Source organism: Caballeronia zhejiangensis, from assembly GCF_022879815.1.
GTDB classification, from domain to species: domain Bacteria; phylum Pseudomonadota; class Gammaproteobacteria; order Burkholderiales; family Burkholderiaceae; genus Caballeronia; species Caballeronia zhejiangensis.
In genome coordinates this window covers 511,239-568,909 of the sequence record NZ_CP084287.1, presented here as the reverse complement: position 1 = coordinate 568,909, position 57,671 = coordinate 511,239, and the positions used below count along the sequence as shown (strand labels likewise).

48 protein-coding genes and 7 pseudogenes (1 of these 55 only partly in view) are annotated in these 57,671 nt (G+C 59.2%); 28 read left to right on the top strand and 27 right to left on the bottom strand.

Annotation, left to right across the window (positions count from 1 at the left end):
* Positions 1–221 precede the first annotated feature (221 nt).
* On the top strand, positions 222–686 hold the full coding sequence (locus LDZ23_RS32370; RefSeq protein ID WP_244808480.1) for a DUF2934 domain-containing protein: 465 nt from the start codon (positions 222–224) through the stop codon (positions 684–686).
* 250 nt (positions 687–936) lie between these two features.
* A complete protein-coding gene (locus LDZ23_RS32365) occupies positions 937–1,380 on the top strand; it encodes a type II toxin-antitoxin system HicB family antitoxin (RefSeq protein ID WP_244808479.1) in 444 nt (147 codons plus the stop codon).
* Positions 1,381–1,442: 62 nt separating this feature from the next.
* Here LDZ23_RS32365 and LDZ23_RS32360 read toward each other — a convergent pair whose 3' ends face one another.
* The 3 genes and pseudogenes from LDZ23_RS32360 to LDZ23_RS32350 all read right to left on the bottom strand — a co-directional run.
* Entirely contained in the window at positions 1,443–1,829 is a 387-nt protein-coding gene (locus LDZ23_RS32360; RefSeq protein WP_244808478.1) for a hypothetical protein, read from the bottom strand.
* A 224-nt stretch (positions 1,830–2,053) separates the two neighbouring features.
* Positions 2,054–2,332: a hypothetical protein gene (locus LDZ23_RS32355; protein ID WP_244808477.1), complete on the bottom strand. Its 279-nt coding sequence runs from the start codon at positions 2,330–2,332 to the stop codon at positions 2,054–2,056.
* A gap of 1,447 nt (positions 2,333–3,779) precedes the next feature.
* Positions 3,780–4,241, bottom strand: a pseudogene (locus tag LDZ23_RS32350) (IS5 family transposase); the annotation flags it as partial.
* A gap of 96 nt (positions 4,242–4,337) precedes the next feature.
* Between LDZ23_RS32350 and LDZ23_RS32345 the strand changes: the two are divergent.
* The 4 genes from LDZ23_RS32345 (at position 4,338) to istB (LDZ23_RS32330) (ending at position 7,741) form a co-directional block, all read left to right on the top strand.
* On the top strand, positions 4,338–4,571 hold the full coding sequence (locus LDZ23_RS32345; protein ID WP_244808476.1) for a type 2 periplasmic-binding domain-containing protein: 234 nt from the start codon (positions 4,338–4,340) through the stop codon (positions 4,569–4,571).
* Between the two features lie 53 nt (positions 4,572–4,624).
* A complete protein-coding gene (locus LDZ23_RS32340; protein ID WP_244808475.1) occupies positions 4,625–4,846 on the top strand; it encodes a hypothetical protein in 222 nt (73 codons plus the stop codon).
* A 577-nt stretch (positions 4,847–5,423) separates the two neighbouring features.
* Positions 5,424–6,947 (top strand): IS21 family transposase, encoded by a 1,524-nt coding sequence (istA, locus tag LDZ23_RS32335; RefSeq protein ID WP_200889179.1) that lies wholly within the window; start codon positions 5,424–5,426, stop codon positions 6,945–6,947.
* Positions 6,948–6,952: 5 nt separating this feature from the next.
* Positions 6,953–7,741, top strand: a complete 789-nt coding sequence (gene istB, locus LDZ23_RS32330; RefSeq protein WP_008352246.1) for an IS21-like element helper ATPase IstB — start codon at positions 6,953–6,955, stop codon at positions 7,739–7,741.
* A gap of 87 nt (positions 7,742–7,828) precedes the next feature.
* Here istB (LDZ23_RS32330) and LDZ23_RS32325 read toward each other — a convergent pair.
* Positions 7,829–8,334: pseudogene (locus LDZ23_RS32325) on the bottom strand (tyrosine-type recombinase/integrase); the annotation flags it as partial.
* 796 nt (positions 8,335–9,130) lie between these two features.
* Between LDZ23_RS32325 and LDZ23_RS35105 the strand changes: the two are divergent.
* The 6 genes and pseudogenes from LDZ23_RS35105 to LDZ23_RS34960 all read left to right on the top strand — a co-directional run.
* Positions 9,131–9,647, top strand: a pseudogene (locus tag LDZ23_RS35105) (chemotaxis protein CheB); the annotation flags it as partial.
* A complete protein-coding gene (locus tag LDZ23_RS32310; RefSeq protein WP_244808874.1) occupies positions 9,639–10,070 on the top strand; it encodes a protein-glutamate O-methyltransferase CheR in 432 nt (143 codons plus the stop codon). The pseudogene LDZ23_RS35105 and the gene LDZ23_RS32310, both read left to right, overlap by 9 nt.
* Before the next feature lie 296 nt (positions 10,071–10,366).
* Positions 10,367–10,507 carry a CheR family methyltransferase gene (locus LDZ23_RS32305; RefSeq protein ID WP_244808873.1) on the top strand — a complete coding sequence of 47 codons (141 nt, stop codon included), beginning with the start codon at positions 10,367–10,369 and terminating at the stop codon, positions 10,505–10,507.
* Positions 10,477–10,887, top strand: a pseudogene (locus LDZ23_RS32300) (EAL domain-containing protein); the annotation flags it as partial. The gene LDZ23_RS32305 and the pseudogene LDZ23_RS32300, both read left to right, overlap by 31 nt.
* Before the next feature lie 6 nt (positions 10,888–10,893).
* Complete coding sequence (locus tag LDZ23_RS32295; protein ID WP_244808473.1) at positions 10,894–11,631, top strand: iron-containing redox enzyme family protein; 738 nt, start codon at positions 10,894–10,896, stop codon at positions 11,629–11,631.
* 64 nt (positions 11,632–11,695) lie between these two features.
* Positions 11,696–12,255 (top strand): annotated as a pseudogene (locus LDZ23_RS34960) (OmpW/AlkL family protein).
* A 405-nt stretch (positions 12,256–12,660) separates the two neighbouring features.
* Here the strand turns inward: LDZ23_RS34960 and LDZ23_RS32280 are convergent.
* Positions 12,661–13,002, bottom strand: coding sequence for a BON domain-containing protein (locus LDZ23_RS32280; protein ID WP_244808471.1), 342 nt, complete (start codon positions 13,000–13,002; stop codon positions 12,661–12,663).
* Positions 13,003–13,454: 452 nt separating this feature from the next.
* Here LDZ23_RS32280 and LDZ23_RS32275 point away from each other — a divergent pair, with 452 nt between their 5' ends.
* The gene (locus tag LDZ23_RS32275) at positions 13,455–13,658 is read left to right on the top strand and encodes a cold-shock protein (RefSeq protein ID WP_244808470.1); all 204 of its coding nucleotides are present in this window, start codon (positions 13,455–13,457) and stop codon (positions 13,656–13,658) included.
* A 159-nt stretch (positions 13,659–13,817) separates the two neighbouring features.
* Here the strand turns inward: LDZ23_RS32275 and LDZ23_RS32270 are convergent.
* The 6 genes and pseudogenes from LDZ23_RS32270 to rpsF form a co-directional block, all read right to left on the bottom strand.
* Positions 13,818–13,946: pseudogene (locus LDZ23_RS32270) on the bottom strand (HU family DNA-binding protein); the annotation flags it as partial.
* Between the two features lie 89 nt (positions 13,947–14,035).
* Positions 14,036–16,030 carry an RNA polymerase sigma factor RpoD gene (rpoD, locus tag LDZ23_RS32265; protein ID WP_244808469.1) on the bottom strand — a complete coding sequence of 665 codons (1,995 nt, stop codon included), beginning with the start codon at positions 16,028–16,030 and terminating at the stop codon, positions 14,036–14,038.
* A 127-nt stretch (positions 16,031–16,157) separates the two neighbouring features.
* Positions 16,158–16,613: a 50S ribosomal protein L9 gene (rplI, locus tag LDZ23_RS32260; protein ID WP_244808468.1), complete on the bottom strand. Its 456-nt coding sequence runs from the start codon at positions 16,611–16,613 to the stop codon at positions 16,158–16,160.
* 29 nt (positions 16,614–16,642) lie between these two features.
* On the bottom strand, positions 16,643–16,921 hold the full coding sequence (rpsR, locus tag LDZ23_RS32255; RefSeq protein ID WP_244808467.1) for a 30S ribosomal protein S18: 279 nt from the start codon (positions 16,919–16,921) through the stop codon (positions 16,643–16,645).
* A gap of 2 nt (positions 16,922–16,923) precedes the next feature.
* Positions 16,924–17,262 carry a single stranded DNA-binding domain-containing protein gene (locus LDZ23_RS32250; protein ID WP_244808466.1) on the bottom strand — a complete coding sequence of 113 codons (339 nt, stop codon included), beginning with the start codon at positions 17,260–17,262 and terminating at the stop codon, positions 16,924–16,926.
* Between the two features lie 53 nt (positions 17,263–17,315).
* On the bottom strand, positions 17,316–17,687 hold the full coding sequence (rpsF, locus tag LDZ23_RS32245; protein WP_244808465.1) for a 30S ribosomal protein S6: 372 nt from the start codon (positions 17,685–17,687) through the stop codon (positions 17,316–17,318).
* Between the two features lie 1,417 nt (positions 17,688–19,104).
* Here rpsF and LDZ23_RS32240 point away from each other — a divergent pair.
* Positions 19,105–19,350 carry a hypothetical protein gene (locus LDZ23_RS32240; RefSeq protein WP_244808464.1) on the top strand — a complete coding sequence of 82 codons (246 nt, stop codon included), beginning with the start codon at positions 19,105–19,107 and terminating at the stop codon, positions 19,348–19,350.
* A gap of 935 nt (positions 19,351–20,285) precedes the next feature.
* Here LDZ23_RS32240 and LDZ23_RS32235 read toward each other — a convergent pair.
* Entirely contained in the window at positions 20,286–21,122 is an 837-nt protein-coding gene (locus tag LDZ23_RS32235; protein WP_244808463.1) for an extracellular catalytic domain type 1 short-chain-length polyhydroxyalkanoate depolymerase, read from the bottom strand.
* 773 nt (positions 21,123–21,895) lie between these two features.
* On the opposite strand from LDZ23_RS32235, the gene LDZ23_RS32230 reads away from it, so the two are divergent.
* Complete coding sequence (locus tag LDZ23_RS32230; RefSeq protein WP_244808462.1) at positions 21,896–22,210, top strand: hypothetical protein; 315 nt, start codon at positions 21,896–21,898, stop codon at positions 22,208–22,210.
* Here LDZ23_RS32230 and LDZ23_RS32225 read toward each other — a convergent pair.
* The 4 genes from LDZ23_RS32225 to LDZ23_RS32210 all read right to left on the bottom strand — a co-directional run bounded on the left by LDZ23_RS32225 (position 22,184) and on the right by LDZ23_RS32210 (position 24,708).
* Positions 22,184–22,648, bottom strand: a complete 465-nt coding sequence (locus LDZ23_RS32225; protein WP_244808461.1) for an SET domain-containing protein — start codon at positions 22,646–22,648, stop codon at positions 22,184–22,186. The two genes, LDZ23_RS32230 and LDZ23_RS32225, sit on opposite strands and share 27 nt — an antisense overlap.
* Before the next feature lie 334 nt (positions 22,649–22,982).
* Positions 22,983–23,261 carry an HU family DNA-binding protein gene (locus tag LDZ23_RS32220; protein WP_244808460.1) on the bottom strand — a complete coding sequence of 93 codons (279 nt, stop codon included), beginning with the start codon at positions 23,259–23,261 and terminating at the stop codon, positions 22,983–22,985.
* 75 nt (positions 23,262–23,336) lie between these two features.
* Complete coding sequence (gene relB / locus LDZ23_RS32215; RefSeq protein WP_244808459.1) at positions 23,337–23,615, bottom strand: type II toxin-antitoxin system RelB family antitoxin; 279 nt, start codon at positions 23,613–23,615, stop codon at positions 23,337–23,339.
* 85 nt (positions 23,616–23,700) lie between these two features.
* Positions 23,701–24,708: a DNA-binding protein gene (locus LDZ23_RS32210; RefSeq protein WP_244808458.1), complete on the bottom strand. Its 1,008-nt coding sequence runs from the start codon at positions 24,706–24,708 to the stop codon at positions 23,701–23,703.
* Between the two features lie 195 nt (positions 24,709–24,903).
* Here LDZ23_RS32210 and LDZ23_RS32205 point away from each other — a divergent pair, with 195 nt between their 5' ends.
* Positions 24,904–26,070, top strand: a complete 1,167-nt coding sequence (locus LDZ23_RS32205; RefSeq protein ID WP_244808457.1) for a tyrosine-type recombinase/integrase — start codon at positions 24,904–24,906, stop codon at positions 26,068–26,070.
* Positions 26,071–26,142: 72 nt separating this feature from the next.
* Positions 26,143–26,391, top strand: a complete 249-nt coding sequence (locus LDZ23_RS32200; RefSeq protein ID WP_244808456.1) for a DUF1488 family protein — start codon at positions 26,143–26,145, stop codon at positions 26,389–26,391.
* A gap of 303 nt (positions 26,392–26,694) precedes the next feature.
* On the opposite strand, the gene LDZ23_RS32195 is transcribed toward LDZ23_RS32200, so the two are convergent.
* From LDZ23_RS32195 to LDZ23_RS32185, 3 genes are all read right to left on the bottom strand, one after another.
* Entirely contained in the window at positions 26,695–28,407 is a 1,713-nt protein-coding gene (locus LDZ23_RS32195; protein WP_244808455.1) for an AIPR family protein, read from the bottom strand.
* Positions 28,408–29,085: 678 nt separating this feature from the next.
* Positions 29,086–29,388, bottom strand: a complete 303-nt coding sequence (locus LDZ23_RS32190) for a hypothetical protein (RefSeq protein ID WP_244808454.1) — start codon at positions 29,386–29,388, stop codon at positions 29,086–29,088.
* Positions 29,389–29,568: 180 nt separating this feature from the next.
* On the bottom strand, positions 29,569–32,571 hold the full coding sequence (locus tag LDZ23_RS32185) for a CheR family methyltransferase (protein WP_244808453.1): 3,003 nt from the start codon (positions 32,569–32,571) through the stop codon (positions 29,569–29,571).
* Between the two features lie 314 nt (positions 32,572–32,885).
* On the opposite strand from LDZ23_RS32185, the gene istA (LDZ23_RS32180) reads away from it, so the two are divergent.
* Both istA (LDZ23_RS32180) and istB (LDZ23_RS32175) read left to right on the top strand, forming a co-directional pair.
* A complete protein-coding gene (gene istA, locus LDZ23_RS32180) occupies positions 32,886–34,379 on the top strand; it encodes an IS21 family transposase (RefSeq protein WP_008342581.1) in 1,494 nt (497 codons plus the stop codon).
* The gene (istB, locus tag LDZ23_RS32175) at positions 34,376–35,194 is read left to right on the top strand and encodes an IS21-like element helper ATPase IstB (RefSeq protein WP_033537271.1); all 819 of its coding nucleotides are present in this window, start codon (positions 34,376–34,378) and stop codon (positions 35,192–35,194) included. The genes istA (LDZ23_RS32180) and istB (LDZ23_RS32175) overlap by 4 nt, the downstream gene beginning before the upstream one ends.
* Before the next feature lie 300 nt (positions 35,195–35,494).
* Here istB (LDZ23_RS32175) and LDZ23_RS32170 read toward each other — a convergent pair whose 3' ends face one another.
* The 3 genes from LDZ23_RS32170 to LDZ23_RS32160 form a co-directional block, all read right to left on the bottom strand.
* A complete protein-coding gene (locus LDZ23_RS32170; protein WP_244808452.1) occupies positions 35,495–37,957 on the bottom strand; it encodes an ATP-binding protein in 2,463 nt (820 codons plus the stop codon).
* A 387-nt stretch (positions 37,958–38,344) separates the two neighbouring features.
* A complete protein-coding gene (locus LDZ23_RS32165; protein WP_244808872.1) occupies positions 38,345–38,713 on the bottom strand; it encodes a response regulator in 369 nt (122 codons plus the stop codon).
* A gap of 1,728 nt (positions 38,714–40,441) precedes the next feature.
* Positions 40,442–41,044 (bottom strand): PAS domain-containing protein, encoded by a 603-nt coding sequence (locus LDZ23_RS32160; protein WP_244808451.1) that lies wholly within the window; start codon positions 41,042–41,044, stop codon positions 40,442–40,444.
* Between the two features lie 806 nt (positions 41,045–41,850).
* Here LDZ23_RS32160 and LDZ23_RS32155 point away from each other — a divergent pair.
* The 5 genes from LDZ23_RS32155 to LDZ23_RS32135 all read left to right on the top strand — a co-directional run bounded on the left by LDZ23_RS32155 (position 41,851) and on the right by LDZ23_RS32135 (position 48,339).
* On the top strand, positions 41,851–43,449 hold the full coding sequence (locus LDZ23_RS32155) for a histidine kinase famiy protein (RefSeq protein WP_244808450.1): 1,599 nt from the start codon (positions 41,851–41,853) through the stop codon (positions 43,447–43,449).
* 119 nt (positions 43,450–43,568) lie between these two features.
* Positions 43,569–43,994, top strand: a complete 426-nt coding sequence (locus tag LDZ23_RS32150) for a PRC-barrel domain-containing protein (RefSeq protein ID WP_244808449.1) — start codon at positions 43,569–43,571, stop codon at positions 43,992–43,994.
* A 993-nt stretch (positions 43,995–44,987) separates the two neighbouring features.
* Positions 44,988–45,800 carry a poly(3-hydroxyalkanoate) depolymerase gene (gene phaZ / locus LDZ23_RS32145; RefSeq protein WP_244808448.1) on the top strand — a complete coding sequence of 271 codons (813 nt, stop codon included), beginning with the start codon at positions 44,988–44,990 and terminating at the stop codon, positions 45,798–45,800.
* 163 nt (positions 45,801–45,963) lie between these two features.
* Complete coding sequence (locus tag LDZ23_RS32140; protein WP_244808447.1) at positions 45,964–46,767, top strand: alpha/beta fold hydrolase; 804 nt, start codon at positions 45,964–45,966, stop codon at positions 46,765–46,767.
* Positions 46,768–46,788: 21 nt separating this feature from the next.
* Positions 46,789–48,339: a hybrid sensor histidine kinase/response regulator gene (locus LDZ23_RS32135; protein ID WP_244808446.1), complete on the top strand. Its 1,551-nt coding sequence runs from the start codon at positions 46,789–46,791 to the stop codon at positions 48,337–48,339.
* 1,142 nt (positions 48,340–49,481) lie between these two features.
* On the opposite strand, the gene LDZ23_RS32130 is transcribed toward LDZ23_RS32135, so the two are convergent.
* The 5 genes from LDZ23_RS32130 to LDZ23_RS32110 form a co-directional block, all read right to left on the bottom strand.
* Complete coding sequence (locus LDZ23_RS32130; RefSeq protein ID WP_342346293.1) at positions 49,482–49,637, bottom strand: hypothetical protein; 156 nt, start codon at positions 49,635–49,637, stop codon at positions 49,482–49,484.
* Positions 49,627–50,685: a lysylphosphatidylglycerol synthase domain-containing protein gene (locus LDZ23_RS32125; RefSeq protein WP_244808445.1), complete on the bottom strand. Its 1,059-nt coding sequence runs from the start codon at positions 50,683–50,685 to the stop codon at positions 49,627–49,629. The genes LDZ23_RS32130 and LDZ23_RS32125 overlap by 11 nt, the downstream gene beginning before the upstream one ends.
* Complete coding sequence (gene hpnK / locus LDZ23_RS32120) at positions 50,682–51,521, bottom strand: hopanoid biosynthesis-associated protein HpnK (protein ID WP_244808444.1); 840 nt, start codon at positions 51,519–51,521, stop codon at positions 50,682–50,684. The genes LDZ23_RS32125 and hpnK overlap by 4 nt, the downstream gene beginning before the upstream one ends.
* A gap of 118 nt (positions 51,522–51,639) precedes the next feature.
* Positions 51,640–52,233 (bottom strand): cytochrome b, encoded by a 594-nt coding sequence (locus tag LDZ23_RS32115; protein ID WP_244808443.1) that lies wholly within the window; start codon positions 52,231–52,233, stop codon positions 51,640–51,642.
* A gap of 20 nt (positions 52,234–52,253) precedes the next feature.
* The gene (locus LDZ23_RS32110; protein ID WP_244808442.1) at positions 52,254–52,622 is read right to left on the bottom strand and encodes a hypothetical protein; all 369 of its coding nucleotides are present in this window, start codon (positions 52,620–52,622) and stop codon (positions 52,254–52,256) included.
* A gap of 208 nt (positions 52,623–52,830) precedes the next feature.
* Between LDZ23_RS32110 and hpnI the strand changes: the two genes are divergently transcribed.
* From hpnI to hpnJ, 4 genes and pseudogenes are all read left to right on the top strand, one after another.
* Positions 52,831–54,015: a bacteriohopanetetrol glucosamine biosynthesis glycosyltransferase HpnI gene (gene hpnI, locus LDZ23_RS32105; RefSeq protein WP_244808441.1), complete on the top strand. Its 1,185-nt coding sequence runs from the start codon at positions 52,831–52,833 to the stop codon at positions 54,013–54,015.
* Between the two features lie 43 nt (positions 54,016–54,058).
* Positions 54,059–55,081, top strand: coding sequence for a lysylphosphatidylglycerol synthase domain-containing protein (locus LDZ23_RS32100; protein ID WP_244808440.1), 1,023 nt, complete (start codon positions 54,059–54,061; stop codon positions 55,079–55,081).
* 93 nt (positions 55,082–55,174) lie between these two features.
* Positions 55,175–56,160: pseudogene (locus LDZ23_RS32095) on the top strand (ferritin-like domain-containing protein).
* A gap of 170 nt (positions 56,161–56,330) precedes the next feature.
* A protein-coding gene (hpnJ, locus tag LDZ23_RS32090) for a hopanoid biosynthesis associated radical SAM protein HpnJ (RefSeq protein WP_244808439.1) crosses the window boundary here: on the top strand, positions 56,331–57,671 show its 5' portion. The gene runs 81 nt beyond the window's last position; only the first 1,341 of its 1,422 coding nucleotides appear in the window; its start codon is at positions 56,331–56,333; the stop codon falls past the right edge of the window.

Here is a 57,671-nt window from a genome sequence, read left to right as displayed (position 1 = left end):
TACGACGCGTCGTTCACCGAACGATGGGGTTATTTGATGGACAGAGTCGCTGCGCAGCCGCGATCGACGTGCCGTTGGCCCCGCCAAGTAATTCGTCTGTTCCGTGTCCAAGCAAGGTGCCACCGGGCCAGATAAGCGCGGCCTTCGATAGCGCCTACGATTGCAGATAGATTGAAGCGTCGAGCCCCTGCATTAAACGGATAGACACTAGGAAGCCAGTCATGAACGAGCGCTTGATTGATGTAGTAGACCGCAACGGCACCGTGTTGCACACGTACCCAATTACACTAAACGAGTCGGCCCACACCACCGACGCCTTCGACGATTCACAATACCGCGCTAAGGCGCTCGAAGCGGCAGCCAACGGCCGGCTCGTAGCCGACACTGAACTTAGCACCTTGAAAGCCAGGCAACATGTTGATCGCGGCGGTCAGATGGCTCCTTACGGCGACGACATGGAGAGCAATTCGGAAACGAAACGCGCTCTGGACGAGGGTGTGCGGGAGCGCGCATACCTGTTCTGGGAGAAAGACGGACGCCCGGATGGGCGCGCGGAAGAACACTGGCAACGGGCGCGTGATCAGCATCTTCGGGAACGGGCCTACGTTCTCTGGCAGCAGGAGGGAAGTCCGGAGGGCCGTCAAGATGAACATTCGCGTCGACTCGTTGACTTTCAGGCACAGTGATTCGCCGATCAAGTCTAACGGTTCTATGAAGGACCGGAACAGTGCCGGTTGCACGTTGACCGTGCTTGGACCGATACGCCGATGTCACCCTGGATGTAGCCGCGAAGCACCCTGGGGGCGGGCAGCTTGCGGTTGCCACGGTTTCCCTCCACTGACGCCGCGCGGGCACTTGGACATCGTTGACGGCAAAGTTGTCGCCGCCGAATTGTGAGATATCAGCCCCGATGTGGGCAGTGTGAGGGAGCACCTTATGCAATACCCGCTATATGTGCACGGTGACAGCCGTAACGGTTTCCGCGCTAGTTTCGCCGATCTACCCTTAGCCTGTGCTCGTGGCGCCACGCTTGATGAACTCCGCTCGAGTGCGCAGGGCGCGGTCGAACTGCAATACGACAGAAGTGAGCAACTTATACCGGGTCCGACCGGCAGCATGTCGGAACTCCAGTCGTTACCAATGGACGATGGTCACGGCATTTGGATGTACGTCGAGATCAACCTGGTGCGGGTCACATCGCAGGCTGTAAGCGTTGAGTTCAGCCTTCCGGCAAGCCTGCTGCACCAAGTCGATGCGTGCGCAAAACAGCGTCATTTGACGCGCTCGGCGTTCTTTGCGCTAGCTGCGGCGCGTGAGGTTGGGGTCCTGGAAATGGGTGAACGTCCGCAACTCCCGTCGTGGCGCGCGGCTCCAGAGTGAAGACTAATGGGCATTAAAGTCAAGAACACGGAGAAGCAAGGACTCGCAACGCGAGTCGTTGCTCATTTCGATGAAGAGGAAATGTCATGATAGGTAAACAGGTAGATGCCGAAGAATTGACGGAGAGCAGGAGTAGCAGGCAGGCCGCAGCGAATGCGACGGATGATGGGATGCGGATTGCCGAGGACGACGGCGAAAAGGCCGTCGAACAGAGCACGGAATGCAGCCCAGAAACAGAAGTGGTCCAAGAAGCGCAGACTGACAGTGATTCGTGAGACCACTACGAGGGGGAATAGACGACGCAAGCGATCGCGCCAGTAAAGGCGTGGTAGAACTCGCTGTGGAAAACGTGAATCGAACTCCCATTCAATCGCCAATCGGATATGTGCAATGTCGTCATCAATGACGAGCAGCTCGTAGGCGCACAGATGCGGAATTGCTCTCGCCATTGCTCCTCACTTCTGATCAGCGTTGAACCGCGGTTCAACAAGGGCGTTGGCGAAACGCCGAATTGCATTAAATATTGTCGTACTTTTCTATGCGCTTCAATAGTCCAAAGATTGTGTCGCGCTGATGCGCGAGGAGACTTTAGGCAAGCATTTCCTAACGACAAAGCGTCGCCACTGATCGAGCTGTAACACATGGCTAGGTACGAGATCGAGTCCAGTGAGGCTCAAAGGTCGCTCACGTCCGCTCCATCGATTTTTCCGTCCACGATGTCCTCGCCTCGCTGCCAAGCGGCGCGCCGCGCAGCGCCGAAGTCTGCGATCGCCGCCGCCAGATTCAACCTGAATACGCGGCTCGCACCGGCTGCGTCTCGACGGCACACCCGTACCGCAACCTCGTAGCCTTCGGCATACCGCGAATGCTGGTCAAAGCGATCGAATTTGCGTTCAAACACAAGGGGATGAAGCTCAAAGCCTTTATAGATGCGAGGCGACAAGGTTGACATGATGTTTCTCCAAGGCCTTTCCACTATACGCGCAAATTCGTGCGCCGATTATATTTCGCGCAGGTGGTGGCCCTTCTCGGTTGAGTCCGCGTTTGGAAGTCTTATGCTTGCTGACGACGACAGTCAAATAGATCGCGACAACAGCGAAAGATGCGATCACAATGGGTGACACCGGGTCGTTCCGTGCCCGCGAGGAGGGGAGCGAGATGGCAAAAGGTCAAATGCGTAGCAATCGTGAGGCGAAGAAGCCGAAACAGCCTAAAAAGCTGTCAACTCCCGCCAGCGATCTGATAAAGATGCCTGCCCCGAAGGCTCCAACGGCGACGAGTCGGCCCAAGAAAACGTGAGCTCTATTTGTGCTTTCCGGAATTCAAGAGATACAGATGTCGCAATGTCGAGAAGTTACGACGCGTTCAATCGTCGCGCATGTGCAGCGTCTCGTCGCGAACCAGCGGTGATTGCGGTGGGACGCGAGATACACCGCTCGGAGAGCAGAGAAAACGTCGAGGACGAACAGGCAATCCGACAACGTGAAAACAGCAATCGACGTCCTGTGCCGACTTCGGCTGTCTCCGGCGGCAGACTTAAAACCCCAGATGAGACTCAGCAACCGGCAACATTCACACGCAGCAATCACGTCTCTGGAGTCTCCAGTGCTCACCGCGCCTCTCTTACGTCTGGACGGCGACCTCTTCTTCAATTATGAGATTCGAAAAAGGACGTTTCGAATTCAAGTATCGCTCGGGTGTTTGAGCGATGTCTTTGAATCCGACGGTTCGATATCCGGAGACCGAGATGCTTTTTTGGAAAACATCGAGCCAATCCTCATAGTGGCGAATAGCAAGGCAGCGCACGGTTTCGAGTCACCTATCAAAATTCTGAGCGCGGATTTCCGGCTATATCACACCGCCGTGTAGGTGCTGGTCGCCACTGTTAATGCGCCGAACACTGGCGGCGACATCTCAAGGAGCACGATGGGAAACTATGACTCGTGGCGTAAGGCGCTGGAGCTGCCATACGCGTCGTTAGCCGATTCCTACGATCTGTATGGCGATGAGCTTCGTGCGTTCCGCGGTCGTAGATTTCGCGTGGCGGATCCAACTGGCGACAACATTTCCCGCCCGCCGCCGCCGGGCTACTGCCCTAGTTCTGCCGTGTTGCCCCGCGCGGTCGAGCGCTGCCGCCAGAGAGCCAAGTTCGCGATACGACAGGCCTGTTTTTGAGGCCTGGATTCAACGGCCAAGTAAGTTAAGGACCTCTGCACAGCCCCTTTATAATGACTGCGTCCAGATGGACGATGGCAGGATGCGACCAGTATGTCCGGGCTGAACTTTTGTCGCGACACGTCGGTCTGGCAATGTCGGTGACCGACTCGCTAGGGCCCACGGTTTGTGAAATGGAGCGAGAGCCGGCACGGACTTAATCGTGCGCGGCATGTTTAGAGGCCTTAACAAAATGAGCTGTTCAATCTTCGCCAACAGATGATGCAGCAAGCGATTTTCATGAAGGCTTCGTGGATGAAAGCGAGCCGTTCGAAGCGGATGCGTAGCCGGCGAAAGTTGTGAAGCCACGAAATGGTTCGCTCCACGACCCAGCGTGTTTTCCCTAGTCCGCTGCCGTGAGGCTGACCGCGCCGAGCGATTTCGGTAGCAATGCCGGCGGCATGTAGTGGACGTCGATATTTGTCGTGGTCGTAGGCTCTGTCGCCTTGAACGACCCGAGGCTTCGATAGTGGTCGGCCACGCTTGCCGCTGATGGGCGGGATCGCCTCGACCAGCGCTTGAAGCTGAGTGACGTCGTTGCGGTTGGCGCCGGTCAGTATCACCGCGAGCGGGATGCCCTGCGCTTCGGTGATGAGGTGGTGCTTTGAACCGGGTCGCGCGCGGTCTGTGGGATTCGGTCCTGTTTTTGAAAATATCGACGTCCACTAAATGCCGCCAAGTCCGCCTTCATTTGCAACGCATACGCGGCTCGCGAAGGGCTTGCCCCCGGCCGCGATTACAGCGTGCATCCCATCGGGGCGACGTTTAAACGACTGGACGCGCTGCGGGAGAACCCCGACTTCTCGGCATCTATCCTGAACCCGCCGTTCTCCATCATCGCCCGTCAAAAGGGTTTCAGGAGTCTCGGCAGCCTTGTCGAAATCCTCGGCAGTTATCAGGCCACAGCCTTGTGCGGCATGCGCTCGTGGGTGAACGATAACGAAGACATTGTCAAGCGGTACCTTGTCGCTTATTGAAGGGACTGCGTCGAGTGTTCGATCCGGCATTCGCAGAGCGAAACCTGTCGTGATTGCAGAGCCAACTGCAGTTAGATATCGACGCGGCGCGCGCGACGCTCTCAGCACTTGCAGATGGAAGATCTGGGCTGACCCTCGATGCTCGACTCGATCCCGCGGGTGTGGCAACGGTCCTCCAGTTGCGACGAGCGTTCGAGCCTTCGGACGCCCGAACGTTCAACCAAGCGCAGATCGACGAGACGTTGCTGTCGGTAGCCATCGCGTCGCTGGCCTGACCATCCGGTTTGGGAGAAGCCGGGTCATACCGACAATAGCGGGTGATCCCGGCGCATCGCCGCCTCGGCTTCCTCCACCGCAAACAACTCTTCCCGCGTGCGCCCGTCCCGTTCGGCGACTCTCGAATGTCCGTTTCGCCGGGGATTGAGGCCGTGCCCTCGGCAATTTGCGCGCCGCAAAGGCCATCGAGGGGGAGGTAACGAGAGCTTGGTTGATCACGTCGGGTGTCGCGGCCGGCCGGCGACCGGATCATACTTCGGTTTGCTCAGCCATCTCGAGTGCATCGTCTACCGCGATCCCGAGGTATCGCACGGTGCTTTCAATTTTTGTATGGCCCAACAACAATTCGACGGCACGTGTCACGGGGCGGCACTATGGAGCCATTCTGAGGGCGGCGTAAAGGCGCCACCTGATGGGCGGCGTAATGGCGCCACCCTAAGTGCGGCGTATTGGAGCCACTCGAGGGGCGGCGCATAGGAGCCAGCAGCATCGGGGCGAGAACGCGATTCGAACTTTCCAAGTCGGTACTCTCCGTTCTATTTGAGCGGGGCGTCCATGGCCAATCGGAGGTTCGAATTGTTCGAGTACCGCCAAGTCCTTGTCCGCATGCGGCAGGGCGATTCCGACCGCGACATCGCGCGCGGCGGCTTGATGGGACGCAAGAAGTTGACGACCGTGCGCCGGGAAGCCGAGGGGCTCGGATGGCTGGATCCGACACAGCCGTTGCCGGATGACGCCACGATCGCTGGCGTTTTCGGTCGCTCGCCGCACTTGCCGCACACCTGCGTGTCGACGGCAGAGCCGTTCCGTGAACAGATCCGCGACTGGTCGGCTGCGGGCGTCCAGGGCACCACCATCCACGCCGCCCTTCAACGCAATCACGGCTACACGGGCAGCTATGACGCCGTGAAGCGCATGCTGCGTCGTCTGGGTGCCGAGCGCAAGCCGGGGACCACGACGACGATCCTAGAGTTTCCTCCGTCGGACGCGGCGCAAGTCGACTTCGGCGCCGGCCCAGTGCTCACACATGAATCCGGCCTTCCGCTCAAGACGTGGATCTTTGTGATGACGCTTTGCTGGTCGCGTCACCAGTACGCCGAGATCGTGCTCGACCAGACGGTAGAGACGTGGCTGGCCTGCCATCGGCGCGCCTTCGAATGGTTCGGCGGCTGTCCCGGCCGGATCATCATCGATAACGCGAAGTGCGCGATCGTCAAGGCGTGCCGATATGAGCCTGCAGTCCAGCGATCCTATGCCGCGCTTGCTGAGGGATATGGATTCCGGATCGACGCATGTCCGCCGCACGACCCTGCTAAAAAAGGAATTGTTGAATCTGGAGTCAAATACGTAAAAAAATCCTTCGTACCGCTACGCGAGTTCAGGGATCTGGCCGATGCGAACCGGCAATTGCGCGACTGGGTCACGCAGCAGGCCGGCACCCGCGTGCACGGCACGACCCGCGACCTCCCGCTTGCGCGCTTTGCCATCGAACGCCCGCTGCTTGCACGCCTGCCTGACGTGCCGCCGGTGCTGGCCGTGTGGAGCGAGGTCAAGGTGCATACGGACGGCCACATCGTCTACAAGAACGCGCTGTACTCGGTGCCGTTCACGCTTGTTGGCAAGCAGCTGTGGTTGAAGGTCACCGATACCGTGGTACAGGTGTTCCACCGGCATGAACTCGTTGCGACGCATCCGCGACTACGCAAGCCTGGTGATCGGCATACGGTGCGGGATCACCAGCCGCCCGAGGCGCAGGCGTGGCTTGAGCGCGATCCGCAGTGGTGTCTGGCCCAAGCTAGAGAGATTGGGCCAGCCTGCCTTGCAGTGATCCTCGCGATGTTCAACGACAAGGTGCTCGTGAACCTGCGCGGCGCGCAGGGTCTCGTCCGTCTACGCGAGAAGTACGGCGACGCGCGCCTGAACGCCGCCTGCGAGCGCGCACTCACGTTCTCCAGCCCGAAGTATCGCACCGTTAAGGTCATTCTCGACAAGGGACTGGACGGCCAGCCAGCAGCGACGGCACAGGCGACGGAACCGGCCGACACCTACGTGAACGGTGGCCGCTTCGGCCGCGATCTCCAGTCCTTTCTACTGCATTGAACGCCATGAATCCAAGTCCCGAACTGAATATCATCCTCAGGCAGTTGCGACTGTCTGGCATCCTGGACTCCCTCGAACAGCGCAATCGGGAGGCCATCGATGGGCAAATCGCCTACACCGAGTTTCTTGCCATGCTGCTGCATGACGAAGTCGCACGACGTGCGCAGAAGAAGCTCGGCGCGCGTCTTGCCCGCGCCGGCTTTGCGATGGGCAAGACGCTCGAGACCTTCGACTTCGACCGACTGCCTAAACTAAACCGTTCGCACCTTCACGACCTTGCGACGGGCCGATACATCGACGAGAAGGTCTGCGTTCTGATGGTCGGCCAGACAGGCGTCGGCAAGTCGCATTTAGCGCAGGCGCTCGGGCACTGTGCCGCGCGCCAAGGTCGCGATGTGCTGTTTATCAACCAGACCGATCTGCTCAAGAAGCTGCATGCGGCGCGCGCCACGGATCTATACGAACGTAAGTTTCAGCAGTTCGTGCGTGTGCCACTGCTGATCGTTGACGACTTTGCGCTCAAGCCGCTTCGTGCACCCCACGATGAGGACTTTCACGACCTGATCGCTGCAAGGTACGAGCGCGCAGCCTCGATCTTGACTTCCAATTTGGACTTCAGCGAATGGGGCGACGCCTTCCCCGACAACCGCGTTCTTGGAGCTGCAACGCTCGATCGCCTGCGCCACGGCGCCTATCGTGTCGTCATCGAGGGCGAGAGCTTCCGCAAGCCCAAACCGATGCCCGACAACGGCGAAAATGCGGTTGCCAAAAACGGCAAAAAACCGCAATCTTGAAACCGTTCGAATCCGCGTTTTACCCCGCTTCTGCTGGCGCCATTACGCCGCCCATCCCCGGCGCCATTACGCCGCCCCGTGACAGCACGTGCGTCGATAGATCAACGACGCTTCGTTCGTCGCATCGTATGTGTACCGTACGCGGTGTCATCGAGTCCGATCGACGCGACCCAACGATGAACGATGCGGGCATACTGGCGCGTCGACAGGTGCGCTGATGCATGCAGTCGACTCCGAAACAAATAGTCGGCAGGCTTCAATCCCCGCGTCGAAATCCACGCGGAGACACTCTGACGTGTCTGCTCCGTGATTTCAGACTGCACAGGTCGATGCGTTTTCTGCTGCATGAAAGTCGCGGGAGCAACGACATGACCTCCCATGTAGACGTCATGCACCTGCAACCGCGTCAAATCGCACGCTCGAAGCTTACTATCGATCGCGAGGTTGAACATCGCCAATTCGCGAGAGTTGGACGACATCTGGAGCCTTGTTCGAATCGCCCAGATTTCTCGGAGCTTCAACGGCGGCTTCTGGCCGGTTAGCCTCCCCTTGTTCCAAGGCGCGTGACGAGCGCCAGGATTAAGCGTTTCCATGACAATCTCCTCTTCAACAAAAAGGGAAATCGATTGTGCGCTTGCGGAGTGGTCAACCTCCGACCTAAGCGGTCGTCCTTCAAATCAGAGGATGAATCGCTGAAAACGCCGACAACTCACCTTCCAAAGCGGACGTGTGCATGTAGCACGACTTCCTCAAGCGTGCGCCGGGCCGGCGTTCCTCAAGCTGTATCCAGAGGTCAAGAAAGCTGCTGACTGTGATTCATGCTTTGGCGGCAAGCGTTAGCATCGTCGTCTCAAGCGTAGCTAATGCGGCGTATGGCCGTCGAAGGGCGAGGAACGAGTGAACTAGGCCGAGTCCATAGCGGCAGTCGCGGTCGTAATCGAGCCAAGCCTCGGCCAACTTAGCGAGGTCGAATACTTCACGCCTGAGAAATATGCTTGCCCATTCCGGCGATTCTTTCGCGCGCCGTTGCAGCGAGCCCGTTAGAAATAGTACATCAGTTGCCTTCATGCTGCCCCGCGCAAGAACGGTTCACCTACTTTGTCAGCATGGCGGGTGCCACGACCAATGCAGGGATGGGTTTCGGACGGCCGCCGAGCAACGGACGTATTGGACAACACTGGTGCTGCGAAAAGAGCGAAGCGCCGTATATCGCATTCCCATTCATTCGCTGCCCCATCGCACCCATTTGATTCGGGCTTTTTTGCGGATCGCCTTTTTTTCTCCCGCAGATGCAGTAGTATCGAACGATCACGGAAGTAACTTAAGTTCAGACGTTCGGCGTCCCGCGGCCATCTGACCAAGTCCCAGCGCGTGGAGGCGACGACAATAATGGATTCACACGTCAAGCAACCGGGGAAGCCTACTGGCCCGGGCTTCCCGGTGGTGGGCTTTGGCGCATCTGCTGGCGGCATCCAGGCGCTTCTGCAGCTTTTCGAGACTGCGCCGGCTACGCCTGGCGTCGCGTTCGTAGTCGTACTGCACCTGTCGCCGGATCACACGAGCCATGCGCACGAGGTCATTCAAAGAGTGACGGACCTCGTAGTTCGCCAGGTCAGCACCCAGTGCCACTTGAGAAGGACACCGTTTATGTCATCCCGCCGGGCAAGCTGCTATCGATGGTCGACGGCTACCTGCGCTTGAGCGACCCCGAGCCGCCACGATTGCCGCCCACGTCGATCGATGTCTTTTTTCGCAGCCTCGCGGATGCACATGGCTCCCGTTCCTTTGCAGTCGTTCTTTCGGGTGCGGGCGCCGATAGCTCTGTCGGCATTTCCCGCATCCGTGAACGCGGCGGGTGACCATCGCTCAGCGACCCGACGAGGCACAGTACGGCGATATGCCGCGCAACGCCATTGCGACTGGCGATGTCGACCTTGTTCTTCCCGTCAACCAGATCGTCCCCAGAGTGTTGGCGCTCGCCCGTAATGCCGCGGAGATCGTATTGCCGGCTCCGTCGGACGAAGAGCTGCCGGGAGAACAACAACCGGCGGTAGTCGAAGCGGACGCAATCGATCAGGTGCTTGACGTTGTTCGCGCGCGCACGCATCACGACTCCACCAACTACAAGCGCGGCACTATCGTGCGTCGCATCGAACGTCGCATGCAGGTCAATGGCCTGTCGACGGCAGGCGCTTACTATGAATTCCTCGAAGCAAACCCGGAGAAGACGCCCAGGCTCTTGGCGGACCTGCTAATCGGCGTCACGAACTTCTTTCGCGATCCCGACGCGTTCGCGGTACTCGAGCAGACGGTCATTCGGAGATCATGAAGCATCTCGGAAGCCGCGACGAAGTGCGCGCCTGGGTGCCGGCATGCACGACCGGCGAGGAAGCATTTGCTGTTGGACGAAGCTGTACGCCGCCTGCCCCGCCGCGTTCGCGTTACCGTTTATGCCAGCGATATCGACCAAAGGGGCTATCGCAATCGCCCGCGCGGCCAGCTACCCGCAAGCCATCGAGAACGATATCTCGTCAGCTCTGCTGAGCCATTATTTCAGCAAGGACGGTAACCGGTACCGCTTTGGTCAAATCGCTTCGAGACACGGTCAGCTTTGCCGCTCATAACGTGCTGTGCGATCCGCCTTTCTCGCGCGTCGACCTCGTGTCGTGCCGCAACCTGCTGATTTACATGGACCGGCGCGCGCAAAAGCAGGTTTTCGAGATGAACTCAGCCCCATCGCCCCTGAGTCCATCTGCTTCGAAGTGACCGAAACCACTGCGATTGCCAATCTCACGGCCGCCGCCCGTTTCATCCGCACGTTGAAGAAGCGCGGCTGCAAGTTCTCGCTCGACGACTTCGGCGCGGGCATGTCTTCGTTTGGCTATCTGAAGCACCTGCCGGTCGAGTACATCAAGATCGACGGCGGATTCATCAAGGACATGCTCAAGGATGCCGTTAGCAAGGACATGGTGGCAGCGATCAACGACATCGGCCATTCGATGGGGCCTCTGACCATCGCGGAATACGTCGAGAACGAAGCGATCCCGCGCGCGCTGAGGACGATGGGCGTGGATTTCGTTCAGGGATTCCATGTGGGCCGACCGGCCCTCTGGGCGCAGAACGTTGAATTTCTTGCAATGACGTAGGAGGAGATGTTGGATCCCACTTTTCAGCGGGTTGGCGACTTGAAGGACATCGCCACCTATCCAGCCCGGTTGGGCGACGTGCTCAACGATACCAACGAGACCAAGCAAACTGTCATCAGCCATCCCATCTTTGCCGCGATGCGTGAAGCGAAGCTCACCTCGCGACAGGCCGAAGCGTTCCTCGTTAACGGCTGGCCGGTCGTCGAGCAATTTCCGCAGTACATGCCGATGAATCTGCAAAAGCTGCGCTATGGCCATTCGCGCGGCGAGGATCTGGCGCGGCGCTATCTGACCTGCAACATCCGCGTCGAGCAAAACCACGCCGATTATTGGGTGGACTGGGCAACTGCGCATGGTGTCAACAAGCGCGCACTGATGAAAGGCGGCGGTCCGTCCCTCGCTTACGCGCTCTCGCACTGGTGCTGGAAGAGCAGCAGCGGCGATCCGCTGGCCGCGAGCATCGCCGCGACCAACTTCGCGATCGAAGGCGTCACCGGCGAGTGGTCGACGCTTGTTTGCAGCAGCGACACGTACGCGAACAGCTTCCCGACGTCGATGCGCCGAAAGGCCATGCGCTGGCCCAGTCTGCACGCGCACTACGACGACGCGCACCCGTGGGAGGCACTCGAGATCGTCGCGACGCTGCTCGGCAACGCGCCCGGCGTGGACGAGGTGCACGCGGTGAAGCGCAGTATCGACATGAGCTACGAGTATTTCAAGCTGAGTCTCGACTGCTGCCTCTAGACTGCCGGTTCACCTGCTTTCCCTTGTTGTGCGTTCATCGCCCCCGGACCCGGTGGCTCAGCCGATGCGGACGCGCACGCCGTCACCGATTGAATCCGAAACGAGAAGAAAAGAAATGAAGCTGAAACACATTGCATGCGCGGCGCTCTCAGCCATGAGCATGGCGGCCGTGACGAGCGCACATGCGCAGTCGGCGGGCGATATTCACGTCAGTGCCGGCTGGATGCACTTCGCACCGCAGGATTCGAGTGGCCCCTTCAACATCACCGCGCTCGGTCAGACGGTCACGAAACGAGGCGCAAGCGCGTCGGTAAGCGATGCAGATACATTTGGACTGACCCTGCAGTATTTCGTCACCGACCACATTGCGGTCGAAGCGGTGACGGGCGTACCGCCGAAGTTTCATCTCAGCGGCGAGGGCACGCTCGGGCCGCTGGGCGAACTGGGTACGGCCCGCGAGTGGAGCCCGACGGTACTGCTCAGTACTTTTTCCTCAGCACGCAGAGCAAGTTCCGACCTTACGTCGGCGCGGGCGCCTCGTATGTGTGGTTCTCGGACATCAAGCTGAGCCAAAAATGGCCAACGGCGCGTTCCTCTATTCGCCGCAAACCGGCACCGCGCTGACGGGCCCGACTAGCGTGCATGCCTGGCTTGACTTTTAGATCAACGGATCAGGTCATCGTTCGAAAGCCCAACCACACGACATTCCCAGTTACCAGTCCGGTCATCCAAGTTGGCCCGCCCAGCGAAGCAAATGGCCTTTGCCATTGGCTTGGTCATGTTCGACGTCAGCATTGCGAGGCTGAATGTCTTCCGTTACGTGTTTCGGAATCAGATCGCCGAACTCAGCGAGAGGCATTGACACTCTGTGGAACGGAGTCCTTACCTTGCGGCTCCAGCCAGCGAATGCAACGCGACAAATTGCCATTTCCGTCGACGGCGACTGTCGAACCATAAGCAAGCCCGACAGCCCGCGGCGTTCATAGAGCAGTATCGTGCGTGCGACACACTGGCACCGTGAAGCCGGTTTCAATGCCCGGCTTCTTCCACCGTCAGATTGTTGGTAACTGACGATACACCGGGTACGCCTTCGGCTATTTTCCCCGCGAGATCTATCTGCTTCTGATCGGGCGCCATCCCGACCAGCGTAACCTTGCCGCTGCGAGCAACAGCGTGAATATCGGCCGATTCCAAACCTTTTTGCTTGTACAGCGTGGTCTGAACCTGCTTCGCGAGTTGCCGATTCGCTGCTTTGGCGGATGATTTCGAGGGAGTCGCTACGGCTGTCTCTTGCGCACCAACAACGGGCACGGTCGCGATGATCGCGCCGACGGAAATCGCCGTGGCAAGGAAGATGTTCGTGGATGTCATTTCTTTTCCTCAGGTGAAAGTGGTAAAGCTGGAGCAGAAACGCAAAGAACACCGGTCAACCGCGCCTACGGAAAAACTGCGCAAACCGGTTGTCGTGCCCTGCGGCAATGCACCTATATTCTAAGCATGGAGGCGCTCTATTTGGACGTTAAAATTTCCTCTACTGCTCAGTTCGCGGTGCATCATCCGCGTTCAGCCCTGATATTCAGAATATAGTGCGCGGAGCTAACGCCTTGTGCGTCGAGCGGCAAAAAGGGCAGCGTTGGGTGAGGTCATCGGCGTGTTCGGCTTCTTGTTGCATCATTGATGAACGGTAGCCTGCTACCCTACGCGCAAGCACAGATATTGCTGACGGAAGGTGTCCCCCGCATTTTGGGGACGCACCCGCTGCGAATTTGCGCGCACTCGGCGAATGAGTTCCGGCGGGATCTGGCAAAATGGCGAGGTTACAAATGGCAACTGGTACCGTGAAGTGGTTCAATGATGCGAAGGGTTTCGGCTTCATCACCCCGGATGATGGCGGCGAGGACCTCTTCGCGCACTTCTCCGAAATCAAAACGGAAGGCTTCAAGTCGCTGCAGGACAATCAGAAAGTAAGCTTTGACGTAAAAACGGGTCCAAAGGGAAAGCAAGCCGCAAATATCGTCCCTGTCTGACAACACCTCAGACGAACCAGCGTTGAGGTAGAGGAAAACGAGAAGGCCTACAGCGTAAAACTTGAGGATTGTTCAGCGCCGACTCAATAACCTGAGACCGTAGACGCTCGCACAACTCTTTTGAGGCGGCGGCACCGCCGGCGCCACCCTTTGATACGCTCGATTGACGGCGTCCTTAACCGCTTTGCCGGCAGTGAACTTGATCGTCTTGTCTGCCGCGATCTCGACACGCTCACCGATCTTCGCATTGCGACCGGTGCGCGCGGCAAGTTCGCCGGTCCAAAATGAAGCGGCCCGATGCTAGTTCACTGATTTATGTGACCACGGGCGGCCCCACCTATCAGAAGCAATCCGACGCATCGATGCGCAAACGTGGCTCAACGATCCAGATATTCTCTTAGCTTATCGGCGTGGCTCGGATGAATCAGTTTTCGCATTGCCTTGATTTCAATCTGTCGAATCCGCTCGCGGGTCACGTCAAACTGTTTGCCCAGTTCCTCGAGCGTATACTCGGTTGGAGTATGGAGCCCGAAGCGCATGCGCAGTACTTTTGCTTCGCGCGGTGACAGCGCTTCGAGCGCCTCATCGATCGCGGCACGCATGTTTGCGTGAACGGCCGCGTCTGCGGGAGATGCCGCGTCTGAATCCTCGACCATGTCTCCAAGCGTGACGTCGCCATCCTCGCCCACGGGGGTCTCCAGCGAAACGGAATGCTTGGCAACCTTTAGCATGTCGCGGATCTTTTGTTCCGGCATCTCCATGTGCTCGGCGAGCACCGCCGGGTGAGGTTCCTGTCCGGTCTGCTGCAGTATTGCGCGCGAAATCCGGTTGAGCTTGTTGATCGCCTCGATCATGTGTACCGGCACACGAATTGTGCGAGCCTGATCGGCGAGCGAGCGCGTCACCGCCTGCCGCACCCACCACGTCGCGTATGTCGAAAACTTCCAGCCGCGTCGATACTCGAACTTGTCGACCGCTTTCATCAAGCCGATATTGCCTTCCTGAATCAGATCCAGAAAGTGCAAGCCGCGGTTCACGTACTTTTTTGCAATCGAGATAACGAGGCGCAAATTGGCCTCGATCATCTCGCCTTTGGCGTGCCGCACTTTCGCCTCAGCCGCCATCATCTGTCGGTTGATCTTCTTAAGCTGTTGCAGTGTCAGTACCGCATTCGATTCGATATCAATCAGTTTTTGCTGCTCGGCCCGGATCGCTGGCAGACTGCGTTCGAGCGCGTCGCCATATTCGCGTGACGCCGCCGCCGAGTTCGCGGTCCAACTGAGATCGGTTTCGTGGCGTGCAAATGACCCGAGAAACACTTCGCGCGGCATCCCGCAGCGGCCCACGGCTATCTGCAAAATACGGCGTTCGACCGTGCGCACGTGCGCCACTTGCTGCTGCACGTCCGCGCACAGCCGGTCGATCGTTCGCGGCGTAAAGCGAACGGGTGCGAGTTCCCGCTGGATCTCTTCACACAGTCGTGCGAAGGCGGCCTCGCCCTCGCCTCGCGGGATGCAAGCTTGCGGTAGTTGGGCGAGCAACGCACGCACTCGCGCAAAGATAGCGAGGCAGTCGCTCGTCAACTGCTTTCGGCGCGCATCGTTTGCTTTGTTCGTTTCCGCAGCCTCGAGGTGGCCGTCGTCGTCCCCCTCGCTACGGTCATCTGTGTCCAGTTCGACATCCGCTGCAGCGGCGACGTCCGCTGCCAACGGTTCGCCCTCTGCGGTGTCGTCGTTGAGACCGTCAACCAGTTCGTCGATGCGCAGTTCACCGGCCGCGACCTGCTCCGCAGTCGCAAGGATCGTGTAGATCGTCGCCGGGCACGCCGCGATCGCCTGGACCATTTCGTGAAGTCCGCCTTCGATGCGCTTGGCAATTTCTATCTCGCCTGCGCGAGTAAGCAACTCCTTCCCGCCCATTTCACGCATATACATCCGCACAGGATCGGTGGTGCGACCGAATTCGGAGTCCACCGTCGAGAGCGCGGACTCCGCCTCCTCGTCAGCCTGTTCGTCGGACGCGACTGTCGGTGCAGCGTCGTTCAACAGCAGCGCTTCGACGTCCGGCGCCTGCTCATAAACCGTGACGCCCACGTCATTGAACGTGCTGACGATTGTCTCCATGGCGGCGGTGTGCGCGAAGTTGTCCGGCAAGTGATCGTTGATTTCGGCATGGGTGAGATAGCCACGTTCCTTACCTAGCTGGATGAGCGCGCGCATCCGGCGCTGCCGCTCTTCATCCTGCAACGCGGTCGTGCGGGCGTCGAGCGGCGGTATGGTGGCCGCTTTGCCCTTCGATGCCCGTCGTGCTGTCGTCTTCCGCGCGGGTACCGCCGAGCGTGGCCTCGAATCGTCCTGATCGAAACTTCCCATTATTTCTCCTTGATAGGTCGCGTCCGAGGGTGCTCTTTAACGACGGCCCTCCACCACTAAAATGCAGCAATTGCGGAGGTTCCTGCACTTTTTGCCCGAATGTGAGGCTCGAGGGCTCGCTTGTAACTTACGCGTGCTCGCCGAGCACCGACACGTTGACGTCGACGAGGACGTCCGTGTGCAGCGCCACTTGAACCGGATGGTCGCCGACCATCTTGATCGGGCCTTGCGGCAGACGCACTTGCGCCTTTTCCACTTGCGCGAAGCCTTGCTTCTTCAGCGCGTCAGCGATGTCCGCATTCGTGACCGAACCGAACAGACGGCCGTCGACGCCAGCCTTCTGGCCGATCTGAACCGTGAAGCCGTTCAGCTTTTCGCCCTGAGCTTGTGCGGCTGCCAGCTTTTCAGCGGCGACCTTTTCGAGGTCCGCGCGGCGAACTTCGAATTCGGCGATGGCGTCCTTGGTCGCGCGGCGTGCCTTCTTGCCGGGGATCAGGAAGTTACGTGCGTAGCCGTCCTTGACCTTGACGATATCGCCGAGGTTGCCCAGGTTGACGACCTTTTCCAAAAGAATGATTTGCATTTTTGGCTTTCCTTAGTGCGTCGTCTGATTTAGGCCTTGTGCAGGTCGGTGTACGGCAGGAGCGCGAGGAAACGCGCGCGCTTGATTGCCGTGTCGAGCTGGCGCTGATAGTGCGCCTTCGTGCCAGTCAGACGAGCCGGCGTGATCTTGCCGTTTTCGCCGATGAAGTCCTTCAGCGTTTCCGTGTCCTTGTAGTCGATGTACTCGACACCGGCTGCCGTGAAACGGCAGAACTTCTTGCGCTTGAAGAGCGGGTTTTGCTGCGGACGACGCTTGTCGAATTTTTTCTTGCCAGTCGGGCGGGGCATGACTAGTCCTTTTCAAGGTCCTGCAATTCTGTGAAGTGAAATACCAGGGTTCGGGCGTGAAGGCTTTTCCTAGCCGGAGATTGGGCGAAACGCCCTTCGACGCCCATCGGACAGCTTTCCAGCCTGCTCGCTTCGCCGGCCGCGACCGCCTGCAGAGTCAGTTCGACTTTCCGGGCGATGCCCGCTTCGACGACTTCTGCCGCGTGTTGCAACGTGCAGCTTGCGATTGCGATTGCGATTGCGATTGCGATTGCGATTGCGATTGCGATTGTGATGACGGCTGGCGTGTACCGCACCGGTTCGCGTTCCACGACGCTTGCTGTCGGTTGCAGCCGGTTCACTTAAAGTGCGATCCACAACTGAGTCCCTGATGGCTTGCAGTATCGAACTTTCCTTACGTCTGCACTTCCGATGGCTGGCTGGCAGCCTTCCTGGCTTCGTCGCGCTGCACTTCCTTCATCATCGGCGACGGGCCGGATTCCGCCTTCTTCATCTTGACGATGAGGTGACGCAGAACGGCATCGTTGAACTTGAACGCGTGCTCCAGCTCCTCGAGCGTCGCCTGATCGCATTCGATGTTCATGCAGATGTAGTGAGCCTTCGCGAGTTTCTCGATCATGTAGGCCAGTTGGCGACGGCCCCAGTCCTCCATGCGGTGGATGTGGCCACCGTGCGACGTGATCGTGCCCTTGTAGCGCTCGATCATCGCGGGCACTTGCTCCCTCTGATCGGGGTGCACGATAAGGACAATTTCGTAATGACGCATGTTTCACTCCTTGGGGATAGAAGCCAGCCGAGCGTCGGATCGGAATGGCAAGTGAGCAACGGGAAGCTAAAACTGAGGCCGCGCAGAGTTCAAGAGCACATCGAAACATCGTTTGCCGCTGCAGGCCAACGGATCTGCGCTGCCGTGATGCCCGAAGCCTCGTGCGGTCGATTCAGCAGCGCGTAGGTTGCCGCAACGTCGCCCTAACGTTCAAGCCGATCACGAGGTACATCATACGGGGTGCGAGCGCCAAAGTTTCACTGAACATATGCCGCGAATTTGTCCAGCTCCCCTGCATCCTTGCTGAGCAGACCGACGTGCGCGCCGGATTCTGCGAGCAGAGAAGCGATGTTCGCACCGAGGCCACGACTCAATCAACGCTTTGAATCAACGCACCCTAGTCCAATTTTCCGGATCCTTCCGGTGCCCACAAAGAACAACATTCCTGCGATGCTAGTCACCAGCGCGAGGACTGCGGAGATAATGGCAGCCACGTTGAACGCGTCCATTTGGATTTCCTTTAATTAACTTCGGGGGAGGCAGCCTGTCCCACGCGTACTTGTTGCGGATGGTCGATGGGGAACGAGGCCAACAAGTACTGGCGCGCCAACTGGTCACGGCCCGTGGGTAGACCTACGACAGCGACGATCTGCGCGTACGCATCGATTGGTGAACGATGCCAGCGTTCGTTAGGAAGGCATCCGCAGAGACAGGGGAAGCATGTCCTACGTGAGAGGAACCGACAGAACGCAAGAGACTAACACATTGCGGCGCCGCAACGCCGATTCCCGCTACCAGCTCGCATCGTCAAGCTCCCTCCTAAGTCATGGCGTCAGGGGCGTGCGCCGAACACAAAACCGTATAAAAGTCGCATTTCCCTCGCTTTGGTAGCCGGATCGGACTAGTCCAAGTCCGATCCGCGCCTTCCTTCACCTCCTCTTCTCCTTAGCCCAGCTCCTCGCCTGCCGCTAACGAAAAGCCGGGCTTCCAATTATGGTGAACGTCATCATTATGTTGCCGGAAGCGAAAGGGGACCGGGGCGGCGAAGCCGCGGACCGGCGTCGGGGCACGGCTGCCGTCTTCGCGCGCGAACTGGCCCACCACGCGGTCGCAGCCTATTGCGCACCGGGACAAACAGGTGATCACTGGCTTATGACCATGCCCGTTGTCCTAACGACGGTTGTTCCGCTGTCTGAGGACGTATTCCACCCAATTCGTACGCGCGAAATCCAGTTTGCCGCCGCTTCTGGCCTGATAATTTGTTGAAATCTCGTGCTCGCACGTTTCGCGGCAAACATCATCAAGAGTTCGATTGATAGCCGAGCACCTCGCGAAACCCTTGCCGGGCGTTGTCTCCGCTCCTACCTCCGGACTCGGCTCGACGCTACTTCAGGCACGCACCGCCGAAGGAAAGGTCATGTACAAAGCAGGTGGCTACTTCGTCGAGTGCATTCCAACAAAAGACGACTGTCACGGATGGAGATGCGTCGTGCGCTTCTCGCGAAAAAGCGACTTCCTCAAAGGAGGCACGGTGCGAAGGGTGACGAGGGTCAGCCCGTCGATCATGCAGACGAGCGTTGCTGCAGAATACGCGGCCGTGTTGTGGGCGCGCCGCTACGTTGAAACGAACCAAGAGCAGCTTGAGGCGGCGCTCTCTCAGTAGACGCGAAAGAGCGACATTTTCGGCCAGTAACAACCGCTCCTTAACGGAGCGGCCGTTCCAGTGGCTTGGGAACGCATTGGAGGGATAGCTTTGCGAGCACAGATGGCGAGTCAATTGGCGGTCTTCCGCCAAGGTCATCGCCCGCAGCCCGATTCCCTCCGATATGCATTGGAGCGTCTCGTCTGGGTGTTTGACGATCGCTATGAAATCCCAAGGCAGAGACCCGCGAACCTTCGCGGCCCTAACTCGCTGTCCGCATGAGGAGCAAGCCAATTGCTTGCGATGTCACGCGCCTGCCGCCCTGCCGCGAGGGGTAGACAACAAGCTCTTGATGCAACTATCCGCGCTTAGGTCACAGCGCGCCATGGCGTTTGCGATGGCGGTGGCGGTGAGGACGGCTGTGGTATCGCCTGCCCCGATCGTACAGTAGCTGGCACGCTGCCCATCGCCGAGTGAGAGCTTCCAGTCTTCTCGACCAGTTCGGCGCGACGTTATCCTGTTCTAATGCTAATTCGGCCCTTGGACGACGAGGCGAGGCTTCTGCAGTCGCCGCTATGCTTGTAACTTTGCATGTGACGATGCTCGCGTCGGACATCACCGGACCATTCCTCCATTCACGGGCGAAAACCGGCTAAAGAATCGAACAATCTCCGTGGTTGCATCTGGCCCACGATAGTCCGTATAGCTGCCACTAGTGTGACCGCCCGACCAAGCATGACCAAGCCCGTGCACGACCCATCGCTCGGCGAGCAACGACCCGCTTTGGTCAAGCCAAGTCTCCCGAGTGTACGCGTGGCGCCCTGCTTCGTACTCCGTCCGCGTCGTTGTACACACCTGCGTGTCGGTCGATTGGCTGTTCAGCGACAGGCTCATCTCCATAATCTGCTCGCTGTTGAGCGGGTGCACGATATCATCGGCGTCACCGTGGAAAACGATCAACGGCAGCGTGCGCGTCCGAGCCACGTCCGCCTCTCCTTTTGGCAAGCAAACGTGCCTCGACCGTCGTTCATCGCGCACAACGCTGAGAGGTGTTCGTTGGCGACCCCGAATGCCAAGCCTGAATGAATAGCGGCGGCCGCGTACACGTCGGGATAAGTGACAGCAAGGTTGATCGCCATGGCACCTCCCGCGGAGAGTCCCGCCACGTACACCCGAGCACGATCGACATTGAAGCGGTCGACGAGCTCATTCGTGAGGTGGGCGAGCGCTGCGGTTTCCCCGGTATCGCGCGCCTGATTCGACGGAATAAACCAGTTCCAGCACCGCAGCAAATTGGCACTTTCCGGTTGCTCCGGGTACGCCACAATGAACCCAGCTTCTTCTGCGGCAGCGTTCATCTGTGTTCCCGCCGCGAAGTCATCGGGGTGTTGATGCGCGCCGTGCAACATGACTATCATGGGTAATGGCCGACCGTCGTATCTACTTGGAACGTAGACCATCGCGCGGTGAGCGTGCCCGCAGTGCTCCACGGAGTGGCGAAACCACTGCGATCCTCTCATCGCTGGTCGAGGCTGATTCTCAGGCCATGCAGCTGGAGATGTCGCGGGCGTCCGCGCGCGTGCCGCAGAAGTCAAATAGTCACTGTCCTGCACGCCAGGTTCGCCGCCCGCCTCAGGCGCGCCGTTCGCTTGTGCCGTGGGCGAATCTTGCGCCGGGTGATCGAAGACCGCGTTGTCGTGAGAGGAGAGAAACGCTCTGGATATGAAAGGGCCGGGCGCGGCATACGACCAGAACGTGTCGTGTGCCAGGAAAAATGGGGCGAGAAAATTCACTGACGTCTCCCAGCTGCAGTCGAGTGTGCATACAGCGTAATGTGCAGGTTGAAGACAAGTAGATGGCCCTGGCGGAGCTCCACAAAGCGGGCGATTTGTGCCGTTCTAAGTGGGTCCGCTCCGCCCCGAGACCTTTCCTCTTCACTGTCGCTTCGACGCTTCCTTTTTCTCCCTCTTTGCGGCTTTCTTTTCCTTCGGTGTCTTTGTCGCCGCCTTCTTCTGCATCTTCTTTGCGTCCTGCGCTTTACTCATCTCATGCTCCTCATAGGCGGGCTGCCTTCAAAACAACTAAGAGACTGGGCAGAGTTGTACGCAAGAGACAGGTCCGGCATCGCGTCCCCAATTTTTGTTGGGAAACGCGTTCACCTACCCTGTCGTGGCAAAGCCGTGCTCTCGGACCGTTTCAGTGATACAGGCTCCGAGCGGCTGCTTCATCGGGGCGGGCCAACTCAGTTCGAAAACGGCACGGGCAATATAACGAATTCCTATGCACGCTCGCAGGAAGCCGGATGATTATGGAAATGAAGCAAACTATGCACCCCGAACTCGAAGCTTCGTGCTACGTGTAAAAAGCGGAAATTGGAAGCCATCTAGTGAGGCATAACCGCGTGAAGCGGGAGGACGCTTAGATCCGCGGCGGGTCTGACAAGTAGCCGTGGGCGGGGCAATGAAAACAAGTACGCTACCTGCTCAGCGTCTAGTCCGTTGACGCGCAGCGACGCGCACTAGCGACCTTTCTACGGTCCCCTAATGCGTTGCCTTCGATCACGCCGATGATGTCGGTCATGTGCGACGAAGCCTGCGCGATGCTGCGCATGGTCGCGACCACGGCGTTGAGCGTCGCCGCGCCGAGTCGCGTCGCCGCATGCTTTCGTCGCGGCGTGCGTGCACTCGGCGGCGTTATCGGCATTCTTCGCGACGGTGCTCGCAGATTCTTCCATGTTCGCCGCCGTCTATTCGAGCGATGCTGCCTGGACTATATGCGTTTCGACAGATCGACAGTGCTTTGCGCGTTTCGCTGGCCCCTTCGGCAATCGCCATGCTCGATGATTGAATGCCAATCACGCTTCAACCGTGGCGCGCTTTGAGGACGCGGCCAGCATCGTCCCTCGACAGGTGTCGGACCCGCAGCGGCATGCATAGCGCCGCTTGAGCGCAGCCGTTTTTCGCCCTTCCACGATTAGTCCATAGTCGATGAACAACTCTTCGCCGGGCTTGATGTCGCGCAGCGCGAGGAAGAACACCCGGCTGCCGTCTTGCTCGGCCTCGCAGTTCGGCGCGCAGCTGTGATTGACCCATCGCGCCGAGTTGCCGCCCTGTGCACCGTCAATCACGCGCCCATTGTCGAGATCGAAGTAAAAGGTGTGGCCGTCTTCGGCGGCGGAGCGCGCATACTGGCGCTGCGCTTGTGCCCACGACACCCGCTTGCCCTTGTATTCCAGAATCTGCTCGTTGGCACGGATCTGAGTCAGCGCGAATACGCCGCGTCCGTGGACCGGTGAAGAACGTACAACGATGCGGCGCATTATTTTGCCCTTCCTTATTGCTGTGAACCGGTGAGCGAGACGATGTGCCGCCGCCGCATCTTGGCGTGATACGATCGCCGTACGCCCGCGTTGATATCCTTATGCCTTCTTCCACCGGTCGCAGCCGCATCAAACGCAAACCGCCCCGTGGCACCCTCGTGCGGTACGAGGATCGCATCGTTGAGGTGCTGGGCGAAGCGCGTGGCCGACGGATCATGATCCGCTCGATTCACGCGGACGGCACGGAACGTCGCACGGCCGTCCAGCTCAATAGCCTAGGGCCGCTCGGAGCACAACTCTTCTAAGTCGGCGGCATGCAAGGCGCCGCCCTCGCTCACGCTTGGTTGACGGCATCCTTGAACGCCCTGCCCGCGGTGAATTTGACCGTCTTGCCTGCCGCGATTTCGATCGGCTCACCGGTCTTCGGATTGCGGCCCGTGCGCGCGGCACGTTCGCCGGCCCCGAACGAGCCAAAGCCGATCAATTGCACAGCATCACCTGCCGCCACCGTCTTGGCGATCGTCTCAAACACCGCATTGATGGCCTGCTCTGCGGCGAGCTTGCTCGTACCGGCTCCGGAGGCCACCGCGTCAATCAGTTCCTGCTTGTTCATTGAAACGCTTCCTTTCTATTAAAAACAAACCCGATCATACCGAACGCTGGACACCCATCGGATCGCGACCCTCTGCTATCGACGAGTCGCATCGGTCCCATCCAAGTCGAACAGATCCGAGGTCGCGCTACGCGCGTCAAGCAGCTCAGGCAAATCGCCATTTCGGACCTTGGCGAGCGTCTGCGGCGACAGCCAGATTTCCTCCATGGCCTCGATGCCCTCTTCGATCATCTGCTGCAGAAAGAACGATTGTTTGCGCCCCGTCGCCTCTGCCAACACGCGCAAGCGCTGTTCGATGACGGGGTCGATGCGTACTGCCACGACCCGCAACTTGTTCTCTGCTGATCTTCTCATCTGCCCGCTCCTGTTGACCGACCACGCGGATGGCGCGGCTTCGGCCTTGGATGGCGCCTACCCGCGGGCGCGATCCGATTAGTATTTATCGACGACCTTTCACGCTCGCCGCTTTGCCAGCCGGTGCCTTTCGGGCGACTCGCCCTGAACGGGCTTCGGCGGCGGTCACGCGCGTCGACGGCCGCGCCGCGGTGCGCAGCGACTTTAGCTGTTCCTGCAGCGCGTGATGTGCCGCTTCGAGCGCGGCGAGCTTGCCTTGAAGCATGCCGTTCTGGTGGCGCGTGTCGCCCTGCTGCGCCTGCAGCGCGTCGACGGTGCGACGATGCTCGGCCTCTCGTCTTTCCGCCCGCTTGGCCGCCTCGGCCAGTTCTTTCTGCGCCTTGGCCCTCGCGCTGCGCTCCCGATCGATCTCCATGAGCGCGCGCTTCTCCGATGCGCGTAAGCGATCCTCGGCACGGCTGGCGGTTTCCCGCAGCCTCTCAAGGTCGCGCGAGAAGGTGTCGCGCACTTTTTCAAGTTCGCGCTCGCGCGTCACCGCGTCCTCGGCGAGACGCTGGATCTGCGCCTCGAGCGCTTTGCGCGTGGCGGCCTCTTGCGCCTGCTGCCGCTCCAATTCCCGTATCTCGACCTGCGCTGTTAACAATGCCGCGGTGCGTTGCTCGAGCGCCGTCTCCGTGCGGCCCAGTTCTTCCCGGGCGGCGATAACCTTTCGCTCGGCCTCGGCACGCTGCGCGTCGACTTCGTCTCGCAGCGACGTGAGCTCGGCCTGCGCGGCGGTCGCCGCGCGCGTCCACAGCGTCCCGATCAACTCGCCCGCCGCTTCGCTCAGATCCTTCGGCAGGTCCGGGTGCTCAATGCGCACCCGGCTCTTCTCGCGCAACTCCGCCCAGAACTCGCTCAAGACCGACGCCGGCGTGCTCATGGTGCCGCGCCGGACCAGGTTGTAGAGGCGATTGGCCGTGGGCGGCACGCCGAAGCGGAAAAACAGCAGCGCGCACACCTCGCGATAGAGCTCGCGGGTCTTGGGAAATTCGACCTTCAGGCGTTCGATGTCGGCCGCCAGGCGGGTTTCGTCGGAAAGAACGTCGGACATACGTGCAATGGTGCAAAGGAACCAGCCCATAATACAACGTAATCCGCCCATTTCCCAACCTCCCGCGGGACCGTATTTGACATTAGTGCTATAATGTTGATAACTTGACGACGACCCGGTGCCAAAACGAACGTGACTTCGAAGTCCGCTACGCCGCCCCCACCACCGTATGCATTGCAGCCGGCACCGCTTGAGATGCTCGTCATTCCCACCGAGCTCGACGGATCGGCGGGGCTAAATCGGGCAGTGACAGGGCGCGCCCAGATTGCCGCCGATCACGACCTCGACGCGATCCGCGCCTGGCTGTCACGCTTCGTCGATACGAAAACCACTTTTGAGAATTACCGCAAGGAGGCTGAACGGCTCCTGCTCTGGTCGGTCGTCGAGATGGGCAAACCCCTCTCCTCTCTGACCCATGAAGACTGTCTGCGCTATCAACAGTTTCTCGCCGATCCGCAGCCTGCCGGCACTTGGGTAGCCGGGGGCGGGCGCAAGCATCCGCGCAGCGACGCGCGCTGGCGGCCGTTCTACGGTCCGCTCTCGCCGTCCAGCCAACGCCAGGCAACCATCATCCTCAACGCGATGTTCTCGTGGTTGGTGCAGGCCGGCTATCTGGCCGGCAATCCGCTGTCGCTCTCACGCCAACGCACGCGCCACGCCGCGCCACGCATCACCCGGTATCTGGAGCCGAGCGTGTGGCAGGAGGTCAAGGACTTCATTGCGACCATGCCCAAGCAAACGGACCGGGAAAAAGCCCATGCGTACCGCGTCCGGTGGTTATTCACCCTGCTCTATCTCGGCGGACTGCGCATCGCGGAGGTGGGCGCCACCACCATGGGCGAGTTCTTCGTGCGACACGATGCGGACGGCGCGTTGCGCTGGTGGCTGACCGTGCACGGCAAAGGCGGCAAGCAACGGCTCGTGCCCGCGACGCGCGAGATGATGATGGAACTGTCCCGCTATCGGCAGCAGCTTGGATTGAGCGCGCTGCCGTTGCCTAACGAAGATACGCCGCTTGTGTTGCCGATTGGCGCCACGGCGTCGAACGCACGCATCGAGACGTGCGCGCCGCTCACGCGCGCGGCGCTGCACGCCATCGTGAAGGACGTATTTGCGGGCGCAGCGGCGCGCTTGCGTGAGCGCGATGAGACGGCGAGCGCGCGGGCCGATCTCCTCGAAAAAGCGTCCGCGCATTGGCTCAGGCACAGCGCCGGCTCGCACATGGCTGATCAAAAGATTGACCTGCGCACGGTGCGCGACAACCTCGGCCACGCTTCGCTGACGACCACCAGCATCTACCTGCACGTCGACGACGATCGGCGCCATCAGGAGACTGAAGAAAAGCACCGGGTAGACTGGTGAAACTTCGCTAGATCGCCTATCGCGTCCCGGTGAGCGCACCGCCGATTCTAGCCGTCAACCGTAACGCTGCTCATGAAAGTCCTCGTGCCCGAACCCCAGATCTCAACAGACAAACAGGCCCTCAGCTTCGTCATCGATTGGCGCGGAGAAAGCGTGTCGTGCGTCGTGACGCGCAGGTGCTTGGAAGTCTTTTTCTGGCGCCCGCCCAACGCGGACGATAGCCGGCTGGTGAGCGCGTTCAGGGACGGTTTCGCCCGGATCGAAGCGGCCGCGCGACGGAAACTGCGGGACCGGTCAACGAGTCACGCCCGTCTCACATAGGGTGACTTATCAGGTGGTTGACGGTCTCGCGTCTCATTTTGCAGACCCACACTGAAACGCTAGGTGCACCGCAACGCAAAGGCGCATGGAAACAGAGACTATTAGTTGCATCCGGCGGAAGGCGAAACGCCCCGGTTTCAACCACGGCCGCGCCACCGGCGACACCCCCAACTCACACTTTCGACCCGGAGCGGCCCTTGGCTCCCAGACTATCGATGGCCGCTCCCGGCGGATGAACGGTCGTGTACCAGGGACCCCCAGAAGAATCGCTGATCGGACGTCGCGGGTCGCACTTTACCGGCCTCAACTTCCAATGACGTCGCGCAACTTGTCGCGCATGTCTTTCATCTTGGCGGTTCGCCTGTCTAGGCCAGCATCACTCGCTCCCAACTCATGCACTGCCTTGTGGATCGCTTCCTGCGCAGCTTCGAAAACCTTTTGCGCGTCTTCAACGTCCGACATGACCTCGTCTACCTTCACGCAATACGCACGACTTCGCTTCTTATCTGGCTCGAGACCGTATCGTTTCTCCACGATTAACCGAGCTGCCATCGCGAGTTGAAACCGGAACGGCTTCAACTCTGGAGCGAGCCGTCTGTTTCGAAACATGAACTCGAGCCGATACGCGATATAAGCTGCTGTGTAATATGAATGAACTTCATGCTTCGGATTGAAAATCTCCTTCCCGATCAATGGCGTCAGATCTTTGTAATATCGACCCACTTGATTCGGTTGCTCCAAAAATATCGAGGCGTAATTTTTTAATAGCGAATCCTTCGTGATGATACGTACTTTTTCGATACCGGGCATCGTATTGAATTGCCCTGGGCGACGTTCATAGTACAGACGCAAATCATCCGTTTTTGACTCAAAATATATCTCAATTGCTTTTTGTATTGGGTCTAATGCCCAAAAACTATCCTCATCGACGCGATTTTGCTGATTGGAAGCGATGATGACTTTTCTTGTGACTTCTTCATCTTCTGTAGCAATGATTTTAATCGGAATTAGAGTAGCGGCATTATTCTCAGTCTTGCTCGCGGCAATAACATGACTAGTCTGACAGCCGTTCACAATCTGAAAATCTTCGAGCGTAAACTGCGAGCCGACACGTTGCAATTTTCGGGTAACAATGGTGACCCCGTTATTGCGAAGCGGAAACTCGATATGCTCATCCGAGGTCAAAGTTTTCGCGATGGATTTGTTAACATCCGTTTCTCCTTGAAAGTCGCGAATGTTGTCGAAAAATAGCTTTCGACGAACAAGTCCTTCGTCGTCGGTGATCACTTTTGCATACTCGCTTATTGGCAGGAGGCCGATATACGATTCGCGGACCTTCGGTATCTCCGGCAAGGCAAGGCTCTGCTGAAATTGAATTGTGGTTTTGAACGAGTTTTTCGTCTGGAAATAAAGCTTCTGTACCTTACCCACATCCAAAGGATGAAAAACGCAAGAGCTGAAAATATGCCGTTCGTCGAGCCTCTTCAGTGCTTTGTTCCTCATAACACACAGGTTTTGATCGTCTGTCCAAGTGCCCGTGCTCGCATAGTACAAATTTACCTTCGGAAGGCCTCGCGTGAACTTAGACGCATACTCGTAAATCTTGTTTTTAACCCTCTGGAGTTCTTGTATTTTTTCGTTCTGCTTAAATTTGACGTTTTGATCGAAAAAATCGTCGACAGCCTCGTAAAACTTCAACATTTCGCCGCCGTCAAAGCCGGCGCTTGTCTTCGCTTGGAGAAATACAAATTGCACATTCAAGCTTGGAGCATAGGCAACCAAGTCGTCCAATTGCTCCTCGTCGTCAACGAGAATGTCGTTTACTATTATGGCAATCCCATCGAGCCCAAATTCACCTTCGCCGGTTGCTACGGATGTAAAATCGAACTCTTCAGGATAGAGGTCGGATATCGTGATGTAGTTGACGAAAGCCTCAAATTGCGCCGCTTCAGTTTCTGCAGTGATTTTTTGACTGTGAACGAATCCTTTTAGAAGACTACTTGTAACGACGTCCATTTGATCCCCGAACTAAGCCGATAGTGAAGCATACCAAGATTGAGCATCAATCTTTGTGATTGATAATACAACAACACTTCGGAATCAGGTAGGCACCTGCCGGCACGAAAACTATTTCGCCGGGGGTAGGCGGGTACCGTGGGAAAATCTGTGAGCCGTCGTCGGTGAACGTCCGCAGGCCGATGCTCGCCTGCCATTGTGCTCTCGGTCAGCTACGGCTCTTAATGGCCCGGCTGCCGCCCGACGCGGCCGGCAGGACCCGACCCAAAGGCGACGCTCACAGACGCGTCCTCGATATGTCGGCTATCTGCAGCCAAGCCGCCTCTCGTTGTCGTCAGCATGGTCGAAGCGGAAACGCGGACAATTTTGGCACGCCGATCGACAGCGACATATGGCAGTCGTGGACTTGCAAGCGCGTCAGAAGCTTAGTGCGGATCGCGAGATTAAACATTGCTAACTCGCGAGCTTGGACGAAATCCGCAGCCCCGTTACGAATCGCCCCAGATCTCGCGGAGCTTTCGCGGGGGCTTCCGGCCGGTTGGCGTCCCTGTTCCACCCCACCCGACGAGCGCCTGGAGAATTATGCGTTGCCATGGCAATCTCGACTTCAACGACGGGAGATCGATCTGCGCTTGCAGACTGGTCAATCTTCGACGGTCCGATGCCGACGCCGTCTTGTCACGGATCCAAGGGCACGTATCGCCGCCACTCGGGAATGAGGCCTGTATAGACGCTCGGCGTTCGGAAGTAAGCATCGATCACCGCGCGTTTGAGACGCTCGAACGCCCGCCGGTGCTGCCCCATGGTCAGTAAGGAGCTAACGATGATCACATCATGCTCCAGTCGATCGTCCATCTCTAGCTGCCGTGCCGCGCGGAGCAAGCCGGCAAGCATGCTAATCGACGCGGGGTCGAAGACCAGCATGTTCCGTGCGGTAGTGTCGAAGCGCTGGATGGCAAGTAAAACGTCGTTGTTGTTCACTTACGCCTCCTGCCAGCGCCGGTGAAATGGATTACATCCAGTCTAATCCGTTTATCCGCCGGGCGCACGTACGGAAGGCAAGCTCACCTTGTCATAAGCGGACCGCGTTCGGGGTGCAGCCGAGCGGTGCGCCGCTCATGGCACGGAGGGCGCTCGAAACGCCTCCTTTTGCGCCGATGATCACGCCTGACTGCGACCGAGCAAGTTCTCGCTTCCGCCGCGCGCAGACTCGGCCTCTGCACGCGTGGTGGCGTTCCAGATCCTCTCAGCCAGATCCCGCAAGAGAGTCGCACTTTCCTCGGCCCATGCTCTTTCGGATGTATCGCACAGGCATAATGTCGCGAGTACCTCACCGTCTCGCCTGAGCGATACGCCGAGGACCGACCTGATTGCGTCCCCGGCGTATCGCTCAGCCCATTCAAGCCGATCATCTGCCGACTTCCCAGTGTCTGCGATGTTTAGATCGGCCACTTTGAGCCGATTCACAAGCATGCTGGCCAAAAACGCTCCGCCCAAGGGCACTGCCGGCGGAGAACCCATTTCGCGACGGCTTTCGACCAAGCACTGCTCAATCCTGTTCGAGCTAGCCTCCTGATAGAAGACCCATGCACAATCAAAGAACAGTCGCAGCCTCTTGACGCTTTCCTGCTGAATTTCCTTCTTATCAGTGAGCGAGCGCAAGAGGTCGCCCATCTCTAGCAGAAAGCCTCTCTGCCTTTCGATCTCACGGCGCATGTGCTCGGCAAGCTTGTGTGCCGAAATATCGGTGAAGTTGATCGCCACACCACAAGCCCCCGCATCTTTTGAAGCGTGCGGCCGCACCTTTCGCAAGAACCACCTTCCATCGACATGGCGAACTTCTGCTTCGCGCGGATCGCGGGTCTCGATGACAGCGGCAATATGGGCGTGGAACGTATCGTCGGCAAATGTCGGCGCGAGATCCGTGATGCGCCGCCCAGTGTCGGAGGCCCTCAACGGAATCAGTTCGCTGACCGCCGGTGTGAACCAGCGCACGACGAGGTCTGCATCCAGAAAGACCATCATCACAGCGCCAGAGGCCAGGACATCGCTTTGCATGGCTAGCTCATCTATCTTACCTTGTAAGCGCAAGTTGGTTTGGTACAGGTCGGCCATGTTCGCGTTGAGTGACTCGTTTGATGACTTTAATTCTTCGTTGAGCGCCTGCAACTCTTCGCGCGACGCTTCGAGCTCCGCTCGAGAGATGGCCACCTCACTGGAATACTGAGGACTGTGTGCGGCGATGTCTAAATGGCTGGCTCGAACATCGCTAATCGAATCGGCTTGTGGACCCCGAACAAACGAGATCAACAGCCTTGTGGCATCGACATCATGCCGTGGTTGTAATGGCGTCACCCGAACGTGCATGGACGACGCGCCTGCTCCATCGGCGGGACAGAATCCGATGACCGAAGTGTGTTCCTGCAGAGCCTTCGCGCTGGTAGCACTGAGACAAGCGGAGAGATTAGGCCGAGCCAAAACGCTCAGATTAAGACTCGGTTCGCCGGCGGGCAGCCGCAAAATATTGTCCGTGGATCCGTATATCCGAAGAATCCGAAGCTCGTCATCAGCTAGAACGGATGGAAGGTTATCCTGCTCGATGGCAGCGCGATGCGCGCTCTCCGATATAGCCGCTGCGCTTTGCATGGTCTGGTGGGGTAGTACGCCGACAGCTGCCGCGACGTCACGCACCTTTCGGTACACGTTCAGTTCGGGCGATACGCGCTCCAACCCTTCATAATCCAGTGGGAGAGACTCGCTCTTGCCTAAGAAGAGGCAACCGCCAACTCGCAACGAGTGATGGAGCGCAGAGACGGCGCGGTGCCTTGCATCGGGCTCGAGATAGATCAACAGATTACGACAGGTGATCAGGTCCACGTTATCGAATGGCGGATCGACGAGCACGTCATGTGCGGCAAACACCATGTTCTCGCGCAGGCTGCGCCTGACTCGGTATGCATGGTCCGCAATGTAAAAGAAGCGGGCTTTCTGCTCCGCGGTGAGCTTCTGCACCGCTTTCTCGGAAAATTGAGCTTTGCTGGCGCAGGCCACGATCTCAGCCGAGGCGTCCGTTGCGAAGACCTGGATGTTGAGCGGGCGACTGCTTTGCGCGGATTCACTCAAAAGCATGGCGATCGAGTAGGCTTCTTCGCCTGTCGCGCAGCCCACAGTCCAGATCCTCAGTTGTCGGCTTGCGCCTTCCTCCTGCATGAGGGGCTTGATTACTTCATCGCGCAGCGCCTCCCATGCCTCGGGGTCTCGGAAGAACTCGGTGACGTGGATTGGAATGCTTCGAACCAGCGTTTCCAGTTCGGCCGGTTCGTCCTCTAAGAGAGCCAAATAATCCTCGAACGCTTGCACGTGGCGAACGTCCATCCTCTGCTGGATGCGCCAAAGCACGGGCGAGGTTTTGTAGCCGCCTAGATCAAAGCCTGTCTTCTCGCGAATCAGCGTGAACAAACGTCCGAGTGTCTTCGACACATCAGTGGCCCAGTCGGCGCTCTGCACGGAATGAGCATGCTCGGGGCCGGCACATAAGCGCAACTGTTCGCCAATCTTCGCAATCGGCAGAATGTGATCTGCGATCCCGCGAGAAATCACCGCCCGAGGCATCGCATCATAAAGCGCGGTCAGCGGATCTTGAACGATGACGAATCCCCCTTTTTCCCTGACGCGCATCGCGCCCGCCGTGCCGTCCATACCTGTCCCTGACAACACGACGGCGATAGCATGCCGTCCTTTATCGAGCGCAAGACTTTCGAAGAAAACATCGATCGTGTCGATTCCTGGGCGTTCGTGGGCGCGGCCACTTCTCGTACGAAATCTGGCCTGTTCGATAGTCAAGACATCGACTGCCGCGGGCACGTACACACAGTTCGAGGTCGGTCGGAGGCCATCGACGACTGAGCGCACCTCCATCCGAGTCCATTTTGCGATCAGGCTTCCAAGGTTGCTTGCAAGGTCTGGCGGAAGGTGTTGGACGACAACGAATGCAAGCGGCGAATCTGCGGGCAACGCCTTGAACAATTGCTGTAACGCGGTGATGCCGCCCGCTGACGCGCCGATGGCAACGATGACCAGGTCGTCGGGATTGCCGTTCGCCGCGAGGTGCGCTTCGGTCATGATCAGCCCTTGAATATTTCGCTTCCCGACCTGCAGCGGCATGCCGCAGCGCCGCGTTCACCGTGGAGGACGAACCGACCCGTTCGGCGGCGAGCGCGCGGCCCAGTGGTCAGTTGAGCAAGCCGGAATGGCCTAAGCTCACATGATGCGCCTATTCAGCTAGTCGCGAGGCGGGTAGCCGGAGGTGGATCCAGTGGGCAGCGACAATTGTTTTGGCCGGTCGTTGACGATCGTTTTGGCCGGTGGTGAGGAGTCGAAGGGCGGCGCAGTCGCCGTAGACGATGAGCCACCGGCGGCGCCAGGTCGACGGGCTTTAGGATGGACTGATCGAAGCTTGAAGAAGAAGCGGTCAGCTCATGTCTGGAACCCGCATTACCGACCAACAGGTTCATCTCTATATGAACAAGCGCAAACAGTACTCCCAGGAAGTCGCGGCCGCCAAGACCGGTATCAGCGTGCGTACGGCGCGCCGCATCGAACGTGACGCCACCTTGCCTTCTCAGAAACCACGGCAAACATGGCGGACCCGAGCTGATCCCTTCGTCGACGTATGGGAGAGCGAAGTCGTACCGCTGCTGCGCAACGCGCCCCACCTGATGGGCATCACGATCCTGCGCAAGCTGCAAGACGATCACCCGGGTTGCTATCCCGATAGCATGCGCCGCACGCTGGAACGGCGTATTCGCCAGTGGCGGGCGCTTGAAGGGCCTACGCAGGAGGTGTTCTTCCCCCAGGAGCATCAGCCCGGTGTGCGCGGTCTGTCAGACTTCACCGATATGAGCAAGCTTTGCGTGACGATCGGCGGTGCCCCATTCGGTCATCGGCTGTATCACTTCGTACTGGCGTTCTCGCGCTGGGAATACGCGAACGTTGTTGAGGGAGGCGAGAGTTTCGAGGCCCTCGCAGCGGGATTGCAGAACGCGCTGTGGCAGGCCGGCGGCTGCCCGCGCGAACATCGCTCTGACAGCCTGTCGGCTGCCTTCAAGAATCTGACAGAGCAGGAGGACTTCACGAAACGTTACTCAGCGCTGCTCGACCATTACGGCATGGAGGGCACGCGCAACAATCGGGGCCTGGGTCACGAGAACGGCAGCGTGGAGTCATCGCATCGGTATCTGAAGGAAGCGGTCGACCAGGCCTTGATGCTTCGCGGTCATCGCGACTTCGCTGACCGGCCCGCCTACGATGAATTCATCCGTGAGGTGGTGATGCGCCGGAACCGGCGCAACGCTGCGGCGTTTCGCATTGAGCGCGCACAGTTGCAGGATTTGCCCGTACGTCGCACTACTGACTTCGTCGAGGAAGAAGCACTCGTGACCCGCTGCAGCACATTCACCGTGCGCGGCATCCTATACAGCGCACCGTCACGCCTGATCGGCCATAGGCTAAAGGTGCGGATCTATGGTGACCGGCTCGACTGCTATCTGTCGGGCGCGCTGGTGCACAGTACGCCGCGAGGATCCCGTGCCGCCGATAACCGCCACGCGCTGGACTATCGTCACTTCATCGATTCTCTCAAGCGCAAGCCGCAGGCGTTCAGGGGGTTCGCGTTTCGCGACGCGCTGTTTCCCCGTGAAGCCTACCGACGGACCTGGGAGAAGCTGGAGACGCAACTGACGCAACGCCAGGCATGCAAGACGATCGTAGGGCTGCTCGAACTCGCAGGACATCACGGCGTTGAGGCGTTGCTGGCCGAGCGGCTCGAGGCCTTGCTCGAAGCAGGCGAACTGCCCGATCTGAAGCAGTTGCGCGATGAATTCGCGCCGCGTCAGGCCCAATGTCCCGAGGTCGTAGTCGAAATGCCGCCCGTCGCGGTCTATGACGAGCTTCTCGACAAGGTGGCAGCATGAACGCCCCTGCCCATGACAACGGCCGTCTGGCCTTGATGTTGAACGAGCTACGTCTGCCGACCATCGGCAGGTTATGGCCCGAGTTCGTTGAGCGCTCTGATAAGGAAGGCTGGCCGGCTACGCGATTGCTTGGGGCGCTGCTTGAGCACGAACTGGCCGAACGTGCCAAACGACGCATCGAGCGGCATCGTACCGAGTCACATCTTGATCCAACCAAGACGCTGGCCACCTTCGACTTCGGCATGGTGCCAATGGTCTCGAAAGCGCATGTCACGGCACTGGCGACCGGAGATTCGTGGCTGGAGAAAGGTGCCACGATTCTCCTGTTCGGGCCCCCCGGTGGCGGTAAAAGTCATTTAGGTTCAGCCATCGGACACGCTTTAATCGAAGCCGGCTATCGAGTGCTGTTCACACGCACGAGCGAGCTCGTCCAGAAACTCCAGGCTGCGCGTCAGAGCCTGCAGCTTCCATCCGCTCTCACGAAGCTTGATCGGTTTGATCTCATCATCCTGGACGACCTGTCGTACGCGCGTAAGGACCAGGCCGAAACCAGTGTGCTGTTCGAACTGATCGCCGAGAGGTATGAGCGTAAAAGTCTGCTCATAACGGCCAACCAGCCATTCTCGGGATGGAATGACGTGTTCCCCGACCCTGGCATGACGGTCGCAGCCATTGATCGGCTCGTCCATCACTCGACGATCTTCGAACTCAATGTTGAAAGCTATCGCCGTCGAAAGGCCAGCGACAAACAGAGCGCGCGCCGGCGACAATTACCCGACGACAATTACGATGGAGAAGCGACAACTATGAACTAGCCAGCGACAATTACACCCGTCGACCGGCCAGAATAGTTGTCGCTGACCGGCCGTGCCGCTTGACGCTGTCTAATCCAGTCGCGTCCAGTGGGGCGTGGTGGGTCGCTGCTCGCGAAAGACGACTGCGCGGCCTCGGCATGCACTGCGCTTTTAGAATCCGGTCGACCCCGAGTCGACACCCCGATCGCGCGTAACCGTCGAGATCACGTCGGAAGGTCTCAGCCTCCTCGACGGGACGCAGATGGACGATTGACAACGAATTGCGTTGTTCGGGCGTCGCAATCGCAAAAAGTACGCGCTTTATTCATCGAATCCGGTCCGAACGCCGGCCAAAATCTCCGCCAACTGGTCAACGGCGAGCGGCTTGACCAGGTGATGGTTGAAACCGGCCTGCGCGCTGCGCTGGCGATCGTTTTCCTGCCCGTAGCCTGTGACTGCGATCAGGACAACGCCGGACGTTTCGGGACGGCTTCGCAGGTGCCGCGCCAATTCGTTTCCATCCATCTCGGGCAGGCCAATGTCAAGCAGGCAAGCGTCAGGCCGCTCTTGCAGCGCACGCGCGAGCGCGCGCCTCGATTCGTGTTCGACGATCACTGCGTGTCCGCAGGCAGCCAGCAGCATACCGAGCGCTTCAGCCGCATCGACGTTGTCGTCCACGACCATCAGCTTCAAACGATTGTTCGTTATCGGCTGCGCTGTCGATAGCCGCTCCGCGGCCACCGGTTGCGCCTGCATCAGGGGCAGCCTGATTACGAAGGTACTGCCCATGCCGAGCCCCGGGCTGGAGCAGGAAACTGCGCCGCCATGCAGCTCGACCAGGTGTTTGACCAGCGCCAGCCCCAGTCCCAGGCCGCCGAGCGAACGATCCGACGACCGCTCGGCCTGAGCAAACAGGTCGAACGCACGCGTCGTAAGTTCGGCTTCCATGCCAATGCCCTCGTCGCGCACGGCAATCACGAGATCTTGGCCATCGACCTCGGCGCGGATTTCGATGCGCCGCTGATCGGGCGGGTACTTGGCTGAGTTATTCAGCAGGTTGACCAGCACCTGAATCAGCCGCGCCCTGTCGCCCAAGACGGTCGCCTCCACCCGCGGCACGCCGACGGTCAGATGCTGCCGGCGCAGCTCGATCAGCGGCCGCACCTGCTCCACTGCTTCTTCGACGATCGCCTGGGCAGTGACCGGCGCCTTCGACAAAGTCACCAGCCCGCGCGTGACACGGGATACATCCAGCAGATCGTTCACCAGTCCCGTCATGTGCGCGACCTGGCGCCCGATGATGGCACTGCTGTGGCGCACCTGCGCTTCGTCGACTTTGCCGATCTTGAGCAGGTCCGCGGCAGCAGCAATGGGCGCCAGCGGGTTGCGAAGCTCGTGCGCAAGCATCGCCAGGAATTCGTCCTTTCGTTGGTCGGCCGCCCTCAGCTTCTGCTCCGCCACCTTGCGCTCGGTGATGTCGCGGAAAAACGATGCAACACCGCCTTCGCTCGTCGGATAGGCGCGCACTTCGACCCAGATGACATCACCGTCTGGATGGCGCTGGCAGTATTCGGCGGTCGCAGCCTCGCCGCTTGCTCTCACCCGGTGATACATCCGCACCGCCTCGCTGTCGGTCGCTTCCGGCCAGATGTTCCAGTGCTTGCGACCCAGGACTTGAGCGCTGGTCATATCCGCAATGCGCAACCCTTCGGCGTTCATGTAGATCACATTCCAGTGGCGGTCCATGAGCATAAACCCTTCGGCCATCGTGTCGAAGATGTCACGGCTGCGGTCGCGCTCGGTACGCAACTCCGCTTGGGCCCGTGCGGCCTCGACGGCCGACCAAGTACGTTCGGCCATGTCGCGAGCAAAGCGGATGTCTGTCTTCGTCCAACTGTAGGGATCGGCGCGATGCAGGCCGAGGAAGGCGACCAACTGTCCGCCCTTGATGAGTGGCACCGCCACGAACGAGCGGATCGCGGTCATCCCGTACGAGTTGGCAAATTCGACGGTGCGCGGATCTTTCCGGGTATCGCTGGCGGAGACTACCTGGCCAGCGCGCAACGGGTCAGTGATGCTGGGACCGAAGTCATTCAACGCGAAACGCATCCCTGCCAGGCTGGGCACGGACGAGTTGGTCCAGTCACGTGGCACGTAGAACGTGCCGTTGATTGCGTCACATTCACCGTAAATCACACGGGCCAGGTTGAGCTGCATGCCGAGCAGCGTGCTCGCACGTGTAATGACCTCTTCGGGCGACGAGAGCGGGCGAAGCGCGTCCGACACCTTGAGCTCGAACGCCGCACGCCGTTCAGCCAGCACCCGGTCGGTCGTCTCGATAACGCTGCAGTACATGCCGCCTACCTGTCCGTCGCTGTCATGCAACGGCGAATAGGAAAACGTAAAGAAGCCTTCTTCAGGATAGCCGTGCCGCTTCAGGGTGAGCGGCAAGTCCTCAAAGTAGGCCGATCTGTTCGATAGGGCGCGTTCGACGATGGGGGCGATGTCGGGCCAAATTTCTGCCCAGATCTGCTCGAAGCGCCCGCCGAGCCCGCCCGGAAGCTTGTCGCCCATGATGACCGCGTAGGCGTCATTGTAGAGAAAGCGGAGGTCTGGCCCCCAGGCCACGAACATCGGGAATGCCGAGCTCAGCACCATGCTGACCGCCGTGGTAAGCGGCGGCGGCCAGCCCGACGGATGCCCGAGCGGGGAGGTGCTCCGATCGAGCTGCCGCAGGAGCGCGCGAACTTCACCGTCGCCTTCAAATAAAGGGCAATCCGTCATGGAGGTTACTCTTTAGTTGGTGTGAGGCACGCTGTTTCTCAGCGCAGGGAGAGGTCAAGCGACATATGAGACAGTCGACCTCCTCCCCGTCGGCCGCGTGGATGCGGGCGACGTTGTTATTGGCCGATCGGGTTCGGTGTCGCAGCGGCTCGGGCGCAGAGTGCCCATTGCATACGTCGTGCGCTCGCAGCTGTGCCGCGTCTGCGGCATGTGAACGGGCACAGACATGATCAAGACCCCTTGCGCCTTACACCAACTCGGCATGCATTCGAAAATGCCGAACTGATTCCACGAGCCACCCCCAAAGGCAGCAACACTTGCCAGTTGCTATATCTCTGCTGATGACAAGCTATGGTTAGTGTGTTCCTCTTGCTGCAGTTCATCACTCTAGGAGACATCAAGAGGCGCTACCTGCCTGATAAGTTCAAGCAAGACCGTCGGCGCGTTGCCCTTACGGCAATACGCGTCCATGCCGGCTGCACTGCCATGCTCAATGACGTCAGCCTCGGCCAGCGATGTGTGAGCGATGACGGCAGCCGTAGTTAGGTGAGTCCTGCGTCGCAGTGCCTGGGAGACCTTGAAGCCGTCCATGATCGGCATCTCGATATCCAGCACAATAACATGCGGAATCCATGCATCAATCATTTGAAGGCACCTTATACAGTCAGCGAAACGCGACTCGAAGCCCTCAAGCAAAAGTACAGCGCACAGCGCTTCGGCTACTTCTTGATCGTCGTCGACGATTAGAACGCACACCGGTTTTCTCACCGGCGAAAACGGGCGCGAGGCCCATACAGAGGTTTCAGGCGGTATCACAGCGCAGGACCTCAAAGTTTTGCTACGTCCCGCAACGCCTGTGCCCAATTACGCCGACCCGCCCACATCTGCAAGCGCTGATTGGGCTTCGGCCATTGCCGCTTCATAGGTCTGCAGCGCCCGCGCCGATTGTCGAACAAGCTTCATGCAGTTTCGCAATGGATCTTCTGTCGAGATCGACCATACCCATCCCCCGTTTTGGCGAGTGACCGCAATCACTTCCGAGTTGTCGCGCATAATGTTGTTTCGTCTTTGGACGGCGCGAGTGTAATTGACCGGGCCGCTATTGGCTCGATTAGAACAAAATAAACATTGGTTCCGAGCGATGTTGCTGTTATGAACACGGAAAAGACTCTTGGTCCGCCACAGCGCCTTGGGTGAACAAAAACTCGCCGTTAGCGCTGGCATCCGGCGTGCCTTTAGTAATATCTGTACGTCACGTAGTCCTCGACGGCGGGCGACGAAGGTGATTTCTGTAGGTTGACGGCGCGCCACAGGAGCGGACGCTCAGGGTCGCGCATATAGGCGCGCAAGGTGGGCGGCCTGTCGCGCAACTCAGCCCACGCCGCTCGGTGCGCGCCATGCTCAGGCTGCGGCTTGTGAGGATCGCCGCCGGTTAGAATTCCGCGCACCTGTGCTCCATCCTTCGTCGCCATGCCGGCACTTGAATATTCGACGCGCTGACGCATAATGCTCGCGCGTCGCCCCCCTTGGACCGATACCGAGCCGTTCGGCGTTCGAACTACCCGTCGGGTACGAATCCGATACGGCCTTCGGGTTGGCGTTTCGGAAGCGCCATGTTGAGCCCCCGACGCTACAGAAACCAGATGCGCGCCCGGCAAACGCCAATGACGTCTCCGGCGATCCGGCCCGTCTACAGCGCCGGAAGAGCTTACCAATCGTCGCCCACAACCCTTTTGCGAAACGCCGGTGCGCTGCGCAGCGAAACCATCGCACTCGTCGCGCCTTATACGTCGATCGACGCGCCGCAACGATTGTGCTCGCGCGGTTATGAACGACAGGCCTTCTTTCGCTGTTCATGCCCAAGACAAGTCGCTCAAGGCGTCATGCCGCTGTTCGCGCTGGCGAGTGCCGGCATGAGTTTCGCTAGAAAAAAGTGTCATGAGACTGGGCGCGCGTCGCGTCTGGAGTTATCTTCAACGAAAGTCCGAACCGCTCTGCGCTGAGGCGATTTCGGCGTAATGCAATCAACGTATGCTCGAGTCGCTGCAATGGGTCAATGGGTCGGTTAAAGAGCGCCAAAGATCTCACGACAAGAACGCCATGCCAGCTCGCGGGTGCACTCAAGCCCTCGCTCGGAGAATTCAGCGAGCTTTAGCACTTCATCCCGAAGGAACTTCGTATCCGAAGACGTTGCGAGTCGGCCGCGGCGCTTCGAGGACCCGGTAAGGACGAGGACATTCAATTCGTTCATTTTTCGGATCGACATGACAGAAGTCCTCCTGGAGGTCGACGTCTTTGAGGCAGTGCGCGGTCGCATCGCGTAATGGACAGTGAGTTTGCCTATAGTGCAAGGTTCGTATAGAGGTACAGAACGGCGCATGTAAAAACGGTATAAATCCGGCGGGGTAGGCGCAAAAGGAGGATAAACGTTGAGGCTAATTCCGAGCGGAGGCGACGGCGTTGTTGATGCGATGCAAGATTCGTTCAGGTCGAACATCTTGATGCAGACCGCGAGGTGGTCTTTGATGGTCCGGGCTCGGGAATGCCAGCATGGTCGTCTATGTAATCTTCGCTGGCTTCAGAGTCGGCCTGATGATCTTCATCGGGGGAGGTGAGCGACCGCAATGCATCCGACACCTTCGACTCGAATGCGCCCCGCCGCTCGGCCAGCACCCAATCCGTGGTCTCAATGACGGTGCAGTACATGCCGCCCACTCGTCCGTCGTTGTCATGCAGTGGTGAATAGGAAAACGTGAGGAAGCCTTGCTCGGGGTAATCGTGACGCTTCACGATGAGCGGCAAGTCCTCGAAGTAGGCCGACCTGTTCGAGAGGGCGCGTTGGATGATGGGAGCAATGTCCGGCCAAATCTCGCCCCAGATGTCCTCAAAGCGCCCGCCCAGCGCATTCGGATGCTTTTCATCCATAATGACCGCGTAGGCGTCGTTGTACAAAAAGCCTAGTTCTGGGCCCCACGCCACGAACATGGGAAAGGCAGAATTGAGGACCATAGTCACGGCCGTGGTCAGCGGTGCCGGCCAACCTGACGGATGGCCCAGCGGCGATGTGCTCCAGTCAAGTTGCCGCATTAGCGCACGAACCTGACCGTCACCGTCGAATATCGTTTAAGCGGTCATGAAAGTCTTCATCTTCCGTAAAGCACGTGCTTAAGCACGCCAGGATCTGGCCGCAGCGGACCGATGTCCGTTACAACTACCGGCGCCGTAGCGTTGCGCCGTCTGAAACGCCGAAATCGTGCCAAGCAACAGCCATTCCAGTGACTGCGCTGTTTCGTCAAAACGCAAAGACACGATCATCGTATGGGCTGTGAAAGTCGCATAGGACTTCGCTTACACGCTTTTCAGAGACACCCGCTAACGCACACGAGTTTCTCCCGCGATACTGAAGACGTCAAAAACAAACGCATGGGGGCGATATGCCTTATCTACTTGGATGGCTTCTCGGTGTGCCAGTCATTGTGCTGGTGATCCTCTATCTCATCTTCCATTGATCTCCGGGGTTGATCATCAAAGGGAAAGGGCGTCGATGCAAATCGGCGCCCTTTCCCTTTTGATGAAGCTCTTCGGAATACGTCCTAATGCGGCCATTACGTGGGCAGGCGCAGTCAAGCACCCCCTTCGCATATCCCGCTGATCAACGCCGGTTTGACACGCTTCGTCTCGCTTTTGTCTAACGCCAAGCCGCCTCTTTGCCGCCGAAAATCGGAAAGACGAGTCTTGAAATCATTAGGGCCGTCCAAAAATTCCTCTTAGCGACCTTCCAAACCAAAGGCAAGGTGCGACGCGAACGCTAGAATCTCAACCCCGCAATCAGTTGCTTTGGGCGGTCTCCGTGCGCCGCCATAAAAGCAGCTGTAAGCGCAGGAGGACAAAACATGAACATTCAGCGCCCTACTATCAGCAACGTTCGACCGCCCTTTAGCGATCACTCGAACGACATTTTCTTTGCTGCGGTCTCGACGACTCGCATGCCAATGCTTGTCACCGACCCAAATCAGGTAGACAACCCAATCGTCTTCGTCAACTCGGCCTTCCTTAACCTGACCGGCTATGACGTCGAAGAGTTAATGGGAAATAATTGCCGTCTCCTGCAGGGACCGGAGACGAGCCGGGCAACGATCTCCGAGATCCGCGACGCGATCGCCGATGGGCGGGAGATCAACACCGAGATTCTGAACTACCGAAAAGACGGTTCAAGCTTCTGGAATGCTCTGTTTATTTCGCCCGTCAGGAATGAGGCGGGTGACATCGTGTATTACTTCGCTTCGCAACTCGATATTAGCCGTCGACGGGACGCAGAAGAGGCGCTACGGCAGTCTCAGAAGATGGAAGCCCTCGGTCAACTCACCGGCGGCATCGCACATGACTTCAACAATCTGCTGCAGGTTATGAGTGGGTACGTGGACATCATGAAGCTTGGGATCGAGCACAAATTCGATCTCGGTCGATTTGTCATGCCGGTCGAGCGGATGCGCGATGCCATCACACGGGCCTCCACACTGACACAGCAACTGCTTGCCTTTGCACGCAAGCAGGAGCTGCGCGGTCGCGTCATTAACCTCAATTCGCGGCTTGCCGACATTCGCGAGCTGGCCGACAACACGTTTGGCGAGACGAAAGCCCTTTCGTTTGTCCCCGATCCGTCCTTGCGTAACTGCCAACTGGACGTATCCCAGTTCGAGGTCGCGGTGCTCAACCTCTTACTCAACGCTCGCGACGCGTTGCAGGGAAGAGATAACCCTCAAGTGACCGTGCGCACGGGCAATCTTTCTTTGACCGACCGCAGGCCAATCGGCTTCGCCCAACTCACGCCCGGCGAATATGTCTGGGTATCGGTAAGCGACAACGGGGTCGGCATTCCGCCTCACGTGTTGGCCCATGTCATGGATCCCTTCTTTACGACGAAAGAGGAAGGAAAGGGTACAGGTCTCGGTCTGTCAATGGTCTATGGGTTCGTCAGGCAGTCGGGGGGCGCAGTCGACATCTATTCCGAACGCGGTCACGGTACCACCGTCCGTCTTTACTTTCCCGCTGTTGCAGCTGACGCCGGGCCCGACCATGCCGAACGCCGACACGCCGACACCACAGTCCGTAACGAAACAATTCTGGTGGTGGACGACCGACCAGACGTGGCAGAGGTTGCCGCGATCAATCTTCAGCAAGGGGGATACAAGACGATCGTCGCTCATGGTGCGCACGACGCCTTGGAGGAATTGATCCGCCACCCGGAAGTCGAGTTGCTGTTCACGGATCTCATCATGCCGGGTGGGATGAATGGAGTGATGCTGGCTCAAGAGGCCAGGCGCCGCAAGCCCCTTCTACGCGTGTTGCTAACCACCGGTTACGCGGACACGTCAATCGCAAGAAACGACCTCGACGGGACGGAATTTCCCGTGCTGCACAAGCCCTATCAGGCCATCGAGTTGCGTGCGGCGATTTCGCAGGCACTTCATAATCCCGGCACCGATAGTTGAGCGCTCGTTTCGCGGTGAGGGGGGCGTTTCCAACGCACGTGATGACTCTGGAAACCGCGCCCCTCGCGTCTGGCCTAGTATTTGCGATGCGCCAACGAGTTTAATTCGGAGACGTCTATATGAAATGGCATCACCTCGCCCTGGTCGCCGTTGTCGGGACTGCAAGCCTCGCCGTGCAAGCTCAGGTGGCTGGAACTCAACCCTTGAGCGTTACGGTGCAGCAGTCACAAGCGTTGCTTCAAGGATGGAGTGCAAAAAAGGGAATACTTGGAAAAGCGGTGTACAACGACAAAAACGAGAAGATCGGCTCGATTCTGGACTTGGTAGTCTCGCCGGATGCCACCGTCTCGGCGGCGATCATCTCCACCGGCGGATTCTTGGGCGTTGCCACGCACGACGTAGCGGTGCCTATTGCCTCTCTTGAGATCCGCAACGGCAACTTCTATTTGCCGGGCGCGACGAAGGATGCGTTAAAGGGCACCCCGGCGTTTGAGTACAACAAGGTGGAGGCCTCGCCGAAGCCGCGAAAGCTGAAGGCTGACTAAGCTCCAACGCCGGCTGACCTACAGCGCGGGGCAGCGAACTGGCCTCCCCCGCCGATCCACTCCAGCGGAACGTGCCAAGCAGGAATGTCTGCGCGTAGCCCCCGATGTTTTTATTGGGATTGGAAAGCGTTCGCTCCTTCTTCCGCGTGTCTGAAAACCCGGGTCCGCTCACCCTCTGCTAGGACGCGCTTCTTAGTTACAGACCGACCGGCCGACGCATAACCCATGACTGCCTCAAACTCGCGGGGGTGGTTACGCTTGAACCGGTTGAAAAATTCGTCTCCAGGTAGCCCATTATCTAGCGCCATGAGGCAACCGTAATCGTATGCAGCGCAGTCGCTGAGGAGCGCGATGGCGTCCTCTAACGCTCTGTAGCGCACCTCGAGAGGCTCCTTTTCGGCGAAAAGCGTATGAAGTTTTCGATACGATACAAATCGCTGGTGCTTCGCTGCGCGTTGCAGAAGAAAAGCAATGATGTTGACTCGTTCGGTATCGTGCATGGGACACCCTAGAGAGATTGCGGCACCTGCCGTTCACCTTTCGGCGAGCGAGTCCGTCCCTCCTCGCGAAGGCGAACAGCCGGCGAACGCGAAGTTAATTTACTAATATACCGAGGCGACCGACGCGTCAACGGGGACCGGGAGGGCGCGTTGCGCCGTCGCCGAACGGCAGTAGGCGAAGGACGAACGAGCCGTTTTTTTGCCAGCCCCTCTCTTCACGGGAGGGGGGTTAGCTGCCAGTTCGTCCCTAGAATGGAGAGGTGACCAAAGCAACGACCGTTTCGGGCTGCTGCGATCGCTTGCAGCCGTTAAGTGCTATGCGTGGGTGCCTGATTTCGGCTGCGCGTCTGATACCGCGCTGCGGAAATCGCGACATCGTTGCCTTTGGGGCTCTTCGCCTGCGCAACGATCAACGCCGTTGGTCACGCTTTCTCGAGCGCCCAACTCCTCCGTGCGACGGTCGCCGCCACTACCACTTCTTGCCTTGGTCGTCATGAAAATTCAGTCGGTCGATCTCGACGGTCAGCTCATTCGCGTTGGCATTCGCCGCGCCAACTCTGCATTGCCGCCCCTCCTCATCTTCAACGGGATCGGCGCCAATCTGGAACTGCTCGAACCTTTTGTCGAGGCGCTGGGCGATGTCGAAGTCATTATTTTCGATATCCCAGGGGTGGGCGGTTCGCCCACGCCGCGCAAACCATACCGCTTCTCTACCTTGTGCGTGCTGACAGATAGACTGCTGACGGAAATCGGCTACGACGGCGAGGTTGATGTGCTGGGCGTGTCTTGGGGAGGCGCGCTCGCGCAACAGTTCGCGCGTCGGTTTCCGAAGCGCTGTCGGCGACTCGTGCTAGCCGCTACGACTCCGGGCGTAATCATGTTTCCCGCGCGCCTATCCGTTCTTTTGAAGATGCTAGGTCCCCGCCGGTACCGGGACCCCGCCTTCCTTCAGAAGGTCGGTGCCGAGATATATGGTGGCGCGTACAGATGCAACCCCCAGTTGCTCAAGGAACACGGACACCACATGCGAAAGCCCAATGGGCGTGGCTACATCTATCAGCTTCTTGCACTGTGGGGATGGAGCAGCTTGCCGTGGCTGCGACGCCTGCCGCAGCCCACGCTCGTCATACATGGCGACGACGATCCAATCGTCCCCCTGATCAATGCGAAAATAATCGCTGCGCGCATCCGGTGCTCCACCCTTCATGTCATTGATGACGGGCATCTGTTTCTTGTCACGCAAACAGACAGAGTAGCAGGTCTAGTTCGCGACTTCCTCGAGCGCCAGGCACCCTGTAATTCCTGAAAAGTCTGCCCACGTACAGACTCTGATCTACTCCGGTGATACGATCGCACCCTGCCGTGCAGCAACCGGACAAATTTGGCATCCAAAGGGGGCTTGCCAACGGCTCAGCGCGTCAAGCTTGCCGCCCGACGCTTTTTAATAAGTAACTTTTACGGGATACGCCGTGACGGTAGCTAGTCGCAATAACGTTCACGTGTCCGGTGAAGGGCGCGCTACGATGGTCTTCGCTCATGGGTTCGGCTGTGACCAATCCATGTGGCGTTACGTTGCCCCGGCCTTTGGCGATCGCTACCGAACGGTGCTCTTCGATCTCGTAGGTAGCGGAAGGTCCGACCTCGCAAGCTACGACTTCAAGAAGTACGGGTCGCTAGACGGGTACGCAATCGACCTTCTCGAGATCATCGAGGAGTTCGCCCGCGGGCCAGTCATCTTCGTTGGACACTCTGTCAGTGCAATGATCGGAATGTTGGCGGCAATTCAGGCGCCCGACCGATTCGCCGCAAATATCATGGTCGGTCCATCCCCCTCGTTCATCAACGACGGCGAATACGTTGGAGGATTCGAGCGGGCGGACATCGAGGACTTGCTCGAAACGCTTGAAAACAATTTTCTCGGGTGGTCCAGCACGATGGCGCCGGCCATCATGGGCGCTCCCGAGCAGCCCAAACTCGCAGAAGAGCTCACGAACAGCTTCTGCCGAACGGACCCGGAGATCGCCAAACACTTCGCCCGCGTAACGTTCCTCGCGGATCATCGGGCCGACTTGACATCGGTGACCACCTCAACGCTCATCCTGCAATCTGACGACGATCTGCTCGCGCCGGTCTGCGTAGGCGAATACATGAACCGGATGATTCCGGGCAGTTACCTAGCGATCGTGAAGAACATCGGCCATTGTCCGCACCTGAGTGCGCCGAGCGCGAGTGTCGACGCAATCGAGGCATTCATTCGAACCCTAGGGTCCTAGGGCGCGGCGAGGAGAACAGGCATGCGCTGGGACGCTGACACCGCATACGGACGCGCCCCGTGCGGCCTTCTCACCGCTACGGCGGGCGGCAAGGTCCTGCATGCCAATCACACCTTTTATAGCTGGCTAGGCTTGTCTGCTTCGGAGGTGGTTGGCGTTCGACGCTTTCAGGATTTTCTCACCATCGGCGGCGAGATATTCATGCAGACGCACGTCATGCCGCTGTTAGAGATGCAGCGCTCCGTCGCGGAAGTCAAACTCGATCTCCGTAGCAGCGACGGACGTGTTCTTCCTATGCTCGTCAACGTGTCTCGTGTGAGCGAGGGAGAGCAAGAACTCGACGAGTTCGCGGTCATGATTGTGGGTGACCGGCACAAGTACGAACGCGAGCTGGTTCATGCACGCCAGCGCCTTGAAGAATCTTTGAAGGCAAAGGACGCGGCAGAACTTGCCCTCAGATCTGCAGACAGACGCAAAGATGAATTCCTCGCGACGCTCGCTCATGAGTTGCGCAACCCCCTTGGAGCAATGCGTTCAGCGATCGACGTGCTTCGTCGACCCGAACTAACCGCTTGCGATATGTCCCGGCCGTTGGAAGTTCTTGCCGGTCAGTTGGCTCAGGCGTCTCGACTCACAGACGACCTGCTGGACGCGTCGCGCATCGCCGAAGGCAAGCTCGAGATCAAGAAGGTGCCGGTCGAGATCGGCGCGATTTTGCAAGAGGTGGCTGAGAGCACGCGGGCACGGCATTTCGCGACTGGGGCCACGCATGAGCTCGAAACCACGATGCCGACGGAGACAATTTACGTCTTCGCAGATCCTGTTCGGTTGGCCCAGGTCGTCCAGAATCTTTTAAATAACGCGCTGCGGTACACGCCGACCGGCGGCAAGATCTGGCTGTCAGCGATCAGAGATGGCGACAGTGCGCTCGTGACGGTCCGCGACAATGGAGTTGGAATCCCGCCCGAGGACTTGCCCACAATATTCCAGATGTTCGCCCAAGCTCCATCAGGACGCGGCCGGCTGATGGGCGGCCTTGGCGTCGGACTTGCCCTGGTTCAGGCTCTCGTAGAAATGCATCAGGGCCAGGTGACGGTCGAAAGTCAAGGGCCCGGGTACGGAAGCACGTTCGAGGTGCGGCTACCGGCGCTCCAAGATGAGCACACGCCCCCACCCCTGCCGACCCCCGACGTTGCGCCGTCAGCATGGACACAACGTCGCGTGTTGGTGGTAGACGACAACGAGGGCGCGGCGTCCAGCCTGATGATGCTGCTCGAGTTGGAAGGTCACTTCGTCAGGACCGAAAACACTGGCTTGGGCGCGCTTCGTGCCGTTGAGGAGTTCGCACCCGAAGCCGTAATCCTCGATCTAGGCTTGCCTGATGTTCACGGGAGCGAGGTTGCCCGTCGCATTCGGAACGATCGCGGCTCAAATATCGCGTTGATCGCCCTTACGGGGTGGGCGCCCGACGCCAACGATGTCGACACCCAAAGCCCCTTCAATGCGTACTTCATCAAGCCAATCGATTTAGATAGGCTCTTGAGCGCACTTGAGCGCATATCGACCCTGTGAGCGCTGCCGGGTATTCGATGCCATGACGGCGCACCGAGCGGAGACAGACGGTTTTCCAGTGAGTCTCGGGCGCGCCTTTTGGCCGTGCTTCGGAGAACCTCACCTGGTCGTAACGATGTTATGCGACTTGCGGCGTAAAGGACGTCTGGCGGTAATCATCGCCGCGCTCGTCGCATTGGAGCCATTGGCTAGTGCCAAACATGCTCGCCGGGCCCCTGGCAGCTAACAACAGTCGACTGATCTTTTGCTCCTGTCAACGATTGCCACATCCGTCTTCACGGCGATAATGCAAACCATGATATCAACGCTTGCCGCAGCCGGGGCCGACCGTTCGCGATAGGGGCGCCGGTGAGATCCGAGATCTCAACAGAGCCGTCGGCATCGCCGTCGCGCGTCATCTATTGCTGAAGGGCTAACGCCGGTGCGCGGTGTTGTCGGCCTACGACCCGCGTGGCTTGCGGCGGAGCATCAGCGTCATCGATGAGTTGAAGCGCCAGGGCGTCGAGCATGCCGATCGAGGTGCTGTCCGCCCGGCAACGCTCCAGACGGACGCGATGGGCTTCGTCCCACTGCTCGAAAAGGGCTTACCGACGTGATCGTTGCGCAGCAAGGTTACGCTCGCGAAGGGGAATCCTCACCGATGCAGCGAAGCGTAGCATCAGGATTCTTCAAGATGTGGCTGTAATGGTTGTTGGCGACCGGAGCACCGCGGCGCACGTGCATCCTCCGCTGTCCGCTGTCGACAGTGCGGATTGACGGTGCTTAGATCGGTAGACTCGCCGCCCAAAGCACTTGCAATACAGCGCGACGACACCGGGCTCGGAATAGTGGACCGCAAGAGTGCAATGAAGGACGGACATTCGTACGTCATCAGCGACAGAACCGTAGGCTTCGCCTCGTTATGGGTGACCGGTCCGAGCACTGGAGCGGTCGCCTCAATGACGCTCGCGTGACGGAGATGAACGTCGCTTTTTGGCCGGACTCAGACGTTGCTCTGCAGCTTGCCGCCCAGCCCTGCCGAACTTGCCTTCGCCGGTGACACAATTGATTCGCTCCGGGAAGCCCTGCATTGCAAGGCTCAGCGGGCACCTGCCTGCGTTCTACGGCGAGTTGACAAATTTATCGGCGCGAAAGTGACAGATTCAATACGGTCTACGGAACAACAGCGCGAAGGTCGCCGGGCCGATCAGATACCCCAGATTCAGCGACATGGACACCCGATCGCCGAGCGTCGTCGCGGCAATCTTGACGATCCAGAAGAACAGCGTGATGTCCAGAACTTTGGATTCACCTTTCATTAGGAAACTTTTCGAGTGTTGCAGTATTCTTGGAGCGACTCGGCGTTACGTCGACAAGTTCGCGCGGTCCTCCCGCGCGGCGCACGCGCTCCGCGACGAGCCACGATGCAAGCGCCAGGCCGCCCGACAGCACTTCGCGCATGCGCTTGACGAGCGCGAGCGACAGCGCCGCCTCCGCGCCGATGCCGGCTAGCTGGCTCGTCAGCACGATGGCGGCATCCTGGACGCCGACGCCGAGCGGCACGAAAAAGGCCACATGCCGCGCAGTTTGCGCGACGGCTTCGATGGCGACGGCATCGGAGAACGTCACGGGCACGCCCATCACCCAGAGCGCGAGGAAGTTCTCGATGGCGCCCGCGGCCTGCCCCGCGAGTTGCCACGCGAGCGCCGCGAGCCACGCGCGGGGACGTTGCGCCAGCGCGCGCAAGGCGGCGTCGAGGCGTCGCGAATGACCCGCGCGCAGCAGCGGACTGTGGCCGAGCACGCGCCGCGCGAGCGCCATCAGCACATCGAACGGCGCGCCGCGGCGCAGCCACCAGGCGCATGCGGCGAGCACTGCGAGCGTCGCCGCGCTCGCCGCTCCAAGCGGCCACAACGCGCGATGCAACGCGACCGAATGCGCAAGCGCGGCGAGCCCGAATAGCGCGAAGATCGCCTGCATGCCGAGCGTAACGAGCACCTCCACGATCACCGACGCGATGACCGCCGATGAATCGCGCAGCCTCCAGCACGCGAGCCGCACGCCGACCACTTCGCCGCCCACGCTCGCGACCGGCAGCAGGCGGCTCACGCCATCGCGTACGGTCGCGGTCCACCATACGAAGCGATACGGCACGGTGCGCGCGAGCAGAATCCACCAGCCGAGCGCATCGAGCGCGAGCGGCAACGCGCGATACGGCACGAGCAGAAGCAACGGCAGCCATGCATGCATGATGCGCTCGCTGGCGTGGCCGATGCTCTCGCGCAGCGAGTAGACGATCACGGTTGCCAGGACGAGCGCGAGCACGCCCGGCCACGCCGTGGCGGCGGCGTTGCGTAGCGACTTCACGCGCGCCCCGCGCCGAATACGTCGGAGAAGCCGCCAAGCGCGACGCCGCGCGCACGCGCCGCCGCGAGCGCCTGGCTCACGCGCGGCGACAGGAGCGCGTCGAGTTCGTCGGCGTGCCGGTAGTCGCGCATCGAAGCCGTAATGGGCGTGTCGCCCGCCACCGCAGGATGACAGTAGATCTCGCCGACTCGCCTATCGTTCACGTCGATGCCGGCGAGCGCCGCGAGCCACGCGGCTTCATCCAGGCGCCCCGTCTGCGTCATGCCGACCACGTAGTCGTTATGCGCGATGCCCGCGCGCGCCAGACGCCGGCGCGTCAGCGCGATCCACGGCTTGAGCCACAACGGGGCGCTCGCTTCCGATGGCAGGCGCATCGCGCGCATGCCGTATTCTCGACCGATCGAGAGTATCAGCGAAAGCACCACGGGATGCACATGCAGATGCTTGTGCGTGTTCACGTGGTCGAGCGCCAGCCCGGTCGCGCGAAACGCGTCGAACTGAGCTCGAATTTCCTCGGCGAGCTGACGGCGCACATGGGGAAGCAATGCATAACGCAGGCCGTCTTTCAGCGGCGCATCGCGCATCCATCCGTTTTCGTCGGTCAACGCGGGAATCCGCGATGCGCCGAGCGTCGACAGTCCGTCGGCCAGCACCACATGCAGCCCCACGCGAAGCGACGGACACTGCCGCGCGCGCCCGACAGCATCCCGCGCGGCAGGTGCCGCGACCATCAGGCTGGCGCACGCGAGGACGCCTTCGCGATGCCCGCGGATCACCGCCTCGTTGACGCGCTCGTGCAGGCCGAAGTCGTCGGCGGTGACGATCAACGCTCGCATGCGCTCACGCCTCGTGCGCCCGCAGAAAGCGGAAGAATTCCACGCCTTCGCGCAAGCGGCGCTTCATCATGCCCCAGCTTGCCAACGAATGACCATTGCGCGTGCCAGCGCACTGACATCACCGCTTCTTCAAAATTGGCAACATGCGAACGAGCACGTTGTCGCGCAGGAAGAAGTGATGAAACAATGCAGCCGCCGCGTGCAAAGCCGCTAGAACAATAATCGCCCATCCCGCCAATTCGTGCGCCTCTCCGACATTGTGATGGGCCGGCTTGCTGAAGGGCGCGAATGGTGGCTTGATCGGTAGGCCGAAGAAACTCATCGATTCGTTCCCGGACCAGCGGAGAACAAACCCGAGCACCGCGACCGAAATCAGCAACGCGTAGAGAAGATAGTGAACGGCCTTGGCGGCAAGTTCGATCCACCCGGTCGATGCAGGCCGAGTTTGATGTCCAGGCGACAGGCGCCAGAGGACGCGCAACAAGAGCACAGCTGTCAGCAGTATGCCGAACGACATGTGCGCGACGATAAGCAGATGCTTCGTCGGCCGAGGGGCGAAGCCCCATACCTGCGCGAGAACGAACTGCGTTAAGACTAGAACGGCAGTGAGCCAATGAAGTGCAATCGAAGTTCGGTCGTACGTCGTTTTATCATCGCCGGCGACGATCCGGGTAGCGGTGTTCGAAAGTTTAGAAAGCTGATTTCGTTGCATGGGTGAACCTTTTGTCGATGTCAGGTCTTCACGGCGAGATGCCAGTCCGTGACATCATCGATTCGTCCGGTAAAACGGAAGTGCATAAGGAAGAAATAGCGCAGTACGGTCCGAGACCAGCGAGGCATCGATGCGCCGAAATCCCCGTGAGCATCGTCGGTGCTTGCCGCCATCGTATGAGCGTACGCGAGGTAACCGCAGAGCCGTGCCAATCCCACAAACGCGATGATAATGACGGCAGCTAATAGTCGAAATCGAAGCGTCTCGAAGACTGCTTCGCTCGTACCAAACATCGAAATGCTAAGGAGTTGGGAGCCCTGCAATAACATCGCCGCCGCAGAAGCCGTTCTGAGGTATGTCCGAGCAATGCCGACAGTAACGGTTTTCAAGCGTCCGCCTTGGATTTCAGGTTACACCGCTCATTGGCCAAAGGTGGCTGCAACTGCGATCGCCTTGAAAAGTCTATACGCCTCTCCTGACGGTTTCCTTGTCATCGCGAAGGACGGCAATTGCGCCACCGCTCGCGAGCCTCTTAAGGTTGCCTTAAGCAAGCGTCACGCAGGCTTTGGGTCCCGAGGCGCTACTGTCCGACGACATATGGCTCAGCTACATGTTGCCCACCTGTTCTTCGCCTTTGCTGCTGTGCCGTTCGCACTGTGCTCCGCCTTGGGAGTCGTATATACAGTGTCGGCCTGCTTTTTCATGCGACGATTCTTTGCGCACCCAATGCGCGCGCCCGTTTGCTTCCCGGCCGTGTCCATCGTCAAGCCGCTGCATGGCGACGAGTGGCAATTATTCGAGAACTTGTCGAGTTTCTTACAGCAGGACTACCCAGGCCCGGTTCAATATATCTTCGGCGTCCATGACGGTTGTGACTCCGCGCTCCAAGTTGTCGACATGCTACGCACGCGCTTTCCTGAAAAAAGCATGACCGTTGTCGTGGACGGCAGGCTCTACGGGCCTAACCGCAAGATCGCTAATCTTAAGAATATGGTGGATCATGCGGAGCATGATGTCCTCTGCTTTGCCGACAGTGACGTACGCGTAGCCCCAGGCTTTCTTCGCGACCTCATGAGTGCGCTTCAGCAACCCGGCATCGGTCTCGTCACCAGCGTTTATCGCGGAACATGCGCGCCGGGTTTCTGGCCGCGAGTCAGTTGCGCCATGACCGACTACCATTTCCTGCCGGGCGTGGTCACCGGACTGTCGATTGGACGCGCGCGACCCTGTTTCGGCCAAACCATTGCCATGACGAAGGCGACACTGCTGCGCATAGGCGGCCTCGCGCAGTTTGCGCATCATCTCGCCGAGGATTACGCGATTGGTGAAGCGGTGCGTGCCAGCGGCTTATCGGTCGCCATTCCGCCGTTCGTCGTGCGTCACGCTTGCGTCGAACGCACATTTGCGCAGTTGATCACGCACGAGTTGCGATGGAGTCGCACGATTCGCGCGGCCGATCCAATGGGGCATCTCGGGGCTGTCCTGATGCACCCATTTCCGCTTGCTTTGCTGGCCTTGCTTCTTTCTTCGGCTAACGCCTTGGCCTGCGGGCTAATCGCGCTGACGTTGATGGTTCGCGCGATGCTGGTTTTGCAAACGGATCGCGCGACAGGAGCGCGTTGCGGCAGCCTTGTGTGGCTGCCGCTCTGGGATGTCCTTCAGTTCGTAATCTACCTGGGCAGCCACTTTTCGTCGCGCGTGTTATGGCGAGGACAACGATTCCATGTAGGCGACGATGGTTTATTGTCGCCAGGTGTCCAACATGACGCGAGCCCAAAATGAATATTAAATTAACAACGGGTCTTTCTTACAAGGCTGTACTCAGATGAATTACCTCGGATCCCTTGCTGCCATGCTCGGCCTGATGATCGCGGGATGGCTCATCTGGCGAGATGATCCGGTAGCAATCCTGCATTTGCTTGAGTCCGCTGGCGTGGGACTAGTGCTGGCTGCCCTCGTGCATGTTCTTCCGATGGTGCCTAACGCGTGGGATTGGCGCCTGCTGATACGTGATGCCGAGCGCCCCTCCTTTGCCACCATGCTGAAGCTCGTCTGGATTCGCGAGTCGATCAACGGCCTGCTGCCGGTGGCGCGAATCGGCGGGGAGATCGTTTCGTTTCGCTTGCTGCTGCGCGTCGGCGTGCGCCCTTCAACCACCGTGGCGAGTCTCGTCGTCGACATGCAGCTCACCTTGATCAGCCAGGTCGTCTTCGCGCTCATCGCGCTCGGATACGTGCTGGGGCAGACGTCGTCTGATTCCGCGCGCTTGGCGGGACAATTCGCGTGGGGTCTTGCAGCACTGATGCCAGTGCTCTTGCTGTTCACGCTCGTGCAACACGCACGGCCGTTCCAACGCGCCGCGCGGACGGTCAACCGGATCACTAGCGGGAAGGTGTACTCGCTCGTCGGCAAGTCGGCGCACATCGACCAGTCCATCAAGCTGATCTGGCGACAGACCGGGCTCGTGCTTCGTTACTTATTCATCTGGCAGACGCTTCAGTGCCTCGGGCTGGCGCTCGAGATCTGGGTTGCATTGCGCGTGCTGGGAACGAACGCAAGCTTCCTAACGGCTTTCGTGCTCGAAGCGATGATCCAGCTCCTGAGTAGTGTGGCTTTTGTCATACCGGGCAGCATCGGCGTGCAGGAGGGCGGCTTCCTTCTGATCGGCAGCATGCTGGGCATCGATGCGAGCACCTGCCTCGCGCTAGCGGGCGCGCGGCGCGTGCGGGACCTGCTGTTCTTCGTGCCTGGAGTTATTTACTGGCAAGCAGCCGAACGTTCTTTCGGTTTGCGGCGGCCGACGGTTGCGACGACGGCTAGGAAAGCGGCCGATGCGGATGCAAAGTGATCGCGTGACCATCGCTGCGACTCGCGGATTCGACGCAAGCGGTCCATGCGACCTCGCAATCGATTGTGTTGCATGCACCTGGATGTCCCCATCATGAGTGAATTTCTCTTTGACGGGTTTGCTGTCGACAAGCTGATACAAGGCTTTCATTCGTCTGTACTGCCTCAGCGCGAACCGGACCACGCGACCCTGGAAGCCACGGACCGCGCCGTCAGGCACTGGACAAGCAATGTCGTGGGCCCACTGAAGCCTGGATCCGACGCACATCGCCGAGAAATGTGCACAATGTTTCGTGAGACATTTAGCCCGTACCGGCCATCGGTCCTCGATTGGCCTCGGCTCGAGCCGGACGCACTCAAGCGAATCGTTTCCCTTCCGATATGGGACATCGCAGTACAGACCGAAGGCCGCGCGCGGCTGCGCATGGCGGCGTATGCGGCCACCCTCAGCGAGCCAGACGTGCGCGATGCGCTGGCTTTGAACGCCTGGAGGAGAATCGCCACAAGGAGGTGCTGTCACGAATGGTAGCTGCGTACGGTATTCCGCTGGCGAGCGAAGCGCCTTATGTTTATCCCAAGGATGCCGAATGGGTTTATCTGGTCACGGGCTATAGCGAGTGCATTGATAGTTTCTTCGCTTTCGGCCTGTTCGAGGTGGCCCGCCGTTCAGGACTCTTCCCGCCCGAACTCGTCGACACTTTCGAACCGGTCATGCAAGAGAAATGCCGCCATATCCTGCTCTTTGCCAACTGGGCCGCGTGGCATCGATCAAGGCTTTCCTGGTGGCGGCGCATCTGTTTTGAGATGAAGGTGGCCGCAGTGTGGGCGTTTCTGGGCTGGGAGCGCATGGGCCTTGCAAAGACGCTCGATGCCGAAGGCAACGAGCACAAGCAGGATAACAACTTCACCGTAAGCGGCGCCCAGTCGCTATCGCCGGTGCAGATCGACGTGCGCGTACTCATGGAGTCGTGTCTCGCCGAAAAGGAATGACGCTTCTCCGGCTATGACCGGCGGCTGCTTCGTCCTGAAACGATCCCGAAGCTAGTCGGCTTCGCGATGCGCTTCATGCGAAAGCGCTGAGGCGGTTGCGATTCGTAATTGTTGAGTCGTATCATTTTGAGCAGCCACGTTGCAATCCTGATCCTCACGATTTTTGACGGCCTAAATTAGTTCGAGCGCATCGCAAAAATCGGGCGATTTCCTGTGGGCGAATAAATCCTGCAAGCGGACTGTCATCTTTGAGGGCACATATGAAAACGCTCTTTCTCCAGGCACCTTCGTTCGACGGCTTCGATGGCGGAGCGGGCTCTCGTTTCCAGACGAGGCGCGAGATTAAGTCATTTTGGTACCCGACATGGCTTGTGCAGCCCGCCACGTTGGTTGAAGGTAGCCGTGTAGTGGACGCCCCGGCAGATGGCCTGTCCCTAGCTGCGACATTGGACATTGCTCAAGAATACGAGCTGATCGTCATCCATACGAGCTCGCCGTCATTTCAGAGCGATGTGCAATTCGCAGAGCATCTCAAGCGCCGCAATCCGCGCGCCCTCATCGGGATGATCGGGGCAAAGGTCGCGGTCGATCCGCACGGCTCCCTCGCCGCGAGCGATGCGCTCGATTTTGTGTGCCGCGAAGAATTCGACTTCACATGTCGAGACATCGCTCAGGGACTCCCGTTCGAGTCGATTCTCGGCTTGAGCTATCGCTTGCCCGACGGTGGAATTATGCACAACGAAGCCCGGCCCATTCTCGAAGACATGGATCAGTTGCCGTTCGTTGCGCCCATCTACAAACGTGACCTCAAGACCGAGAATTACTTCAGTGGCTATCTCAAACATCCGTATGTCTCGCTCTACACGGGACGGGGTTGCAAGTCGCGGTGCACATTCTGCCTCTGGCCGCATACGGTCGGCGGACATCGGTATCGCACGCGCTCGGTGGAGAACGTCCTTGAAGAGGTGAAATGGATCAGGGACAACATGCCCGAAGTGAAGGAAATCATGTTCGACGACGATACCTTCACAGATCTAAGGCCGAGGGCCGAAGAGATCGCTCGCGGACTCGGCAAACTAGGAGTGACGTGGTCATGCAACGCGAAAGCGAACGTCCCGTATTCAACCCTCAAAGTGATGAAGGATAACGGCTTGCGGCTTCTGCTCGTCGGCTACGAATCGGGCGACGACCAGATTCTCGTCAATGTCAAAAAAGGGCTGCGCACAGACATGGCGCGCCGTTTCAGTGAAGATTGCCGCAAGCTCGGCATCAAGATTCACGGCACGTTCATTCTCGGGCTTCCGGGCGAAACACACGAAACGATACAGAAGACGATCCAGTATGCGAAGGAGATCAATCCGCACACGATTCAAGTATCGCTCGCCGCGCCGTATCCGGGGACGGTTCTCCACAAGCAAGCGGTCGAGAACGGATGGCTCAAAGAAAGCAAGCACATCATGCTTGTCAACTCGGCGGGCACACAGCAATCGACCATCGGCTATTCACATCTGTCGCGCGAAGAAATCTTTCTTGGCGTCGAGGAGTTTTATAAGCGTTTCTACTTCCGACCAATAAAGATCTGGGAGATCGTCCGCGAGATG

What these genes read in the sequence shown, in the direction of transcription:
- LDZ23_RS32370 (WP_244808480.1), top strand. Translation starts at nt 222, where the DNA reads ATGAACGAGCGCTTGATTGATGTAGTAGACCGCAACGGCACCGTGTTG.
- LDZ23_RS32365 (WP_244808479.1), top strand. Translation starts at nt 937, where the DNA reads ATGCAATACCCGCTATATGTGCACGGTGACAGCCGTAACGGTTTCCGC.
- LDZ23_RS32360 (WP_244808478.1), bottom strand. Translation starts at nt 1,829, where the DNA reads ATGGCGAGAGCAATTCCGCATCTGTGCGCCTACGAGCTGCTCGTCATT.
- LDZ23_RS32355 (WP_244808477.1), bottom strand. Translation starts at nt 2,332, where the DNA reads ATGTCAACCTTGTCGCCTCGCATCTATAAAGGCTTTGAGCTTCATCCC.
- istB (WP_008352246.1), top strand. Translation starts at nt 6,953, where the DNA reads ATGAATCCAAGTCCCGAACTGAATATCATCCTCAGGCAGTTGCGACTG.
- LDZ23_RS32310 (WP_244808874.1), top strand. Translation starts at nt 9,639, where the DNA reads ATGCCGCGCAACGCCATTGCGACTGGCGATGTCGACCTTGTTCTTCCC.
- LDZ23_RS32295 (WP_244808473.1), top strand. Translation starts at nt 10,894, where the DNA reads ATGTTGGATCCCACTTTTCAGCGGGTTGGCGACTTGAAGGACATCGCC.
- LDZ23_RS32280 (WP_244808471.1), bottom strand. Translation starts at nt 13,002, where the DNA reads ATGACATCCACGAACATCTTCCTTGCCACGGCGATTTCCGTCGGCGCG.
- LDZ23_RS32275 (WP_244808470.1), top strand. Translation starts at nt 13,455, where the DNA reads ATGGCAACTGGTACCGTGAAGTGGTTCAATGATGCGAAGGGTTTCGGC.
- rpoD (WP_244808469.1), bottom strand. Translation starts at nt 16,030, where the DNA reads ATGGGAAGTTTCGATCAGGACGATTCGAGGCCACGCTCGGCGGTACCC.
- rplI (WP_244808468.1), bottom strand. Translation starts at nt 16,613, where the DNA reads ATGCAAATCATTCTTTTGGAAAAGGTCGTCAACCTGGGCAACCTCGGC.
- rpsR (WP_244808467.1), bottom strand. Translation starts at nt 16,921, where the DNA reads ATGCCCCGCCCGACTGGCAAGAAAAAATTCGACAAGCGTCGTCCGCAG.
- rpsF (WP_244808465.1), bottom strand. Translation starts at nt 17,687, where the DNA reads ATGCGTCATTACGAAATTGTCCTTATCGTGCACCCCGATCAGAGGGAG.
- LDZ23_RS32240 (WP_244808464.1), top strand. Translation starts at nt 19,105, where the DNA reads ATGTACAAAGCAGGTGGCTACTTCGTCGAGTGCATTCCAACAAAAGAC.
- LDZ23_RS32230 (WP_244808462.1), top strand. Translation starts at nt 21,896, where the DNA reads ATGATGTCGGTCATGTGCGACGAAGCCTGCGCGATGCTGCGCATGGTC.
- LDZ23_RS32225 (WP_244808461.1), bottom strand. Translation starts at nt 22,648, where the DNA reads ATGCGCCGCATCGTTGTACGTTCTTCACCGGTCCACGGACGCGGCGTA.
- LDZ23_RS32220 (WP_244808460.1), bottom strand. Translation starts at nt 23,261, where the DNA reads ATGAACAAGCAGGAACTGATTGACGCGGTGGCCTCCGGAGCCGGTACG.
- relB (WP_244808459.1), bottom strand. Translation starts at nt 23,615, where the DNA reads ATGAGAAGATCAGCAGAGAACAAGTTGCGGGTCGTGGCAGTACGCATC.
- LDZ23_RS32210 (WP_244808458.1), bottom strand. Translation starts at nt 24,708, where the DNA reads ATGTCCGACGTTCTTTCCGACGAAACCCGCCTGGCGGCCGACATCGAA.
- LDZ23_RS32205 (WP_244808457.1), top strand. Translation starts at nt 24,904, where the DNA reads ATGCTCGTCATTCCCACCGAGCTCGACGGATCGGCGGGGCTAAATCGG.
- LDZ23_RS32200 (WP_244808456.1), top strand. Translation starts at nt 26,143, where the DNA reads ATGAAAGTCCTCGTGCCCGAACCCCAGATCTCAACAGACAAACAGGCC.
- LDZ23_RS32195 (WP_244808455.1), bottom strand. Translation starts at nt 28,407, where the DNA reads ATGGACGTCGTTACAAGTAGTCTTCTAAAAGGATTCGTTCACAGTCAA.
- LDZ23_RS32185 (WP_244808453.1), bottom strand. Translation starts at nt 32,571, where the DNA reads ATGCCGCTGCAGGTCGGGAAGCGAAATATTCAAGGGCTGATCATGACC.
- istA (WP_008342581.1), top strand. Translation starts at nt 32,886, where the DNA reads ATGTCTGGAACCCGCATTACCGACCAACAGGTTCATCTCTATATGAAC.
- istB (WP_033537271.1), top strand. Translation starts at nt 34,376, where the DNA reads ATGAACGCCCCTGCCCATGACAACGGCCGTCTGGCCTTGATGTTGAAC.
- LDZ23_RS32170 (WP_244808452.1), bottom strand. Translation starts at nt 37,957, where the DNA reads ATGACGGATTGCCCTTTATTTGAAGGCGACGGTGAAGTTCGCGCGCTC.
- LDZ23_RS32160 (WP_244808451.1), bottom strand. Translation starts at nt 41,044, where the DNA reads ATGCGGCAACTTGACTGGAGCACATCGCCGCTGGGCCATCCGTCAGGT.
- LDZ23_RS32155 (WP_244808450.1), top strand. Translation starts at nt 41,851, where the DNA reads ATGAACATTCAGCGCCCTACTATCAGCAACGTTCGACCGCCCTTTAGC.
- LDZ23_RS32150 (WP_244808449.1), top strand. Translation starts at nt 43,569, where the DNA reads ATGAAATGGCATCACCTCGCCCTGGTCGCCGTTGTCGGGACTGCAAGC.
- phaZ (WP_244808448.1), top strand. Translation starts at nt 44,988, where the DNA reads ATGAAAATTCAGTCGGTCGATCTCGACGGTCAGCTCATTCGCGTTGGC.
- LDZ23_RS32135 (WP_244808446.1), top strand. Translation starts at nt 46,789, where the DNA reads ATGCGCTGGGACGCTGACACCGCATACGGACGCGCCCCGTGCGGCCTT.
- LDZ23_RS32130 (WP_342346293.1), bottom strand. Translation starts at nt 49,637, where the DNA reads ATGAAAGGTGAATCCAAAGTTCTGGACATCACGCTGTTCTTCTGGATC.
- hpnK (WP_244808444.1), bottom strand. Translation starts at nt 51,521, where the DNA reads ATGCGAGCGTTGATCGTCACCGCCGACGACTTCGGCCTGCACGAGCGC.
- LDZ23_RS32115 (WP_244808443.1), bottom strand. Translation starts at nt 52,233, where the DNA reads ATGCAACGAAATCAGCTTTCTAAACTTTCGAACACCGCTACCCGGATC.
- hpnI (WP_244808441.1), top strand. Translation starts at nt 52,831, where the DNA reads ATGGCTCAGCTACATGTTGCCCACCTGTTCTTCGCCTTTGCTGCTGTG.
- LDZ23_RS32100 (WP_244808440.1), top strand. Translation starts at nt 54,059, where the DNA reads ATGAATTACCTCGGATCCCTTGCTGCCATGCTCGGCCTGATGATCGCG.